This is a genomic window from Microbacterium panaciterrae, from assembly GCF_039541635.1.
Lineage (GTDB): Bacteria > Actinomycetota > Actinomycetes > Actinomycetales > Microbacteriaceae > Microbacterium > Microbacterium panaciterrae.
The window spans coordinates 560,529-601,220 of the sequence record NZ_BAABGP010000008.1; the positions used below are offsets into that span (position 1 = coordinate 560,529).

Genomic DNA, 40,692 nt, shown 5'->3' on the forward strand with positions numbered 1-40,692 from the left:
CGCCGCGGAGTTCCCCGGCGGCTCCTACTCCCCCACCTATCCGACGGCGGCCGCGTTCCGCGCACCGGACGGCGTGTTCCTGCTGCTGGAGGACGACGGCGCGATCGTCGGCTGCGGTGGGATCCGCCGTGTGGCGATGCCGGATGGCGAGTCGGACGTGTTCGAGGTCAAGCACGTGTTCCTCCGCCCGGCCACCCGCGGCCGCGGCTGGGGCCGGCTGCTGCTGGACGAGCTCGAACGCCGCGCCGGCGCGCTCGGCGCCCTTGCGCTCGTGCTCGACACGCACCACACGCTCGAGGCGGCCGGCCACCTGTACCGCCGCAGCGGTTTCGCCGAGACCCCGCCCTACAACGCCAACCCGAACGCGACGCGGTGGTACCGCAAGGACCTGACGCCTGCCCCGCACTGAGGCGGTGATCGCGTCGGCGCACGACGACGTCAGACGGCGAGCGGATCCGGCAGGCCGGTGCGCAGCTCGATCGGCAGGTGGCTGAGATCGTTGTGGGTGAGCAGGGTCCACGGGCGCCCCTGCTTCTGCGAGATCACGGTGAGCCCGCAGTTCGCCTGGTTCAGCGTCATCCAGCGCCACTCGGGCGCCTCGAGCACCTCGCGCACGAACCACGAGATCACGAAGTTGTGCGTGATGAGCACTTCGTGCACGTCACCGGGCTTGCGCACCAGGAACTCGTTGACGGCATCGGCCATCTGCGCACGACCGGCCTCGATCTCCGCATCCGTGATCGAGCCGAAGAACGGCTCGTACACCGCGGGGGTCTCCTCGGTCATCCCGGTCGGCACGCAGTCGAACAGGAGCGCCGAGGGCTCCGCCTCGACCGAGGGGATCCGCGCGGAGATCGCCCGGGCCGTCTCCGCGGCACGCAGCAGCGGAGAGTGCCAGATCGCGTCCAGCGGGAGCCCGGAGAGCCGGTCCGCGATCAGCTCGGCCTGCCGTTCCCCGCGCGGCGAGAGGGGTCCGTCGGCGAGGCCGTACTCGGCGTCCTGATGCTCGCCGTGCCGGACCAGATAGATGTAATGCGTCACAACACTCGCCTCGTCTCCGACTCCGTGGCCGGGGTACTTCCAGCTTATGTCACGGAACGGACACGGCCCGGGAGACCCGTCGACTCAGCCGGCAGCCTTCGTGAGTTCGGCGAGCTGCGCACGTCCGAGCGCGACGCCGGCGCCCTGAATGAGCTCGTCCACCTGGTCGGTCGCGAACGCGTTCACGATCGGCGCGGTGATCGTGCGCTGCGCGAGCAGCCACCCGATCGCCACGGCCGCGACCGGCACCTGCAGTTCGGAGGCGGCGATGTCGAGGGCGCGCAGCACCTTGATGCCGCGGCGGTTGATGTTGCCGCGCAGCTGCATGCCGCGCACGCCCTGCAGCGCCTGCTTGGAGCGGTGCCTGCCAGACAGGAAGCCGTGCTCGAGAGCGTGTGACGGCGTCACCGCGAGACCCTGGGCTGCGGCGACAAGTCGCAGATCGCCCTCGAAACCCTGACGGCGCAGCAGGTTGTACGGCTCGTCCAGCACCTCGATGCGCGGATATCCGGCTGAGGCGAGGATCCGCGCCTCGACCAGACGCTCCGGCGTGAATCCGAAGGCGCCGAGAGTGCGGATCTTCCCGGTCTCGACGAGCCATTCCGCCGTGGCCAGAGTGTCTTCGAGAGTGCTGCCGTCGTCGCTGCTGCCGTCGAGGTAGAGCACGTCGATGCTGTCGACGCCGAGGCGCGTGAGCGAGCCCTCGACGGCGCGGACCAGATTGACCGATCCCAGCCCCGGGTTGTCGGGATGCCCGCCGACCCGGACGTTGAGGACGATGTCGTCGCGGTTGGCCCGCGTCGCCACCCAGCGGCCGATGATGTGCTCGCTGCGGCCGGCCGCGAAACTGTCCGCGGTGTGCACGGCGTTGCCGCCGAACTCCAGGTAGCGGTCGAGGATGCGGGTCGCCGTCTCGGCGTCGGTGTTCCAGCCGAACTCGGCGCCGCCGAGGATCAGCGGGAAGGTGCGGATCCCGGTCTCGCCGATCGGGACGCGCAGGCCGGTGCCGATCCCGGGTCCCACCACGGGGATCGGTGCGGACGGGTGCGGCAGCGGGGCCGTCGCGTGAACGGCCTGCGCGGGCGCGCCGGATCCTGACGCGGTGTCCGGTGTGCCCGGTCCGACGCTGAAGAGACGCATGCGATCACCCCCGTGCTGGCTGCGTTGCGTTGTCAGGCGCACCCCCCGGTGCGCTCCTTAGAGAGTAAGCGAGCCCCGGAACCGATCCGTTCATTGAGACGACCGCGGGACGAACATTGCGTAACATTTCCGTCACGAAGGTGCAGAAAGGCCCGCCATGTCCGCCGTTCGGCGGACATGGCGGGCCTCGTCAGGCTATGCGGGTCAGACCTCAGCGGTCTCCGCCACGGCGTCGGACGCCTCGGCGGGGGCCTCGTCGATGACCGGCTCGAGCGACAGCTTGCCTCGGTCATCGATCTTTGTGATCTTCACGAGGATCTTCTGGCCGACGGAGAGGACGTCGTCGACGTTCTCCACGCGCTTGCCACCGGCGAGCTTGCGCACCTCGGTGACGTGCAGCAGGCCGTCCTTGCCCGGGAGCAGGGAGACGAACGCGCCGAAGGTCGCGATCTTCACGACCGTGCCCAGGAACTGCTCGCCGACCTCGGGGTTGGTCGGGTTGGCGATCGCGTTGACCTGGGCGCGGGCGGCCTCAGCCGCGGGGCCGTCGGTCGCGCCGATGTAGACGGTGCCGTCCTCCTCGATGGAGATCTGCGCACCGGTCTCGTCCTGGATCGCGTTGATCGTCTTGCCCTTCGGGCCGATCAGCTCGCCGATCTTGTCGACCGGGATCTGCACGCTGATCACGCGCGGAGCGGTCGGCGCCATCTCGTCCGGGCTGTCGATCGCGGCGTTCAGCACGTTCAGGATCGTCAGGCGGGCTTCCTTGGCCTGGGTCAGCGCACCGGCGAGCACCTCGGAGGGGATGCCGTCGAGCTTCGTGTCGAGCTGGATCGCCGTGACGAACTCGCTCGTGCCGGCGACCTTGAAGTCCATGTCGCCGAGCGCGTCCTCGGCGCCCAGGATGTCGGTGAGCGCCGCGTAGCGGGTCTCACCGTCGACCTGGTCGGAGACGAGGCCCATCGCGATGCCTGCGACGGGAGCGCGCAGCGGCACACCCGCGTTCAGCAGCGACAGGGTCGACGCGCAGACGGATCCCATCGAGGTGGAGCCGTTGGAGCTCAGCGCCTCGGAGACCTGACGGATCGCGTACGGGAACTCCTCGCGCGTCGGCAGCACCGGCACGAGGGCGCGCTCGGCGAGGAAGCCGTGCCCGATCTCGCGACGCTTCGGCGAACCCACACGGCCGGTCTCACCGGTCGAGTAGGGCGGGAAGTTGTAGTGGTGCATGTAGCGCTTGGAGGTGGTGGGCGACAGCGAGTCGATCTGCTGCTCCATCTTGAGCATGTTCAGCGTGGTGACGCCCAGGATCTGGGTCTCGCCGCGCTGGAAGATCGCGGAGCCGTGCACCCGCGGGATGACCTGCACCTCGGCGTCGAGCGGACGGATGTCGGCGAGGCCGCGGCCGTCGATGCGGACGCCCTCGGTGAGGATCCGGCCGCGCACGATCTTCTTCGTGACCGACTTGTAGGCGGCGGAGAACTCGCTGAGCGCGACCTCCGGCTGCTCGCCCGCCGCGACGGCGGCGACGAGCTCGGCCTTGACGCGGTCCTTGATCGCGTCGTCGGCGTTCTGGCGCTCCTGCTTGTCGGCGATCTGGTAGACGTCGACGAGCTCGGCGAAGGCGCGGGACGACACGAAGTCGAACGTGGCCTCGCTGTACGGCAGGAAGACCGGGTACACACCCGGCTCCTTCGACGACGACGCGGCGAGCTGCGCCTGCGCCTCGACGAGCTGCTTGAGGAACGGCTTGGCCGCCTCGAGACCCTGGGCGACGATGTCCTCGCTGGGCTTGGTGGCGCCGGCCTTGATCAGGTTCCAGCTGCCCTCGGTGGCCTCGGCCTCGACCATCATGATCGCGACGTCGGTGCTGCCGTCACCCTTGGTGACGACGCGGCCGGCGACCACGAGATCGAAGACGGCCTCCTCGACCTGCGCGGCATTCGGGAACGCGACCCACTGGTCGGCGTGCTCGCCGTGACCCGGGACGAACGCGAGACGCACGCCCGCGACAGGACCGGAGAACGGCAGACCCGAGATCTGGGTGGACGCCGATGCCGCATTGATCGCGAGCGCGTCGTAGTACTCGCCCGGGGCGATCGAGAGCACCGTGATGACGATCTGGACCTCGTTGCGCAGGCCGTCGACGAACGACGGGCGCAGCGGGCGGTCGATCAGGCGGCAGACCAGGATCGCCTCCGTGGAGGGACGGCCCTCACGACGGAAGAACGATCCGGGGATCTTGCCGGCGGCGTAGGAGCGCTCTTCCACGTCGACGGTCAGCGGGAAGAAGTCGAAGCCCTCGCGCGGCGACTTGCTCGCGCTCGTGGCGGAGAGGAGCATCGTCTCCTCGTCCAGGTAGGCGGCGACCGCGCCCTGCGCCTGCTGCGCGAGACGGCCCGTCTCGAAGCGGACGGTGCGGGTGCCGAAGCGGCCGTTGTCGAGAACGGCCTCAGTAGCGGTGATTTCAGGACCTTCCAAGAGGTCTCTCCTTCTTTGTTTAGGCTCGCTCTCCCGTATGGAGCGCGAGCATGGACGGATGCGCACAGAGGCATCCTGTTCGATCCTATCAGCGCTGCGACACGCCACCGAGCCGGGCGGCGGCCCCCGCCCCCGACGCGACTCAGGCCCCGCGCGGCTCCCGCACGCCGCGCTCGCGCCCGAGCCGCACGTAGTCGTGATGCTTGGCGCTGCGGCCGTCGCCCGCGGCTCGCCCGTGCAGCCGGCGCCACACCCAGGGCAGCGCGTGCCGGCGCCACCACACGCCCGCCCCCGTGCGCTCCGTCGCGTGCAGCGCCTCATCCAGTGCACCCAGCTCGTCGGCGAGCGGCACGCCGAGGGCCACGCCGGCACGGTATGCGACGAAACGGTGCCCGCGGCTGGAGAGGTGCACGAGGTCCTCACCCCAGTTCTCCCGCTCGGCCAGCTGCGGGTGCAGGTCCATGTCCACGAGGATCGCGCCGCACCGGCGAGCGATCCCGGAAAGGACCGAGGCCCAGGCCGAGAACCGGCGGGTGTAGATGCACGCCGCGGGATTGCCAGGCAGGAACGGCGTGACCAGCAGCACATCAGCGCCGCCGGCGCGGAGACGGCGCACCGCGTCCTCCAGCCGGACGGCGAGGTCGGGGATCGAGACGCGCCGCTTCACCAGGTCGTTCGCACCGATCAGGATCGAGACGAGGTCCGGGCGCAGCTCGAGCGCGCGCTCCAGCTGCGTCCCGCACACATCCGAGACGCGCTTGGAGCGGATCGCGAGGTTCGCGTAGTCGAGCGGGTCGCGTGCCGCGAGCAGCAGCGCGAGTCGGTCGGCCCAGCCGCGCAGGGCTCCGTCCGGGCCCGGATCGCAGAGCCCCTCGGTGAGCGAGTCGCCGAGCGCCACGTAGCGACGCCAGGGCTTGCGCTCCCCCGCGATCGGCAGCTCGGGCCGGCTCGATCGCGGGGCCCGCATGCCCGTGTCGATCCGGTGCAGCTCCTGGGCCTCGGCGAAGTGGCCGATCAGCTCGTCGCACACGGCGCTCCAGCTGCGCCCCTCGACAGCCGCACGCCCGGCCCGGCCGAACGCACGCCGCTTGCGCGCATCCCCCGCCAGGTCGCGTACTCGGACGCGCAGATCCTCGAGGTCGCCCGGCCGGTACAGCCAGCCGTCCACGCCCATCCGCACCAGGTCGAGCGGCCCCCCGCGTCCGGTCACGATCACCGGCACGCCGCTCGCGTGCGCCTCCTGCAGGGTCTGTCCAAACGTCTCGCTCTCGCCGGGGTGCACGAAGATGTCGAACGACGCCATCGTCTCGGCGAGCTCCGGACCGCTGCGATGTCCGAGGAACACGGCGTGCGGCAGCAGAGCCTCCAGCCGCGGACGCGACGGTCCGTCGCCCACGATCACGAGACGCAGGCCGGGCACGTCGGCGAGCACGCGCAGATCCTCGACCTGCTTCTCCGGGGCGAGCCGGCCGACGTAGCCGACCACGACCTCGTCGGCACCGCGATGGATCCACTGCTCGAGCCGGCGATCGGGGTGGAACCGCTCGGCGTCGACGCCGCGGCCCCAGCGCCTCACCCTGTCGACGCCGAGCCGGGCGAGCTGCTCCTCGGATTCGGACGAGGGGGCGAGCGTGAGCGTGGCGCGGCGGTGCAGCCGGGAGATGTGCGCCTCGGCAAGCGCTGTGGTGAGTGCGACCCCGTAGCGCGCCGCGTAGGCGGCGACATCGGTCTGATAGGCGGCGACGGCGGGCACGCCGATCCGCTCCGCCGCCAGCGCGCCGCGCCAGCCCAGTGCGAACGGGGAGGCGAGGTGCACGACGTCGGGCTGGAAGCGGGTCAGCGACGCCGACAGCCGGTGCGCACTGGAGGTGCCCACCCGGACGGTGCGGTAGCCGGGAAGGGCGACCGACGGGATCGGCTCGATGCGCGCGTGCCCGATCATGCGCGGCATGTCGGCCGCAGCGGGTGCGTACACCCGGGCTTCATGCCCGTGGCGTTCGAGGTGGCGGAGGATCTGCAGGACGGACCCGGTCACACCGTTCATGTGCGGGAGGAAGGATTCCGTGATGATCGCTGCTCTCACGTGATCAGGATCCCGCCCCAGCACGCCACGGATCGGCGGGAATCGGCGCGATCGCGCAGTGTTCACCGGATGCACCGCGGCCGGACATCGGCTGTCTGCCCCAGCGGCCCCTGTCGGTCGCCGGACGGATGCGAGCCGTTTCGGAGAGGACGGTTCGGCGGGCTGGTTCGCGGTCGTTCGTGGCCGAGCGGGGACAGCCGGGCTAGGCTGACGCGCATGAGCACCGACGACAATGCCTCTTCGGACATGAAGCGCAAATTCAAGGAGGCGCTCGAGAAGAAGAACGCCCAGCAGCAGCACCGCGGTGAGGCCCACCTGAACGGCGACTCCGCCGTGCACGGCACGCACACCGCGCAGACCAGGCGCGAGTTCCGCCGCAAGAGCGGCTGATCAGAGCGCGAACACGCGAGGGCGTCGACGAGGAATCGTCGGCGCCCTCGGCATATGTGCCGCGGATCCACAGGCTTCGGGGTTAGCGTCGGGGTCGTGACCCTCCCGAACGCCACGCGATCGCACGGGGGCAGGATCCGGCGCGCACGCGCGTTCCTGGCCACCGCGGCCGTCGGCGCTCTGCTGCTGGCACCGCTGGCGCTGTCCGGCGACCCGGCACGCGCAGACGACTACCCGTCGTGGCAGGACGTGCAGAACGCGCAGGGCAACGAACAGGCCACGCAGGCCGAGGTCACGCAGGTCAACGACGCACTGGCGTCGACGCAGGCGAAGGCCGCGGCCGCCTCGACCGCCGCGCTGCAGTCACACCAGGCGGCCACCACCGCGCGCTCCGCCGCGGACGCCGCCGCCCAGCGGGCCGACGAATTGTCCGCGCAGGCCGCGGCCGCGCAGCAGGCCGTGCAGCAGACCCACGATCAGGTCGGCGCGATCGTCGCCGGCCGCACACGCACCGAGAACGCCGCGCCTCTCGCCGTGCGGCTGTTCACCTCGGCCCACCCGGAAGAGCTGCTCACCCGACTCGGCGTGATGGAGAACCTCGACGCGACCTGGTCGGCCCTGGGACAGCACGCGATCGAGCAGCAGGGCGTCGCGTCGTCGCTGCAGGGCCAGGCGCAGACGGCGCGCACGGCGCGAGATGCCCTCGCCGCCGCAGCGGAGCAGGCAGCGCAGAAGGCGCAGCAGGCCGCGGATGCCGAGGCCGCCGCCGTGAAGGATCTGCAGGGCCATGTCACGACGCTCTACGCACAGCTCGCGGCACTGAAGAACACCACGGCCGACGTCGAACGCCGATACCGGATCGGCCAGCAGGTCGCGGAGCAGGCGGCAGCGGAGGCGGCCGCAGCAGCAGCAGCCGCTGCGGCCGCGCAGGGCTCCGGGGGCGGAGGCGGAGGCGGGGACTCGAGCCTCGGCGGAGGGGGCGTGAACGTCGATCCGGCCGGAGCCCAGGCGTACGCGCGCGGGCAGCTCGGCAACTACGGCTGGGGACAGGATCAGTTCGGCTGCCTGTACAACCTGTGGATGCAGGAATCCAGCTGGCGGGCCGATGCGCTCAACCCGGACAGTGACGCCTACGGCATCCCGCAGGCGCTCCCGGCGGACAAGCTCGCCACGGCGGGGCCGGACTGGCGCACGAACGGCGACACTCAGATCGACTGGGGTCTCAGCTACATCCAGAGCCGATATGGCTCCCCCTGTGGCGCCTGGGCGCACGAAGTGTCCAACAACTGGTATTGAGGCGTGACGGGCGCCACCCCGCTCGGTCGTCGGCGTGCGTCCGCCGGTGCTACCGTCGATGCTGTCCTCAGGGCGGGGTGAAAGTCCCCACCGGCGGTGTCGCGGCCAGTCCGCGCGAGCCCGCGAACGGTCCCCATGGCGGGGACCGCCGATCCGGTGCGATTCCGGGGCCGACGGTCAGAGTCCGGATGAGAGAGGACAGAAGGAGCAGTTCATCATGCCCACCAAGATCGCCATCGTCGCCGCGCAGTGGCACGCCGAGATCGTCGAGCAGACCGTCTCGGCCTTTCTCGCACGGCTCGATGAGCACGGGATCACCGACGTCGACGTGCACCGGGTTCCCGGAGCGTTCGAGATCCCGCTGCACGCGCAGCGGCTCGCCCGCACCGGTCGCTATGACGCGATCGCGGCGAGCGCGCTGGTCGTGGACGGCGGGATCTACCGTCACGACTTCGTCGCCGCCACGGTCGTGGACGCGCTGATGCGCGTGCAGCTCGACACCGACGTCCCGGTCTTCTCCGCCGTGCTGACCCCGCACAACTTCCATGAGCACGCTGAGCACCGCGACTACTTCCGGCGGCACTTCGCCGTGAAGGGCCGCGAGCTCGCCGACGCCGTGTCGGCCACGATCGAGAGCCTCGCGACGATCGGCTGATCCGGGCTACTCCCCCGCGAGACCGCCCAGCAGGTGCCCGAACGAGCGTCCCTCGCCGAGGTAGCTGCCCGGGTCGAAGGGATCCTTGTCTGCGGCGGGCTCGCGCCGGGCCATCGCCTCGGCGAGCTCGCGTGCGCCGCGCTCGACCCGCGTGCTGAGCGGTGCGACGTCGTCGGCCTTCGCGCCCCAGTCACTGGACGCGGCGAACACGCCGGTCGGGACGGGCTCCGCGTGCAGGTAGGTGAACAGCGGCCGGATCGCGTAGTCGATCGCGAGCGAGTGCCGGGCCGTACCGGCGTTCGCTCCGATCAGCACCGGCTTGCCGGTGAGCGCGTCCGGGTCGAGCACGTCGATGAACGACTTGAACAGGCCCGAATAGCTCGTCGAGAAGATCGGCGTGACGACGATCAGCCCGTCTGCGGACACCACCGTGTTGATCGCCGAGTCGAGCGCAGGTGGCGCGAACCCGGTGAGCAGGTTGTTGGTGATGTCGTGCGCGAGGTCGCGCAGCTCGATCACGTCGATACTCACCTCGGAGCCGAGCTCTCCGAGCCGGTGCGCCGTCTCGGCTGCGAGGCGATCGGCGAGCATGCGCGTCGATGAGGGGTTGCTCAGTCCTGCGGAGATCACCGCGATACGTCGGGCGGCCATCTCAGTTCGCCGCCTTCGTTGCCGCGGCGCCGAATGCCGAGCCGGCCGTGGCCGGGACCACGCCGCCGTCCTGGTAGGGCGATCCTGCCGTCAGGTTGTCGCCACGGTTGGCACCGGGACGTGCCTCGCGGGCGGGTCCGTCGCCGTACACGGCCTTGACGCGGGCCGCGTGGGTGGGAGCGTCCGGCACGGCGGCGGGACGGTTCTGCGCGAGCTCCTTGCGGAGCACCGGCACCACCTCGCCGCCGAGCAGATCGAGCTGCTCGAGCACGATCTTCAGAGGCAGGCCCGCGTGGTCCATCAGGAACAGCTGGCGCTGGTAGTCGCCGTAGTGGTCGCGCATCCCCGCGTAGCGGTCGATGACCTGCTGCGGCGAGCCGACCGTGAGCGGCGTCATCTCGGTGAAGTCCTCCATCGAGGGGCCGTGGCCGTAAACCGGGGCGTTGTCGAAGTACGGGCGGAACTCATCAATCGCGTCCTGCGAGTTCGGGCGGATGAACGCCTGTCCGCCGAGGCCGACGATCGCCTGCTCCGGCGTGCCGTGTCCGTAGTGCGCGTAGCGCTGACGGTACAGCTCGATGAGGCGCTGGTAGTGCTCCTTCGGCCAGAAGATGTTGTTCGCGAAGAAGCCGTCGCCGTAGTACGCGGCCTGCTCGGCGATCTCGGGCGTGCGGATGGATCCGTGCCACACGAACGGCGCGACGCCGTCGAGGGGGCGCGGGGTGGCGGTGAAGCCCTGCAGCGAGGTGCGGAACTTGCCCTCCCAGTCCACGACGTCCTTGGTCCACAGCTCGTGCAGCAGGGCGTAGTTCTCGATCGCGAGCGGCAGTCCCTGACGGATGTCCTTGCCGAACCACGGGTACACCGGGCCGGTGTTGCCACGGCCCATCATCAGGTCCATGCGGCCGCCGGACACGTGCTGCAGCATCGCGTAGTCCTCGGCGATCTTCACCGGGTCGTTCGTGGTGATGAGCGTGGTCGAGGTGGAGACGATGAGGCGCTCGGTCTGTGCGGCGAGCGCGGCGAGGAAGGTCGTGGGGCTGGACGACCAGAACGGCGGGTTGTGGTGCTCGCCGATCGCGAAGACGTCGAGGCCGACCTCCTCCGCGTGCTTGGCGATCGTGAGCGTGTTCTGGATCCGCTCCCGCTCGCTGGGAGTCTCGCCCGTCACCGGGTTCCGGGTGATGTCGCTGACCGACATGAGGCCGAACTGCATGCCCGACCAGGTGCTCGTCTCGCTCACTGCGCTCTCCTTCAGATTTCTATTCATTTGAATATATCTGCTTCAACGCGTCGACGCTGCGTCTATTCCCACGCTAGGCGAACAGCCCCGCTCCGACGTAGGAGCCTTTCTGCGCGCCGGGCGGGATCGCCCAGACGCCGGATCCGATGTGCCGGATGTACTCGCTCATCAGATCCGTGGACAGGCGCTTCTGGATCCCGATGAACTGCTCGGGCGTGCGCTGATAGGAGAGGAAGAACAGGCCTGCGTCGAGCGTGCCGAGGTCGCTGTTGCCATCCACGTAGTTGTAGCCGCGGCGAAGGATCTGCACGCCGTCGTTGACTGTCGGGTGCGCGAGCCGCACATGCGCGTTCGTGTCGATGCGGCCGCCGTGGAACGACGGCTCGGTGAACTCCTCGCCGCCCGACAGCGGCGCGCCGCTCCCCTTGGCGCGGCCGATCGTACGGTCCTGCTCGCTCAGGCGCAGGCGATCCCAGGTCTCCACGAGCATGGCGATCTTGCGGGCGACGAGATACGAGCCACCGGCCATCCACGCGGGCTCGTCCCTCTCGCCGACCCAGACGTGCGCGGCCAGGGCCTTCGCGTCGTCCGCGAGGATGTTCGCGGTGCCGTCCTTGAACCCGAAGAGGTTCCGCGGGGTCTGCTGCTCGGCTGAGGTGCGGGAGGTGCGCCCGAAGCCCAGCTGCGACCAGCGAAGGCGCGCACGGCCGAAGGCGATCCGGCTGAGGTTGCGGATCGCGTGCACCGCGACCTGCGGATCGTCGGCGCAGGCCTGGATGCACAGGTCGCCGCCAGTGTAGGCGGCGTCGAGCGCGTCGCCGACGAACGCCGGCAGACCGACGAGTACCGCGGGGCGACGGGCCGCGATCCCGAACCGGTCGCCCTCGGTCTCGAAGAGCGCCGGCCCCAAGCCGAACGTGATCGTGAGACCGGTCGCGCCGAGTCCCTGGGCCTCGCCGGTGTCGTCCGGCGGGGCCTCCGGCGACCCGCCCACCGCGCCCGAGGCACTGACGTCGAGCCCCTTCGCCATGCGTGACGCGGCGTAGCTCCAGTCCTGCAGCAGCGAGACGAGGTCGTCGCGGCTCGCGTGCGGCATCATGTCGAAGCTCGCGAAGTGCAGGTGATCCTGCACCCGCGTCGTGATGCCCGCCTGGTGCGGCCCCTCGAATGCGAACTCGTCGACCGGAGCGCCTCCCGCCTGGGTCGCGGCGACGGCCGTCGCGGCGCCCGCGCCCACGGCGAGACCCGCGACTCCGGTGCCGATGGCCCAGCCCAGGAGCCCGCGGCGGCTGACCCCTGCCGATTCTTCTGGCGCGCTCATCTCAGTCCAGGATCGTGCCGGTGAGCTTCGACAGCGGCTCGGCCAGCGCGTTCAGCAGGTCGGTGAGGTCGCGCTTCTGCGTCTCGGTGACCGTCGAGTAGCGGGCGAATCCGGCCGCGAGCGAGCCGTGCACGGCGAGCTCCGCCTCGAGTGCGGAGAAGCCGCGGTCGATCTGCGCGACGAGCTTCCTGCCCTCCGCGCCCTTGCCGTCGGCGAAGTCGCGCACGAGCGAGAAGGCCATCTTGGACCCCTCGACGTTGGCGGCGAAGTCGGACAGGTCGGTCCCGGACCACCAGTCCTCCTCGCCGGTGATCTTGCCGTTCGCGACCTCGTCGAGCAGCGAGATGGCGCCGTTGGAGATGCCGGCGATGCCCTGCGCGTCGAGATCCTTCAGGAACACGTCGGAGTGCACGTGGTCGTACAGCTCCTGCAGGTCGGCGAGGAGCTTGTCGGCGTAGACGCCCCGCTCCGCGGCGGTCGAGGGCGCCCAGTCTTTCGTGGCCGGTGTGGTGCCATCCGAGTTCATTGCGCCCGCCGCCGGCGTCCACAGATCCTTCTCGATGCGGTGGAACCCGGTCCAGTCGATCCCCTCGGCCTTGGCGTCGAGCTCACGGAAGTCCAGGCGCGGATCCAGGGTGCCGAGCTTGTCGGCGACCGGCTCGATCCGCTCGTAGTAGGAGCGCACGATCGAGAACTGTTGCTTCGCCGCCGCGTCGTCGCCGGAGCGGTACGCGTCGGCGAACGTCTTCGCCGCGGGGAGCAGCTGACCTACCTGATCCTTGACGAAGGCGGCGTAGAGCGAGACGGCCTTCTTCTTCTGCTCCGCGTCGTCGCCCTGCGCGGCCACCTTCTTGCCGGACACGGCGAATCCGGCCCTGCCGACGCCCTGGCCGATCATGCCGGGCTTGCAGACGGTGAAGTACGCGCCCGGCTGCGCGACGACGGTGAGCGTCCGCGACGCGCCCGGCGCCACGTTCTCGACCTCGCCGACGATCCGCACGCCGTCCTCGGCCAGCAGATAGAACTCGGTCACCTCCGCGCCCTTGTTGGTGACCTCGAACGCGAGGGTGCCGCTTGTGGCGGCGTCAGAGGAGACGGTGCACGCGTCGGCGGTGGAGGAGACGGTCAGGCGTCCGGCGGAGGAGACGTCGGCCTTGGCGACGCAGCCGGTGAGGGCGAGGCCGAGCGCGGCGACGGCGCCCACGACAGTGAGCGAGCGGCGGGCGAGGGTCATGATGCTCCTTCGGGAGTGTGCGAGGCGAGGGCGGAGACGGAGGTGGTGCCCTCCGGAACGGGTACGGCGGAGGCGACGGGCCTCTGCGATGCGGGTCGGCGCAGGCCGCGGACGAACAGGGTGCCGACGATCGCGAGGTAGAGCACCCAGGCGATCACCTGGATCCAGCTCATCCGCGGCATGAACCCGACCGTCGCCTGCAGCAGCACGGCGAGCGCGCTGTCGGGGCGGATCACGGCCGTGACGTCGAAGGCCCACCCGAAGGGCATCCCGGCGAGCCCGACCACGACGACGCCGTGCGCGTCGAGCGGCGCCGCCGAGGTGAACGGCCCGGGGAAGACGCCCGCCTCCTGCAGGTCGCTGATGGCGTAGGCCAGGACGCCGGCGGCGATGATCACGAGGAAGGCTCCGCTCCAGGTGAAGAAGCGGGACAGATCGAGCTTGACGGCGCCGCGGGCGAGCAGCCAGCCCGCGAGCACGGCCACCGCGAGGCCCAGCGCGGCACCCATCACTGCCGAGGGCGCATCGCCGAACGACTGTACCATCGACCACAGCAGCAGGGTGGTCTCGATCCCCTCACGAGCGACCGACACGAATCCGACGAGCACGAGCGCCCACATCGTCCCGGCTGCCAGAGCGCGGTCCACGCCGCCCTGCAGCGTGGACTTCATCGTGCGCCCGGCCTTGCGCATCCAGAAGATCATCCAGGTCACCATGCCGACGGCGACCAGTGAGAGCGTCCCTCCGATGATCTCCTGCCCCTGGAACGTGAGGGCGTAGGCGCCGAACGTGAGCACGGCGCCGATCGCGAGGGCGAGCAGGATCGCGGCGCCCACGCCGGCCCACATCCGCGGCAGCACGTCACGGCGGTCCAGCCGCTTCAGGTAGGCGACGAGGATGCCGACGACGAGTGCGGCTTCGAGGCCCTCGCGGAGGCCGATCAGGAAGGTGGCGAGCACGGGCGGATCCTTGGAGTCGTGATCGAAGATAGGTTAGGCAAACCTCACTTACCCTACACAACCGGCGCGCGGCCGCCAATCCCGCATTCGTCCCCCGTCGCCGACGGAGGTAATCCTCGGCAACAAACGGCCGCACACCAGCCGCACCGTCCTAGCCTCACCTCATGGCCGAACTGAACCTTCCGATCCTTGACCTGTCGCAGCTCGATGCCGGTGCCGAGGCGGCCGCACGGTTCCGCGACGACCTGCGCGCCGCGACGCACGACGTGGGGTTCTTCTACCTCACCGGAACCGGCGTCACCCCCGAGCTGGAGTCGCGCCTGCACCGCGCCGCGCTCGACTTCTTCGCACTGCCCGAAGCGGACAAGCTGTCGATCGAGAACGTGAAGAGCCCGCACTTCCGCGGCTACACCCGGATCGGCGGAGAGCGCACGCAGGGTCAGGTGGACTGGCGGGAGCAGATCGACATCGGCCCGGAGCGCGAGGCCGTCGACCGCGGCGCCGCGTACAACCGGCTCACCGGCCCGAACCTGTGGCCCGCTGCGCAGCCCGAGCTGCGCGAGATCGTCTCCGAATGGCACGAGCACCTCTCCGGTGTCGCGCGGAAGCTGCTGCGGGCCTGGGCACTCGCCCTGGGGGCCGCGGAGTCGTACTTCGAGGAGAACTTCGGCGATCCGTCGACGCTCATCAAGATCGTGCGCTACCCCGGCACCCACGAGCCCGAGCCGCAGCAGGGCGTCGGCGCGCACAAGGACTCCGGCGTGCTCACCCTGCTCTGGGTGGAACCGGGCAAGGGCGGTCTGCAGGTCGAGCGCGACGGCGACTGGGTCGACGCGCCCCCGGTCGACGGCGCGTTCGTCGTGAACATCGGCGAGCTGCTCGAGTACGCGACCGGCGGGTACCTCAAGGCGACGAACCACCGGGTCGTGTCACCGAAGGCGCCGGACGAGCGGATCTCGATCCCGTTCTTCTTCAACCCCGCGCTCGACGCCCGGTTGCCGTTGATCGAGCTGCCCGCGGAACTCGCCGCGCAGGCCCGGGGCGTGACGAAGGATCCCGCGAACCCGATCCACGCCCTGTATGGCGAGAACGCGCTGAAGTCGCGCCTGCGCGCCCACCCGGACGTCGCCGCGATCCACCATCCCGACCTGGTCGGCGCCACGGTCTGACGAGTCGGGCAGCGCACGGCGGACACGGTCCGTCCCCGGCTCAGCGTTCCGGACCGCCCTCGACGATGTCGCGCAACGCCTGCACATGCGCCTCGAACGCCCGGGATCCGGTCGCTGACGCCCGCACCCAAGTGCGCGGGCGGGCTCCGACCTGCCCCTTGCGCACCACGACGTAGCCCACCCCGGCCAGTGCGGCGATCGACTTGCTGATCGCCGAATCGCCGGCCTGCAACACGTCCGCGAGCGTGGCGAAATTCATCTCCACGCCGTCGCGCAGCGCCGCCATCATGGAGAACCGGATCGCCCCCGCGAAGTTATCGTCGAGTCGGGTGCGAGGGTGCGGTTCAGCCATTGCGGTCTGCCGGGAAGAGCGCGGTGACGAGAAAGAGCAGGAGCACTGCGGCCGCGGCGATCACGCCGAGCGCCACACCATCCGCGGGGCGGGCGGCACCGATGATCGGGGCCAGACAGGCGATGGTGACCGACAGCGCAAAGGCCGTCCACTGCGGTGGGCGCCACGCCGCCCCGAGCGCCGGAACCGCGTTCACGAGGCGTCCGATGCCCGCGATCGCCAGCGCGAGCAGAGCGGGGATCAGAGCAAGCGACTCCGAGCCGGTTCCCGCGGCCGACCACGGCCCGACCACCGCGATCAGCCCGAGACCGAGACCGAACAAGACAGTGGCGACCCGCGCCGCGACCGTCATCTCTGCGTGCTGAGCCGGGGGCGGCTTCGGCGTTCCGCGCGCATCGCGCAGCATCGCCGCTGCGGCCCCGACACCGCTGCCGAGCAGGATCACGGATCCGATCACGACGAGCACGACGGGCACGCTCCGTCGATCGAACGTGATGAAGAGCGCGAGCAACAGCAGCCCCGCCCCGACACCGGCGAGAATGTTCTGCATGATCCGCGGGGCACCTCGCAGCGCCTGCCGCGCGCGATAGCGTTCGCGCAGACCACGGGAGAGCTGATCCCACAGCACCACGACGAGGAGCGTCGCGAGCGTCGGGATGGCGTGCGTCCTCACCGAGGCATCTCTCAGCGCCTGCGCGAGGACCCAGGAGGCGAACGCCACCGTCGGAACGATCGCGTCGACCAGGTAGATCCGCGCCAGCGCGCGTCGGTCCAGCACCTCGTCTCGTCGCTGGGCGACACGGGGCAGCGCGTCCAGCGCCGCGCGTGCCTCCGCCCGCGGATCCCGCTGTGCGGATCCGCTCGCGCCGCGATCCTCAGTCATCGTCCCGCTCCGGCAGCAGGCTGACGACGACCGCCGCGATCAGAGTCACGACTCCGAGCACGATACCCATCGCCAGCGCGATCTCGGCGTGAACACTCACGAGGAGCGCTGTCGCCGCCACCGACATCGCGCCGAAGCCGAACATGCTCCACTGCGCGGCCCGCCAGGTCTCCCCGAGGTCAGAGAGCCGGCCCGTGAGCAGCGCGATGAGGAAGAGGATCATCACCCCGGCCATGCCGAACGAGCTGACCGCCGATCCCCATCCCGCCAGCACCGCCGTTCCGCTCAGGGCGACGCTGACCGCGACGGCGGCACCCACGCCGATCGTGCCGACCCGCGCGGTGCGAGTGAACGGAAGATGTGCAGGGGCGGCCCGCGGCGGGTCGTTGCGTGCCTCTCGCTGCAAACACATGCCGGCCCACAGGCCCGCGGCGAGAAACAGCAGGGACGGCAGGAGCAGCCAGTGCCAGGCGAAGGCAGCGGAGAACGTGCCGATGAGCATGAGTGCGAGCAAGAGCACGAGGCCGCCGACCATGAGCCCGTAGTGCACGCCACGACGCGCACCCCGCAGCACGCGACGCGCGCCGTACCTCTCGCGGACGCCGCCGGCGAGCACCGACCAGATGAGGAAGACGGCGAGCGCGTTCAACGGCGCTGGCGGACGGTCGGGATCGTGAAGACGCACCCCCCACGCGAGGAAGTAGACCCCGATGTAGGCCGCGATCGCGATGCCCTCAATGATGTACAGCCGCCCGAGTCGTCGCAGATCCAGCACCCGCTCGGCACGATGCTGCACACCGGGCAGCACGTCCAGATACGCCCGCGCGACGCGCGCGTCCGGCGGATCCAGCGGGCTCTGCCCGCGTATCGGTTCCTGCTCCACGGCTCCCCCTCGATCCGCTCCTTCGCTTTCCTGCAGGAAAGCTCATCCCACTTTCCTACAGGAAACCGAGCTGGGCGTCAACGACCGGAGGATCCGTCCGACACAGACCGAGGCCCGCCCCACACCGTGGGACGGGCCTCGCAAGAATGTTCTGCGCGATTGTACGCTGGCTGCTTAGCGGCGCAGCCCCAGGCGCTCGATCAACGACCGGTAACGGTTGATGTCGACGTCCTGGAGGTAGCCGAGCAGACGACGGCGCTGACCGACGAGCAGGAACAGGCCACGACGCGAGTGGTGGTCGTGCTTGTGCTCCTTGAGGTGCTCGGTGAGGTCCTTGATGCGCTGCGTCAGCATGGCAACCTGCACCTCGGGGGATCCGGTGTCACCGGGGTGCGTCGCGTACTCTTCGATGATCGCCTTCTTGACGTCTGCTTCCAGTGCCATAGGTGATCCCCTTCCTCTTTGCTGCGCGGTGCCCGACGCCTGATGCGTGGGCTCTCTTTATCCGCGGCCGATCGAACGGCAACCGCCCAAGTCTATCAGCACCGGACGCTGCGGCGGGTCGCGGCGGAAGTCGCCGCTCCCCCGCGCCGTTACGCTCATGTGGTGGGCCTCTTGATCGATCTGCGACCGCTGCGACAGAGTCCCGCGTTCGCCCGGATGTGGATCGGATCCACGCTCAGCGGCATCGGCGGCCAGCTCACGGTCATCACCGTCATGCTGCACGTGTTCGCGCTCACGCACAGCACGTTCGCGGTGTCGATGATCGCCGTCGCCGGCCTGGTCCCGATGATCCTCGCCGGGCTCTACGGCGGCATGCTCGCCGACGCATTCGACCGGCGGCGGGTCGCACTCATCGCCGCGACCGTCGCGTTCGCGTCGACCGGGCTCCTGATGACGCTGACCTGGACCCACGCGGTGACGATCTGGTGGCTCTACGCGCTCAGCATGATCGTCGCGGCCGCGAACTCGGTGGGCATGGCCACGCGGACCGCGATCGTGCCGCGCCTCCTGCCCCGCGAGATGCTCGCCCCCGCGTCGGCGCTGAACGGCGTCGCGTTCGGGATGACGGTGATGGTCGGGCCCGCCGTCGCCGGCCTGCTCGTCGCCCTCACCGGCTACGGCTGGACCTACACGATCGACGTGATCCTGATGCTGTCGATGTTCCTCGGGCTGTGGACGCTGCCGGCATTGCGCCCCGAAGGCGAGATCGTCCGACCGGGCCTCGCCTCGCTCGTCGACGGCGCGCGGTTCCTGCGCGGGGCGGCGAACATCCGGATGCAGTACATCCTGGACATCTGCGCCATGACCTTCGGCCAGCCGCTCGTGCTCTTCCCCGCGCTCGGCACCGTGATCCTCGGCGGCGGGGCCGTGACCACCGGCCTGCTCACGGCCGCCGTCGCCGTCGGCACGTTCCTGTCCAGCCTGTTCTCCGGACGCATCGTGCACTACCGCTGGCACGGCCGCGGCATCGCCCGCGCCGTGCAGGCGTACGGCGCGGTGATCGCACTGTTCGGCGTGGTGCTGCTCGCGGGCATCGGGAGCGGCCGCGCCACGGAGGACTCCCCGGACGTCCTGCTCATCGTGCTTGCCTGCGTGACGCTGGCGCTCTCCGGCGCTGCCGACAACGTCAGCTCGATCTACCGCAACACCATGATGCAGGCCGCGGTGCCGGACACGATGCGGGGTCGGTTGCAGGGGATCTTCGTGATCGTCGTCGCCGGCGGCCCCCGGCTGGGCGCGCTCTATGCGGGCGTGCTGGCGTCGCTCACAGCACTGTGGTTCCCGCCGCTGCTCGGCGGGCTGCTCGTGATCGCACTGGTCGCCGTGTTCGTGCGGCTGAGCCCGCGCTTCCGCAGTTACGACGCCGAGGATCCGCAGCCCTGAAGCCCTGCGGATCCTCGACGCGACCGTCGCGTCCCGCGTTCTCAGCGCTGCCCGGCCGGCTGACGGATCGCGACGTTGATGCGGTTCCACACGTTGATCGCGCTGATCGCCAGGATCAGAGCGGCCAGCTGGCGCTTGTCGAAGTGCGCCGACACCTCGGCCCACAGCTCGTCCGGCACCGGATCCGCGGTGTCCGCGATGCGGGTCAGCGCCTCGGTGAGGGCGAGGGCGGCCCGCTCCCGCGCGGTGAACAGCGGTGCCTCGCGCCAGGCGCCCACCCCGAACACGCGTTCGTCGCTCGCGCCGTCGGCGCGCATCTCCTTGGAGTGCTCGATCGTGCACCAGCTGCAGCCGTTGATCTGACTCGCACGCAGGTGCACCAGGTGCAGGAGCTCCTCGGGGAGGTCTGTGGAGCCCGCGACACGGCTGAGCGCGGAGAGCGCATCGAGTCCGCCCTCAAGAAGGAACGCCGGGTGCGGCATGCGCGCCTTGATCGCGACGACGGTCGTGGTGTCGATGGTCTGGTCGATGGTCATGTCAGACTTTTCCCGTTCTCTGTGTCTCGCCGTCGCGCATCGGACGGTCACTCTGATGACACGTGGCCGGCAGGAGATGTGACATGACGGATCAGAATTCCTTCGCTGTGCTGTTCGAGCAGCACCGGCCCCGCCTGCGGCGCCTCGCGGAGCGCATGCTCGGCGCCACCGCGGAGACGGACGACGTGGTGCAGGATGTGTGGCTGCGCGCGTCCGCGGCCGGAGTCGATGACATCGACAACATCGGCGGCTGGCTGACGACGATCGCCTCGCGCGCGTGCCTCAACGTGCTGCGCGCCCGCTCCACCCGCGGCGAGATCCCGATCGATGATGACGGCACGGATCCCGTCGTCGAGCGGGATCCGTGCGGTGCGGATCCGCTCGAGCACGCGCAGCAGGAGGACGCGGTGGGCGCTGCGCTCACCGTCGTGCACGAGCAGCTCTCCCCCGCCGAACGCGTCGCGTTCGTGCTGCACGACTCGTTCGACGTGCCGTTCGAGCAGATCGCGGATCTGCTCGAACGATCCCCGGACGCGGTCCGTCAGCTCGCCAGCCGGGCACGGCGCCGCGTGCGTTCTGCAGACGTCGCCGGCACCCGTCCCGCACGCGAACGTCGCGCCGTGGTCGATGCGTTCTTCGCCGCGGCCCGGGGCGGGGAGTTCGACCGCCTCGTCGCGCTGCTCTCGCCCGAGGTGGAGCTGCGGATCGATCAGGGCCTGTCGGCCACGGCACTCATCCGCGGCGGCGCGACGGTCGCGAGCCGCGCGCTCATGTTCGCGACTCCCGGTGCCGTGCTCACACCTGTGCTGATCGACGGTCTCCCCGGCGTCGTGGTCACGATCGGCGAGCGCGCCGTCTCGGTCATGGCGTTCGATGTCGACGGTGACCGGATCGCGGCGATCGACGCGTTCGTCGGGCCCGCTCGCGTGGCGGCCCTGACGCTCCCCCGCTGACGAGAACTCGGCCCGGGCTCGATCCGGGGCCGATCCGGGGAATGTCCCCGGTCCGGTGCAGAGTGTGCAGATGAGCACCCCCATCCGCACCTCCACGCTGCCCCTCACCGGGCCGTACGACCTCCGCGAGGTCGCACTCATGGGATTCGGCCACCGCGACGAGTCCTCTTTCGACGGGGTCATGCGGCTCGCGTTCTGCACCGACGCCTTGGACGCCCAGGTTGGCGTCGAGGTGCGCCAGTCGGGCGACCTGCTGACGCTGACCGTGCGGGGTGAGGGCGATCTCGACGCGATCTCCGCACAGGTCGCCCGCGTGGTCTCCGCCGATCCCGACGGCGACGCGTGGGCGGCGGTGTGCGCCGCGGATCCGGTGCTCGCCCGCGTGCATGCCGCGGCACCCGGCTTCCGCCCCTCGAACTTCTACAGCCCGTACGAGGCCGCCGTGTGGGCGATCCTGTCCGCGCGACGCGCCCGAGGCCAGGGCATCGCGCTGCGGCAGCGGCTGTCGCAGCAGCACGGCGCCGTGTTCGAGCTCGCGGGGCGCACCGAGGCCGCCGTGCCACTGCCGGAGCAGCTCCTCGCCCTCGAGAGCTTCCCCGGGCTGCCGGCCGACCGGATCCCGCGACTGCACGCGATAGCCCGTGCCGCACTGGACGGTCAGCTCGACGCGCCCCGCCTGGCTGCGATGACGCCCGACGAGGCGATGCTCGACGTCCAGCGCCTGCCGGGTATCGGCCCGTTCTACAGTGCGCTCATCGTGATCCGCGCCTGCGGGCTGGTCGATGTGCTCTCGACGCAGGAAGATCACACCCGGGCGGCGGTGGAGGCCCTGTATGGGCTCGATCACACGCCCGACGATGTCGAGCTGGTGCGGATCTCCGACGCGTGGCGCCCGTTTCGCACGTGGGCTGCCGTCTCGCTGCGGGCCGTCGGATCACGGCTCCTCGACACGACCGCGACCTGAGCGCCGTTGTCGGCGCAGGCGAGGTCGCCCCAAAAGTAAGAGGCGGGTACCGCACGATGCGGCCCCGCCCCTTGACGAAAGCTCCGGGCTTACGCCTCGAGAGCGCCCTGCAGGTCGAGCATGATCGTGACGTCCTTGCCGACGAGCACGCCACCGGTCTCCAGCGCGGCGTTCCAGGTGAGGCCGAAGTCCTCGCGGTTGATGACGGCCTTGGCCGAGGCGCCGGCCTTGTAGTTGCCGTACGGGTCGGATCCGAAGCCGCCGAAGTCGAGCTCGAACGTGACGGGCTTGGTGACGCCGTGCAGGGTCAGGTCGCCGTCGACGAACAGGTCGCCGCCCTCGGCGCGGGCACCCGTGGAGACGAAGTCGATGGTCGGGTACTTCTCCGCGTCGAAGAAGTCGGCCGACATCAGGTGGCCGTTGCGGCCGGCGTCACCGGTGTCCAGCGAGGTCACGTCGACCTGCGCCTCGACCCGCGCCTCCAGCGGGTTCTCCGGCGCGACCAGCGTCGCGCTCTTCACGCCGAAGGTCCCGCGCACCTTAGAGATCATCATGTGACGCACGCTGAACGTGACCTCGCTGTGAGCGGGATCCAGGTTCCAGGTGCCTGCGCGGTAACCGGGGATTTCGATGGTCATGACTGCTCCTCGTCGAAAGGGTTCGTGGGGTCGCGGTGAGCGACATGATGGTGCAACCTGCATTCAACTGAATGCATTCCCGACGCGGAGAACTTTTTTCAACCGCGGCGGACATGGCGAAGGCCCCGTCGGATGACGGGGCCTTCGCGCGGATCCGATCAGCCGACGGCGACGAGATCGATGATGAAGATCAGGGTCTTGCCGCCGAGGAAGTGCCCGGATCCTGCAGGTCCGTAAGCGAGGTGCGGCGGGATGACCAGCTCGCGGCGTCCGCCGACCTTCATGCCGGGGATGCCCTCCTGCCAGCCCTGGATGAGGCCGCGCAGCGGGAACTGGATCGTCTCGCCGCGACCCCAGGAAGAATCGAACTCCTCGCCGGAGTCGTGCTCGACACCGGCGTAGTGCACGGTCACGGTGTCGCCGGGCTTGGCCTCATCGCCGGTTCCTTCGATGAGGTCGCGGATCACGAGCTCGCTGGGAGCGGGTCCGGTGGGGGCGTCGAACTCGGGCTTGGTGCGCTCAGTCATGCATCCATCCAACCCGACCTGCGCGCCCTCGGTCAACGCGAGCGACTGTGCCGAGGGCGAACAGGGGCCGAGCTGAGAACCCTTGACATCCTTCCGGGCACGGTGCACTCTGATCTCAGATCAACTCAGCGCTCGGAAGACTTGCAGGCATCGCCGCAGCTCCGGGCGCTGAGTCTTTGTCCGCCGCCGGCTCGGACGCGGGCGCTCAGGCCGCCGCCCGCTCAGACCGCGAGCAGCGCATCCCGTGCGGCATGCGTGCGCAGCAGGAGCGCCTGCTCATCCTGCGCCGCGAGCGGATCCCGCCCCGTGATGATGCGCTGACGGACGGTGGCGAGGGTCGTCGCATCCTTGATGAATCCGCGCATGATCGGACGGCGATCGCCGCGCAGGCTCGCCGCCCAGCGCAGCCCCACCCGGCGTCCCGTCGGAGTGGCGAGCATCCCGACCTCCTGCGGCGTGAACCATCCGGCCGTCGCGTAGTCGCTGAGGCGGGCGAAGGTGAGCCGCGACTCCTCCTTGCGCAGCAGGATGATTGCGATGATGAAGCCGACGAACAGCGGCACCTGCAGCACCAGATACAGCACGAAGAAGTTGCCGATCATGGACGACCCGTTCCATAGGGCGTGCAGCGTCATGGCGCCGACCAGGCCGATCGCCCCGTAACCGGCGGCGCGGCCCGCCGACGCTCCTCGGCGCGCCGCCAGGCCCATGGCAAAGCCGGTAACCGACGTGAACATCGCGTGGGCGAAGGGCGACATCAGCCCGCGCAGCACGAACGTGAACGTCAGGTCCGACGTCCCGCCCTCGATCAGACTGACCGCGAAGTACTGGATGTTCTCCGTGAAGGCGAAGCCCGCGCCGACCAGCGCACCATAGACGATGCCGTCGATCGGCCCGTCGAACGCCCGGCGTGCCATCAGGAACACGAGGAAGACGCCGAGACCCTTGGCCGACTCCTCCACGATCGGCGCCTGGAGCACCGCGCTCAGGTCCCCTGTGCGCTGACCGACGAGGAGCGTGAGGCCGAGGTCGACGAGCAGCGCGATCCCGACCGAGGCGATGGCGCCCCAGGCGATCGCGAACGCGACCAGCGACTTGGGCTCCGGCTCCCACCGGTCGATGAAGAACACGCCGAAGAAGACGATCGTGAGCGGCACGAGGGCGAGCAGCATGCCGATCACGGAAGCTGCGGGACCGAGGGCCCAGACGAAATAGGCGATCAGGCCGAGCAGCGCGAAGCCGAGAACACCGAACGCCCACACCGAGGCGTGCCGGCCCTTCGCAGACGGGACAGGGAGCGCCGGCACCGCGATCTGCGGAGCGGGTGGCATGTAGGTGCCGTACGCCACCGAATCCTGATGGTCGGCGCGCTGTGCGAGCACGGATCCGTACACGGGCGCGGCCGGCGACGACAGGCTCTGCGGGTATGCCTGCGGCTGCACGTACTGCGGGGCCGGCGCCGAAGACACGGCCGGCGGGGGCGACTGGTACGGCATGGCCGGCGGGGGCGACGGCCGCGCACCGGGGCGCTGCTGCGCGGGGTCGCTGTGTCCTCCAAAGCTCATGGACAAAGCCTAGAGGGCACCATCCGCCGCCACGTAGACATCGCCACTACCGTGGAAGCATGCGGTTCGCTCATCTGCGCCGTCCCGAGTCCGACAGTCTCGCCCTCGCGGTCATCGACGCCGCCGGAGCTACCCTCGTCTCCGATCTCGTGGATCCTGCGCCTGCCACCCTCCAGCACCTCATCGACGGCGGGGACACGCTTCTCGACGCCGTGCGTGCCGCGCACGAGCGCGGCCAGGCCCCCGTGCACGCTCTCGACGGGTTCTCGTACGCCGCGGCGGTGCTCGCTCCGCCGGTCGTGCTCGCGGTCGGGCTGAACTACGCCGCGCACTCGAGCGAGCTGGGCCTGAAGACCGACACCGCCCCGACGGTGTTCACCCTCTGGCCGAACTCGCTGGCCGGACACGAGCAGACCACGTCGTGGCCGCGCGCGCTGTCCGAATCGGTCGACTACGAGGCCGAGCTCGGCGTCGTGATCGGAACCGCCGCGAAGGACGTCGCCGTCGAGGACGCACTCGACCACGTGTGGGGCTACACCGTCGTCAACGACATCACCGCCCGCGACATCCAGTTCGCGGAGGCGCAGTGGTCGCGCTGCAAATCGTTCGACGGGTTCTCCCCCACGGGTCCGGTCGTCGTCACGGCGGACGAGATCCCGGATCCGCAGGACCTGCACATCTGGGCCGTGGTCGACGGCCACACCGTGCAGGACGCCACGACCGGGCAGATGGTGCGTACGGTCGCGACCCTGATCGCGCATCTGTCCCGGTCCCTCACGCTGCTGCCGGGAACACTCATCTCCACCGGCAGCCCGGGCGGGGCCGGCTACTCGCGCGATCCGCAGATCTTCCTCCGCGACCGCTCCACCGTGACCGTCGGGATCGACGGCATCGGCGAGCTCACCACGCACTGCCGCATCCTGGACTGATCGCTCGCCGCCATGCACGCGAACGGCCCGCCGCTCCGGGGAGTGACGGGCCGTTCAGCGTTCGCCGTGAGCTCAGGCCCCGGCGTCGACATCCCGCGTCGGGAGCACCGGGATCGCCGCGGTGATCGTCTCCAGGCCCGACAGGCGGGCCGGAGACAGCTGCTTGGCGACCTCCTCGCGCGACATGAGACCCGCCTCGACCACCAGGTCGGCGACGCTGCGGTTGGTCAGCAGCGCCGTCTTGGCGAGGGCCGCGGACGCGGAGTATCCGATGAACGGGGTGAGCGCGGTGATCACGCCGACCGAGGAGCCGACCATGGCGCCCAGGCGATCGAGGTTCGCCGTGATGCCGTCCACGCAGTTCACGCGCAGCGTCCACATCGCCTGGCGCATCCAGGTGATCGACTGGAAGATCGAGTGCGCGATGACCGGCTCGAACGCGTTCAGCTGCAGCTGGCCGGCCTCCGCCGCCATCGTGACCGTCATGTCGGATCCGGCGACGGCGAACGCCACCTGGTTCACGACCTCGGGGATGACCGGGTTGACCTTGCCGGGCATGATGCTGGATCCGGCCTGCATCGCGGGCAGGTTGATCTCGCCCAGTCCGGCCTGGGGGCCCGAGGAGAGCAGGCGCAGGTCGTTGCAGATCTTGGAGAGCTTCATCGCGTTGCGCTTGAGCGACGACGAGAAGGACATGAAGGATCCGGTGTCGCTGGTGGCCTCCACGAGGTCGCTCGCCGTCGCGAGGTCGAGACCGGTGATCTCGCGCAGGTGCTTCAGCACCGCGGCCGCGTAGGCCGGGTGCGTCGTGATGCCCGTGCCGATCGCTGTGGCGCCCATGTTGATCTCGAACATGAGCGCGGCGTTCTCGCTGAGCCGGGTGTGGTCGAACCCCAGGGTCGAGGCGAAGCCGTGGAACTCCTGGCCCAGCGTCATCGGAACGGCGTCCTGCAGCTGGGTGCGACCGACCTTGAGCACGTCGTGGAACTCGCGCGCCTTGGCGAGGAAGGCGACGCGGAGGTGGTCGAGCTCGTCGAGCATGGAGCGCAGCGTCAGCGACAGGCCGATCTTGATCGCGGTCGGGTAGACGTCGTTCGTGGACTGGCTGCGGTTGGTGTGGTCGATCGGCGACAGGAACGCGTAGTCGCCCTTCTCACGGCCGGCGAGTTCGAGCGCGATGTTGGTGATGACCTCGTTCGCGTTCATGTTGGTCGAGGTGCCGGCCCCGCCCTGGATGACGCCGACGATGAACTCCTCGTGGAACTCGCCGTCGATCACCTTCTGCGCGGCGGCGGCGATGAGATCCGCTTTCTCCGGATCGAGGACCCCGATCTCCTTGTTAGCGAGCGCGCTCGCCTTCTTGACCATCGCGAGCGCCTCGATCAGCTCGGGATAGACCGAGATGGGGCGCTTGGTGATCGGGAAGTTCTCCGCCGCGCGGAGCGTATGGATCCCCCAATAGGCGTCGGCGGGAATCTCCTTGCTTCCCAGAGAGTCGGATTCGGTTCGGGTGACGGCAGGCGCAGCGGCGGCCATGGACACATCCTCGTGGGTGATGGCGAACAGGGAAGGGGGATTGCTCCCATCCTACCCGGCGCGCGATCACCGCCCGGGCTTGCGCGAGAACGCCTCCAGCCGTTCCCGGGGAGTGAGCGCGGCCATCCGTGCCACCCATTCCGGGGTGAAGGTCACCGCCGGATCGGCGTCCACGACCGGCACCACGGTGTGCGTGATCGTCTCGGGGCGCACGTGCACGAGCTGGAACGACTGCGCCGCGTCCATGCCGTTCACCCGGTCGGCGGGGCTGGCGACGTCCATCGTGTAGCACGTGGCGGAGGCGACGCTCACCGGGATCCCGGCGAACATGGCGTGCAGCGAGTAGTGCAGATGCCCGGCGAGGATCCCGCGGACATCGGATCCGCGCAGGATCCCGGCGAGCTCGTCCTGATGTCGCAGCTCCAGTATGTCGAAGAACGGGATGTGGCTGGGCACCGGAGGATGATGCATCGCGAGCAGAGTGCCGTGTGCGGCAGGCGTGCGCAGCTCGTCCGCGAGCCAGGAGAGCTGCTCCGCGTCCAGATCGCCGTGATGCCACCCTGGCACCGTCGAATCGAGGGCGATCACGCGCAGCCCGTTCAGATCCCACACCCCCGTGACCGGATCCTCGGTGGGTGCGGCGTCGAGCAGATGCTCGCGCAGCGCGGGCCGCTCGTCGTGGTTGCCTGCGACCCAGATCGCGGGCGCGCCGATCCGCTCGGCCACGGGATCGACCGCAGCACGCAGCCGCCGGTAGGCGTCGGGTTCGCCGAGGTCGGCGAGGTCGCCGGTGACGACGATGGCGTCCGCGCGCCCGGCTGCGCTCTCGATCGCGGCGAGCGTGCGATCGAGCGTGCGATCCACGTCGTAACGGCCGCCGAGTGCCGCGCCTCCCGCGAGCAGGTGCGGATCGCTCACGTGCACCAGAGTGTGCGTGGGCGGCGCGTAGCGGCCGAACTGCGGTGTGCCGAGAGGAGCGGACGGTGCCATCCGGTCAGGCTATCGGGCGGCGGCTCAGCGCACGACGATGAGCAGGATGCCGCCCACGACGGCGAGCAGGCAGACCGCGAAGCAGCCGTAGGCGGCCAGCAGCGCCAGCGTCCGTTGTCCGCCGCTGAGCGGGCTCTTCTTCGCCGCCTTCACCGCCGCCTTCGCCGCGCGACGGGCCTCCTTCTCCGAGATCACGGTGATCGCGTCGGTGAACTCGGCCGGGGTGACGACCGGGGATCTCCCCGAACGCACCATCATGCGCAGCCCGAGGGCGTAGAAGCCGACCACGACCACGGTGCCGACGAGCGCGGCGCCGAGCACCTGGAAGAATGCCTCCCAGTGGATCACGATGCTCATCGCGTCTCCCCCTTCGCCTTCGCCCGCTCCCTGGCGCGGCGCGCCCTGGCCTGTCGCGGAGTGAGCGGCGGCGCGTGCGGCACGTCGATCGCGTGCCCGGAGGCGGCGACCTCGCTGAACGCGTTGTTCGCCGTGACCGCGTTGCGTCGCGAGCGCAGGAACATGCCGACGATGAGCGCGATCGCCAGGATCGCGTCGATCAGCACGCCCCAGCCCCCGCCGACGCGCACGATCAGCGCCGCCAGGGCGCCGACGACCGCCGCCGCGGGGAGGGTGAGCACCCAGCCGATCGCGATGCGCCCTGCGGTGCGCCAGCGCACCGTGGATCCGCGACGGCCGAGACCCGAGCCGATCACCGAGCCGGAGGCCACCTGCGTGGTGGACAGCGCGAACCCGAGCGCGCTGGAGGCGAGGATCGTCGCCGCCGTGGAGGTCTCGGCGGCGAAGCCCTGTGCGGGCTTCACATCCGTCAGGCCCCTGCCCAGGGTGCGGATGATCCGCCAGCCGCCGAGATAGGTGCCGAGTGCGATCGTGACCGCGCAGGCGACGATCACGTAGATGTGCGGCTGGTGGTCGCCCTGCGCCTGCCAGCCGACCGAGATCAGCGCCAGGGTGATCACGCCCATGGTCTTCTGCGCGTCGTTTGTGCCGTGCGCGAGGGCGACCAGGGACGAGGTGAAGATCTGACCCCAGCGGAAACCGCTGCGCCCGTCGGGCTTGCCGTCGTAGCGGCGCGTGATCAGGTACGCCAGCTTGGTGGCGACGTAGGCGATCAGCCCCGCGGTGAGAGGTGCGATGAGCGCCGGCAGCACGACCTTCGACAGCACGACGCCGAAGTTGATGCCGCTGAGACCGACGCCGACCAGGGTGGCGCCGATGAGCCCGCCGAACAGCGCGTGCGAGGAGCTGGACGGCAGACCGAGCAGCCAAGTCAGCATGTTCCAGGTGATCGCTCCGATGAGGCCCGCGAAGATGAGCGACGGCAGCAGGTGCGCGGTGCTCGGATCCTCCTGGATGATGCCGCCGGACACGGTGGCGGCGACCTCCGTGGACAGGAAAGCGCCCACGAGATTGAGACCGGCCGCGAGGAGCACGGCGACTTTGGGCTTGAGGGCCCCCGTCGCGATCGGGGTCGCCATGGCGTTGGCCGTGTCATGGAACCCGTTGGTGAAGTCGAAGAAGAGTGCCAGCAAGATCACCAGCACGACGATGAGGGCTGCGGTTTCCACCGGTCGCTTTCGTGAAGTGGAGGGACGTGACGAACGAAGAGTTCACCGGGAGTACAGCATCCGTTAACGGGCCGTGTGAATCTTCCCATCCTGCCCGGTGCCGGTCAACTCGACCTCGGCTAGCGTGGGTGGGTGACCTCTGTCCCCTCTCCTGTCTCGTCCGCTCTCCCACCCGCGCCGCCCCGCGCCGCACGTCGCCCAGCGATCCGGAGCCATCACGGAGACGTGTTCGACGATCCGTACGACTGGCTGCGTGCCAAGGAGGATCCCGAGGTGATCGCGCACCTCGAGGCCGAGAACGCCTACACCGACGCACGGGTGGCGCATCTCGCGCCGCTGCGGCAGACGCTGTTCGATGAGATCAAGGCCCGGGTGCAGGAGTCGGACCTGTCCGTCCCCACCCGTCGCGGCGACTGGTGGTACTACGGCCGCACGGTCGAGGGGCAGCAGTACGGCCTGCAGTGCCGCGCCGCCGTCGCCTCCCCGGACGACTGGACGCCTCCGGTGCTGGATCCGGCCGTCCCGGTGCCGGGCGAGCAGATCCTGCTGGACGGCAACGTCGAGGCCGAGGGTCACGAATTCTTCGCGATGGGTGCGTTCGACGTCTCCGACGATGCGACCCGGCTGCTGTGGTCGACGGACTTCGAGGGCGACGAGCGCTACACCGTGCGAGTGCGCGATCTGGCCGCCGGTGAGACCCTGACCGACGAGATCCCCGGCACCTCCGGAGCGTTCTTCACGCCCGACGGCGCCTCGATCCTGTACACGACGGTCGACGAGTCCTGGCGGCCGGACACGCTCTGGCTGCACCGCATCGGCACGCCGGTCTCGGATGACGTGCAGCTGTTCCACGAGCCGGACGAGCGGTTCTGGCTGGGCGCCGGGATCACCCGCAGCCGGCGCTACCTGGTGATCGGCGTGGGATCCAGCATCACCAGCGAGGAGCATCTGGTCGACCTGAACGACCTCACCGCACCGCCGCGCGTGGTCTGGCCGCGCCGCGAGGGCGTCGAGTACTCCGTCGAGCATGCCGTGATCGACGGCCGCGACGAGCTGCTCGTGCTGCACAACGACGGCGCGCTGGACTTCGAGCTGGTGTCGGTGCCGGCGTCCGATCCCGCCGGCCCGCGACGCACGATCCTGGCGCACACGCCAGGACGGCGTCTGCTCGACGTGGACGCGTTCCGCGACGTCACGGTCGTCGCGTACCGCTTCGAAGGCCTCGAGCGGATCGCCCTGATGGATCCGGTGACCGGGGCGCTCGATGAGCTCGGCTTCGACGAGCCGCTGTTCTCCGCCGGCTTCGGCGGCAACCCCGAGTGGGCGGCGCCGTACCTGCGGCTGGGGTACGGCTCGTTCGTCACGCCGTCGACGGTGTACGACCTGGAGCTGAGCACCGGAGAGCTGCACCTGCGCAAGCGCCAGCCGGTTCTCGGCGGCTACGATCCCTCGGACTACGGTCAGCGCCGGGATTGGGCGATCGCGCCGGACGGCACGCGGGTGCCGATATCGCTGGTGTGGAAGCGCTCGTTCGGCGAGCCGGGATCCGAGCCGCGCCCCGTGCACCTGTACGGCTACGGCTCTTACGAGCACTCGATCGATCCCGGCTTCTCGGTCATGCGCCTGTCGGCCCTGGACCGCGGCGTCGTGTTCGCCGTGGCGCACGTCCGCGGCGGGGGCGAGATGGGCCGGCAGTGGTACGAGGACGGCAAGCTCGGCCAGAAGGCCAACTCGTTCACCGACTTCGTCGCCTGCGCCCGGCATCTCGTCGACGCCGGTGTCACCACGCCCGACCGCATGGTCGCGGAGGGCGGCAGCGCCGGCGGGCTGCTCATGGGAGCCGTCGCGAACCTCGCGCCGGAGCTGTTCAGCGGGATCCTCGCCTCCGTCCCGTTCGTGGACGCGCTGACGACGATCCTGGATCCGTCCCTGCCTCTCACCGTCATCGAATGGGACGAGTGGGGCGACCCCCTGCACGACGCGGAGGTGTACGCGTACATGAAGTCGTACACGCCGTACGAGAACGTGCGCGACGGCGTCGCCTATCCCCCGATCCTGGCCGTCACCTCGCTCAACGACACCCGCGTCCTGTACGTCGAGCCCGCGAAGTGGGTCGCGCGTCTGCGCGACGCCGGATCCGACGACGTCATGCTCAAGTGCGAGATGGTCGCCGGACACGGCGGCGTCAGCGGCCGGTACAACTCCTGGCACGAGCGCGCCTTCGAAATGGCCTGGATCCTGGACCGGCTCGGGGTCGCCGGGAGCTGAGGATCCGTCCCGAGATCAGGCGATGTGACCGAGATCAGGAGGATCCAGCCAGATCCTCCTGATCTCGGTCAACCTGCCTGATCTCGGCACGCGGGGCTTCGTCCTCCACAACGAGAAATCCCCCGTCGCCCCTGTGGACAGCAGGGACCGGGGCGCGAATCTGCCCCACTCTGGGCGGATGGACCTTCATACCTGGCTCGCCGAACATGGCGGCGTCGTGCACACCTCGGACCTCTACCGGGCGGGGATCAGCAAGCGTGCGATCGCCGAGGATGAGCGTGGAGGCGGCGTCGCGCGGGTCCGGCGGTCGTGGATCGTCCTTCCCGGGAGCGACCCGGCACGCGTGCACGCCGCGAGGATCGGCGGCCGCGTGACGTGCGTCACACAGGCGGCGGCGCTGAAGCTCTGGACCCCATCGGATCCTTCGACCCACGTCGCCGTCGCCCCGCACGCGTCGCGGCTCGAGCACGAGGGGATCCACCTGCACTGGGCCACCGGCCCGGCACCGGTCTCCGCGCGAGCGGTCGTGGATCCGCTCATCAACGTCCTGTTCCACGTCGCACGGTGCCAGGAGCCCGCGGACGCACTGGCGATCTGGGAATCGGCGATCCGCAAGAAGCAGATCGCGCTCGAGGTGCTGCAGGCCGTGACCTGGCGCTCCGCCAGCGCCCGCCGGCTGCTGGTCGCCGCAAGCGTCCTCTCCGATTCCGGCCTCGAGACGCATTTCGTCGAGCTCATGCGAGCAATCGGGGTCGTGGTGCAGCAGCAGGCCGTGATCGACGGTCACCGCGTCGACGCGCTCATCGGCGAACGACTCGTGGTGCAGCTCGACGGGTTCGAGTTCCACGGCAAGGCGAAGGATCGCCGGCGCGATCTTCGCGCGGACGCGCGCCTCATGCTTCGCGGCTTCGTGGTGCTGCGCTTCGATTACGCGCAGATCATGTTCACGCCCGAGTACGTGCAGGAGACGGTGCGAGCGGCGATCGCGCAGGCGCGCCATCTCGCGCGCCGGTGAATCCATGTTCCGAGATCAGGCGATGTGACCGAGATCAGGAGGATCCAGCCAGATCCTCCTGATCTCGGTCAACCTGCCTGATCTCGGGAACGGCGCAACGTGATGACGGTCACCCGAACAGTGCGGCGGCTTCCTCGTACCGCTGCAGCGGCACGGTGTTCAGCTCGCCGAGGGCCTCGTCGAACGGGACGCGCACGATGTCGGTGCCGCGCATCGCGACCATCTGCCCCCACGCCCGGTCGACGATCGCGTCGGCCGTGTGCAGCCCGAGCCGAGTGGCGAGCACCCGATCGAACGCAGACGGGGATCCGCCACGCTGGATGTGGCCGAGCACCGTGGAGCGGGTCTCGATGCCGGTGCGCTTCTCGATCTCCGGGGCGAGGAGCTCGCTGATACCGCCGAGGCGGGGCCGGTTGAACGCGTCCAGACCCTTGTCGCTGTACGCGTGGTCCATGCCCTTGAGGGTGAAGCCCTCCGAGACCACGACGAGCGGAGCGCGACCACGATCGCTGGCCGAGGTGACGAGGTCGCAGATCTCCTCGATCGACATCGGCACCTCGGGGATGCAGATCACATGCGCGCCCGCGGCCATGCCGGCGTGCAGAGCGATCCAGCCCACGTGCCGGCCCATCACCTCGGCGACCATGCAGCGCTGGTGCGAGTCGCCCGTCGTGCGCAGCCGGTCCATGGCCTCCGTGGCGATGTTCACGGCCGTGTCGAACCCGAACGAGTAGTCCGTCGCGCGCAGGTCGTTGTCGATCGTCTTGGGAACTCCGAGGACCGGGATCCCGTCGTTCGCGAGACGGTTCGCCGCTGCCAGCGTGCCCTCCCCGCCGATCGCGACGATCGCGTCGATGCCGTGCTTGGCGAGGTTCTTCGCCACGTTCTCCGCACCGCCGCGCGGACCCTCATAGGGATTGGTCCTGCTCGTGCCGAGGATCGTGCCGCCGACCTTGGAGAGACCCTTCACCTCGTGCCGGGTGAGCGGGAAGAAGTCCGCGTCGACGACGCCGCGCCAGCCGTCGCGGATCCCGACGAACTCGAGGTCGTACGTCGTGGTGCCCTTGAGCACGATGCCGCGGATGACCGCGTTCAGGCCGGGGCAGTCGCCGCCGCTGGTCAGGATGCCGATCTTCATGGGTCGTCCTCGGGAGGGATCAGGGGATGGAGGTTCGGCGCCGTTGCCTCGTTCGACCCTACTGCCCCTGAGCGGCGCGACGCCATTCGTGACCGTCGAAAAGCCGACTTCTTACTACCGTCCAGACGCACTTCACTCGTTCTTGACGAAGAACGGCGCCTCTCCCCCAACACTCGGGCGAAGAAGCGCCGTTCTTTACGTCTGGAAGCGATCTGGTTCAGTCGCCGCCCAGTGCCTGGCGCAGCAGGTGCATGAGCGCGGCCAGCTGCACCGGTTCGCTCTCCCCGTCCGGGACGGCCTCCCCGTCCAGGGCGCGCGCGGCGAGGCCCTGCTTCTGATCGATCAGCTCGGCGATCTTCGTGTCGAGCGTGTGCGCGGCGATGATCCGCCACGCGGTGACCGGCTCGTCCTGACCGATGCGATGCACGCGGTCGATCGCCTGGGTCTGCTCGGCAGCGGTCCAGCTGAGCTCGGCGAGCACCACGTTCGAGGCCGTCTGCAGGTTCACGCCGACGCCCGCGGCGGTGAGCGAGCAGACGGCGATGCCGACCTCGGGATCGCCGTTGAAGTCGTCGATCGCCTGCTGACGAACCGGCGTGGTCTGGTCACCGCGGATCGACACCGCACGGATCCCGGCCGCGGCGAAATGCGCCTCGGCCTGATCCATGACGTCGATGTGCTTGGCGAAGAACACGACCTTGCCCACGGATCGCTGCAGCTGCGCGGCGTAGTCGGCCGCGAGAAGCGCCTTGGCCTGGCCGATCTTGCGCACCATCGTGAAGACGTTGTCTCCTCCGGTGCCTGCCGCCTTCGACTCCTCGAGCTCGCCGTGCGCGACGAGACGCACGATGTCCTCGTCGATCTCCCCCTTCGACAGGCTCAGGGACCGGGCGTCGGCACGATCGCCGCGCGCCTCGATGATCCGGCGGTACTTCGCCGCCATCCGGGCGCCGAGTTCGCGCTCGGCCTGGCGGATCCCCCGGCCGAACTCGTCGTCCAGCTGCACCGGGAGATCCGCGATGAGCTTGTCCGGCAGGTCGGCGGCGACGTCCTTCTTCTTGCGGCGCACGATCCCCATCGAGATCACCGCGTCCCTGGCCTCGCCGTAGAAGGCCTTGTCCGCCGGGGTCAGACCGGTGGCGTCGAGCTTGTCGGCCAGCGGCGCCGACGGGCGCTCGCCGTTCGTCCACCCGAGGAAGCGCCAGATCGCGTCGAAGTCCTCGACGTCGTTGATCAGCGGCGTTCCCGTGAGCGCCATCATGAGCGGGTTGCCGCCCGGCGTCTGCTCACGGACCCGTGCGGCGAGGGCGAGCACGTTCTGCGAGCGCTGCGATGACAGGTTCTTGATGAAGTGCGCCTCGTCCACGACCATGCCGCGCAGGCCGATCGACCCGAGCCAGGACAGGTGACGGTCGAGGATCTCGTAGTTCACGATGAAGATGTCGGCGAACGCGTCGATGTCCTGCCCGTCACCCTGGATGACGGCGGCACGGCGCTGCGGCGTCCAGCGCTCGACCTCGCGGGCCCAGTTCATCTTGACGACGTTCGGCACCACGACCAGCAGCGGATAGGCGTGCGCGACGGATGCGGCCAGCACCGACTGCGCGGTCTTGCCGAGGCCCGGCTCGTCGGCGAGCAGGAACGAGCGGTGCCCTGCGCGCACGGACTCGACGAAGCGCGATTGGTGCACCATCACCTCGAGCCCCTTCGGCGAGAGGTGGTCGTATTCCGGCAGCGGCGGCAGCTCCATGGAGGCGACGGATCCGCCCGCGCCGGACTCGAACGCCTTGTACAGCGGACCCATGAGCTCCCAGCCGTCGAGGCGCCGACGGGGTGTGGACGCGGGCCGCGGCGTGAGATCGGGCGCCAGGAACGGGCTCGCCAGCAGCCGTGACTCCACGGCCGGAGGCGTGACCTGGCGCTCAGCGAGGGCGGCGGGCACGACCTGCGCCTGCTGCACCCGCGCGACATCGGCGATGACGAGCTCTTCGGGCGCGAGTTCGGCACCCGACTCGAGCAGCCAGTCACGACGCATGCGCTTGGCGACGGGGCTGGTCGCCTGATCCGCTTCGAGCAGCTGGATCAGGGAGGTGTCGCGGGCCGCGGTCTTCGCAAGAATCGTCGCGACGCCGTCGAGGCGCTTGAGCAGTTCTGCACGGGCGGCGTCGCCCAGCTCGCCGTCGGCCTTGACCCTGGCACGCTCCTCGCGCACGAGGAAGGCGATCACCTGGAACTTGACGCGGTTCGTGGGCCCGAGCTTTCCATGCTGGGCCTTGGCCTCGATCTCGCGCACTTTGCGCGCGAGGATCGGGATCAGGGGCGCGTCTTCATCACGACGCGATGTCCTCTTCCGCCGGGTGGCGGTGGTTGCCGTGCTCGGCATGCTCCTCCTGAGCGTGGATGCCGGCTCGCACCGAGCGAGCGGCGGGTGTCCGTGGAATGCGGTGTCCGCGGACGGGATGTGGCCAGACGGCTGCGACCGGTCCGGGCGGACGAGAACCCGTGCAGGTGTGCATCGCGCACGCCGATCGCAGCGGGTACGCGGTCAGTTTACGCCACGCGCGACCGGTTTCGGGTCACTCCGGGTGCGCGCCGGTCGGATCCGCCGTCGGCACGCCGAGCAGGATCCTCGCCTGCGCCACATCCGAGGCGATTCCGGCGATCAGCGCATCGATGCTGTCGAACGCGGTCATCCCGCGCAGCCGGTGCGTGAACTCCACGGTCACGTCGTGCCCGTAGAGGTCCAGGCCCGGTCGATCGATCGCATGCGCTTCGACCTGCCGCTCCGGGACGTCGTTGAACGTCGGGTTCGTGCCCACCGACACGGCGGCGGGATGCGCAAGGCCCGTGGTGTGGTCGACGAGCCTGCCGGCGTAGACACCGTCGGCGGGCACCATGTCGTCCAGCATGCGCGGGAGGTTCGCCGTGGGGAACCCGAGTTCGCGCCCCCGCTGGAGGCCCTTGACCACCTCGCCGCGCACGGAGACGGGACGGCCCAGCACGGTGGCGGCCAGCGCCACGTCGCCGGCGGCGAGCAGCTCGCGCGCCCAGGAGGAGGACGCGCGCCGGTCCGTTCCGGCGAGCAGGACGTCTTCGACCTCGTCCACGGTGAAGTCGTCCTTCGCGCCGAGTTCGCGCAGCAGTGCGGGCGTCCCGCTGCCGCCGCGGCCGAACCGGAAATCGCGGCCCACCAGCACGGCGGCCACATGCAGCGCGTCCACGAGGATCGTCTGCACGAAGTCCTCCGCCGGGCGCGCGGCCAGTTGCTCGTCGAAGGTCAGCACCAGCACGGCGTCGAGCCCGCATTCGGAGAGCAGTTCGATCTTGCGCTGCACCGTGACCAGGGCATCGGGGCAGCGGTCGGGGCGCAGCACGCTGAGCGGATTGCGGTCGAAGGTGACGGCCACGGTCTTCGCGCCGAGGGCGGCGGCATCCTGCACGGCCTTGCGGAACACCGCGCGGTGCCCCGCGTGCACGCCGTCGAACTTGCCGATCGCGGCGACCGTGCGTCCGAAGTCCGCGGGCACCTCGGACGGATCCCGGAACACGATCATGCGACGGCCCCGCTCACCGGCCGGTGCCGGACGAGCCACCAGAGGCCCGCCATCGGCAGGAACAGCGGGATCAGCACGTAGCCGAGGCCGAACTGCGACCACACCGTGGGGTGCTGGAACAGCCCGGGTTCGACCAGGCTGAGGGTCCCGACGACGAGCACGCCGAGCAGCTCGAACACGATCGCGATCCCGGCGACGCGATACCAGCCCGGCCGCCCCGCCAGGATCAGGGCCAGGGTGGCGACGATGTAGACGATCGCGGACACCGCCGAGAGCGTGTAGGCGAGGGGGGCGTCATCGAACGCGCGCACGATCTGCACGAACGATCGCCCCGTCGCCCCGAGCGCCATCACCGCATACACGATCACGAGCACGCGGCCGATGCCGCGCATGTGCGGGCGGACGGGAGCTGTGTCCTCTCCGACGGTCACGGGAACGGATCCGGCCGAGGCGGGATCCGGGGGAACAGGGGTGGGCGCGGTGCTCATTGCGGATCCATTCTACGGAGATCCGCAACCGCACAGCCCGCCGTCAGCTCCCGACCGGAGTCGTCCAGATCACCTGCATCCGCCAGATCATCACGGCCAGCGACAGCGCCACGGCCCCCATGATCACCGTGCTCCAGCGGGAGCGCTCGAGCAGCGCCCAGATCACGCCGCCGATCGGCAGCAGCACGGCGGAGACCAGGTACACGCCGTACTCGAGCGGATCTCCCTGGGCGGGGTTCCCGGAGAACGGCGACACGATCGCCATCACCACCTGCACGATCAGCAGCACTTCGATCAGTGCGAGGGATCCGACAGCCCAGTCGTTGGGACGCTTGCCCGCGAGGCCGAGGATCACGCACAGCAGCCCGGCGGCGACCGCGACCGCCAGCTGGATCACGGTGAACCACAGGATCATGATGCCCCTTCCGGCATGTTCATCGCGCTCTTCAGATCGTCCCCCCGATGCTCGATGACGCCGACCAGGACGCCGTCGGGATCGATCGCGGCGGCGCGCGGACCCTGCACCCTGGCTCGCTGTCCGATCAGGCGCTTGCCGTGCCGCAGGTCGACGGCCTCCTGCGCGCTCACTGCCAGCACGGGCAGGATCGCCGACGCGGCTTCCGCGGCCGACAGCGGCCGTGCGTCGGCGAGGCCGTCGAGCTCGGCGGCGCCCGCGACGTCGAACGGACCGACCCGCGTGCGCCGAAGCGCGGTGAGATGCCCGCCCACACCGAGGGCCGTACCGAGGTCCCGCGCGAGGGCGCGGATGTAGGTGCCGGACGAGCAGTCCACGACGACGTCCAGATCGCGCATCCCGTGGGCTGCCCCGGGACCTGTCGCGGGCCGGTCGTCGAGCACGTCGAACCGGGAGACGACGACCGCGCGGGCGGCGAGCTCGACCTCCTCCCCCGCGCGCACGCGGTCGTAGGCGCGGCGACCGTCCACCTTGATCGCCGAGACGGCACTGGGCACCTGCGAGATCGCACCGGTCAGCGCGGCGATCCCCTCGGAGATCCGCTCGGCCGTCACCGCGGCGAGGGCATCGGCCGAGGCGGCGGTGACGATGTCGCCGTCCGCGTCGTCGGTCGTGGTGTTCTGGCCGAGCCGGATCGTGGCCAGGTAGGTCTTGTCCGCGCCGACCACGAAGGTGAGCAGGCGCGTGGCCGCCTCGATCCCGACGACGAGGAGTCCGGTCGCCATCGGATCCAGAGTCCCGGCGTGACCGACCTTGCGGGTGCCGAACGCCCGGCGGGTGCGCGCGACCACGTCGTGGCTCGTCATCCCCCCCGGTTTGTCGACGAGCAGGATTCCTGAGGCGACCATGGTTCCAGCCTAGAGGCCCACCGCGGCACCTCCTGCTCGGCCCGCAGCCCCGCACCGCGGGTAGCGTGGTCCCGTGCCCGACTCCTTCGCCGCCGCGCTGATCCCCTGGTATCGGGCGCATGCCCGCGACCTGCCCTGGCGACGCGGGGAGTACCTGGAGCGCTATGGCCCGTGGGGCGTGCTGGTCAGCGAGTTCATGCTGCAGCAGACGCCGGTGAACCGGGTGATCCCGCACCTCGAGGCGTGGCTGACGCGCTGGCCGGATCCGCTCGCCCTCGCCGCGGCGAGCCCGGCCGAGGTGCTGCAGCAGTGGGCGAACCTCGGCTATCCGCGTCGCGCGCTCTGGCTGCACGGCGCCGCGATCGCGATCCGCGACGAGCACGGCGGGCGCACGCCGCGTGAGGTCGCGGCGCTGCTGGCCCTGCCCGGGATCGGCGACTACACGGCCCGGGCGGTCGCGGTGTTCGCGTTCGGCGACCGGCACCCCGTCGTCGACACCAACACCCGGCGCGTGATCGCCCGGGCCGTGCACGGCGTCGCACAGCCCGCCCCGCCCGCGCGCCGCGACCTGGACGACATGCTCACGCTGCTTCCGGACGATCCCGCGGACGCCGCCATCGTGAACGCCGCCACGATGGAGCTCGGCGCGACCGTCTGCACCGCCCGGACCCCGGACTGCGCGCGCTGCCCGCTCTCCGGGCTGTGCGCCTGGCGTGCGGTCGGCTTCCCCGAGAGCGAGGACCGGCGGCGACGTCAGGCGAAGTACGAGGGATCGGATCGGCAGGCGCGCGGCGGGGTGCTGCGGGCGCTGCGGCACGCGGACGGACATCGCCTGCCCGCCGAGACGGTGCTCCCGGACTGGCCGGACCCGGCGCAGCGCGATCGGGCGATCGACTCGCTCATCGCCGACGGGCTGCTGGAGGCCTCGCAGGGCGAGCTGATGCTGCCCCGCTAGGGCGTGTCTCCTATTAGGGTTGCCCAGGTGAGGCAGGCGTGTAGGACGGCGCCGGCGCG

38 protein-coding genes, 1 pseudogene and 1 riboswitch (1 of these 40 cut by a window edge) are annotated in these 40,692 nt (G+C 70.1%); of the genes and pseudogenes, 12 read left to right on the forward strand and 27 right to left on the reverse strand.

The features are described 5' to 3' along the window. On the forward strand, positions 1-409 hold the 3' portion of the coding sequence (locus ABD882_RS07685; protein WP_345185769.1) for a GNAT family N-acetyltransferase. It extends 74 nt beyond the left edge of the window; 409 of the gene's 483 nt are visible here — the last part of the coding sequence; its start codon lies off the left edge, out of view; its stop codon occupies positions 407-409. Positions 410-438: 29 nt separating this feature from the next. On the opposite strand, the gene ABD882_RS07690 is transcribed toward ABD882_RS07685, so the two are convergent. From ABD882_RS07690 to ABD882_RS07705, 4 genes are all read right to left on the reverse strand, one after another. Then, positions 439-1,041 carry a histidine phosphatase family protein gene (locus tag ABD882_RS07690; RefSeq protein WP_345185770.1) on the reverse strand — a complete coding sequence of 201 codons (603 nt, stop codon included), beginning with the start codon at positions 1,039-1,041 and terminating at the stop codon, positions 439-441. Between the two features lie 84 nt (positions 1,042-1,125). After that, entirely contained in the window at positions 1,126-2,181 is a 1,056-nt protein-coding gene (locus tag ABD882_RS07695; protein WP_345185772.1) for an aldo/keto reductase, read from the reverse strand. Between the two features lie 204 nt (positions 2,182-2,385). Continuing rightward, the gene (locus ABD882_RS07700) at positions 2,386-4,662 is read right to left on the reverse strand and encodes a polyribonucleotide nucleotidyltransferase (RefSeq protein ID WP_345185774.1); all 2,277 of its coding nucleotides are present in this window, start codon (positions 4,660-4,662) and stop codon (positions 2,386-2,388) included. Positions 4,663-4,804: 142 nt separating this feature from the next. Next, the gene (locus tag ABD882_RS07705; protein ID WP_345185776.1) at positions 4,805-6,745 is read right to left on the reverse strand and encodes a GDSL-type esterase/lipase family protein; all 1,941 of its coding nucleotides are present in this window, start codon (positions 6,743-6,745) and stop codon (positions 4,805-4,807) included. 216 nt (positions 6,746-6,961) lie between these two features. On the opposite strand from ABD882_RS07705, the gene ABD882_RS07710 reads away from it, so the two are divergent. The 3 genes and pseudogenes from ABD882_RS07710 to ABD882_RS07720 form a co-directional block, all read left to right on the forward strand. Further along, entirely contained in the window at positions 6,962-7,135 is a 174-nt protein-coding gene (locus ABD882_RS07710; protein WP_345185777.1) for a DUF5302 domain-containing protein, read from the forward strand. 96 nt (positions 7,136-7,231) lie between these two features. Further along, positions 7,232-8,431 carry an aggregation-promoting factor C-terminal-like domain-containing protein gene (locus ABD882_RS07715; RefSeq protein WP_345185779.1) on the forward strand — a complete coding sequence of 400 codons (1,200 nt, stop codon included), beginning with the start codon at positions 7,232-7,234 and terminating at the stop codon, positions 8,429-8,431. A 59-nt stretch (positions 8,432-8,490) separates the two neighbouring features. Further along, a riboswitch (FMN riboswitch) is annotated at positions 8,491-8,635 on the forward strand. A gap of 7 nt (positions 8,636-8,642) precedes the next feature. Then, positions 8,643-9,086, forward strand: a pseudogene (locus ABD882_RS07720) (6,7-dimethyl-8-ribityllumazine synthase); the annotation flags it as partial. 6 nt (positions 9,087-9,092) lie between these two features. On the opposite strand, the gene ABD882_RS07725 reads toward ABD882_RS07720, so the two are convergent. The 5 genes from ABD882_RS07725 to efeU all read right to left on the reverse strand — a co-directional run bounded on the left by ABD882_RS07725 (position 9,093) and on the right by efeU (position 14,494). After that, complete coding sequence (locus ABD882_RS07725) at positions 9,093-9,737, reverse strand: FMN reductase (protein WP_345185780.1); 645 nt, start codon at positions 9,735-9,737, stop codon at positions 9,093-9,095. Position 9,738: 1 nt separating this feature from the next. Then, entirely contained in the window at positions 9,739-10,953 is a 1,215-nt protein-coding gene (locus ABD882_RS07730) for an LLM class flavin-dependent oxidoreductase (protein ID WP_345185871.1), read from the reverse strand. Positions 10,954-11,053: 100 nt separating this feature from the next. Beyond that, positions 11,054-12,301: an iron uptake transporter deferrochelatase/peroxidase subunit gene (efeB, locus tag ABD882_RS07735; protein ID WP_345185781.1), complete on the reverse strand. Its 1,248-nt coding sequence runs from the start codon at positions 12,299-12,301 to the stop codon at positions 11,054-11,056. Position 12,302: 1 nt separating this feature from the next. Beyond that, the gene (gene efeO, locus ABD882_RS07740; protein WP_345185783.1) at positions 12,303-13,535 is read right to left on the reverse strand and encodes an iron uptake system protein EfeO; all 1,233 of its coding nucleotides are present in this window, start codon (positions 13,533-13,535) and stop codon (positions 12,303-12,305) included. Then, the gene (gene efeU, locus ABD882_RS07745; RefSeq protein ID WP_345185785.1) at positions 13,532-14,494 is read right to left on the reverse strand and encodes an iron uptake transporter permease EfeU; all 963 of its coding nucleotides are present in this window, start codon (positions 14,492-14,494) and stop codon (positions 13,532-13,534) included. The genes efeO and efeU overlap by 4 nt, the downstream gene beginning before the upstream one ends. Positions 14,495-14,658: 164 nt before the next feature. On the opposite strand from efeU, the gene ABD882_RS07750 reads away from it, so the two are divergent. Next, complete coding sequence (locus tag ABD882_RS07750; RefSeq protein ID WP_345185786.1) at positions 14,659-15,663, forward strand: isopenicillin N synthase family dioxygenase; 1,005 nt, start codon at positions 14,659-14,661, stop codon at positions 15,661-15,663. Positions 15,664-15,703: 40 nt separating this feature from the next. On the opposite strand, the gene ABD882_RS07755 is transcribed toward ABD882_RS07750, so the two are convergent. The 4 genes from ABD882_RS07755 to rpsO form a co-directional block, all read right to left on the reverse strand. Beyond that, positions 15,704-16,015, reverse strand: a complete 312-nt coding sequence (locus ABD882_RS07755; protein WP_345185788.1) for a transcriptional regulator — start codon at positions 16,013-16,015, stop codon at positions 15,704-15,706. Then, positions 16,008-16,898 carry a hypothetical protein gene (locus ABD882_RS07760; protein WP_345185789.1) on the reverse strand — a complete coding sequence of 297 codons (891 nt, stop codon included), beginning with the start codon at positions 16,896-16,898 and terminating at the stop codon, positions 16,008-16,010. The genes ABD882_RS07755 and ABD882_RS07760 overlap by 8 nt, the downstream gene beginning before the upstream one ends. Continuing rightward, positions 16,891-17,781: a hypothetical protein gene (locus ABD882_RS07765; RefSeq protein ID WP_345185791.1), complete on the reverse strand. Its 891-nt coding sequence runs from the start codon at positions 17,779-17,781 to the stop codon at positions 16,891-16,893. Before ABD882_RS07765 ends, ABD882_RS07760 begins: the two co-directional genes overlap by 8 nt. Positions 17,782-17,955: 174 nt before the next feature. Further along, positions 17,956-18,225: a 30S ribosomal protein S15 gene (rpsO, locus tag ABD882_RS07770; protein ID WP_018187174.1), complete on the reverse strand. Its 270-nt coding sequence runs from the start codon at positions 18,223-18,225 to the stop codon at positions 17,956-17,958. Positions 18,226-18,387: 162 nt separating this feature from the next. Between rpsO and ABD882_RS07775 the strand changes: the two genes are divergently transcribed. Beyond that, a complete protein-coding gene (locus ABD882_RS07775) occupies positions 18,388-19,668 on the forward strand; it encodes an MFS transporter (RefSeq protein ID WP_345185793.1) in 1,281 nt (426 codons plus the stop codon). Between the two features lie 41 nt (positions 19,669-19,709). Here ABD882_RS07775 and ABD882_RS07780 read toward each other — a convergent pair whose 3' ends face one another. Continuing rightward, positions 19,710-20,204 carry a carboxymuconolactone decarboxylase family protein gene (locus ABD882_RS07780; protein WP_345185795.1) on the reverse strand — a complete coding sequence of 165 codons (495 nt, stop codon included), beginning with the start codon at positions 20,202-20,204 and terminating at the stop codon, positions 19,710-19,712. An 83-nt stretch (positions 20,205-20,287) separates the two neighbouring features. On the opposite strand from ABD882_RS07780, the gene ABD882_RS07785 reads away from it, so the two are divergent. Continuing rightward, positions 20,288-21,157 (forward strand): sigma-70 family RNA polymerase sigma factor, encoded by an 870-nt coding sequence (locus ABD882_RS07785; protein ID WP_345185797.1) that lies wholly within the window; start codon positions 20,288-20,290, stop codon positions 21,155-21,157. Between the two features lie 70 nt (positions 21,158-21,227). After that, positions 21,228-22,121, forward strand: coding sequence for a DNA-3-methyladenine glycosylase family protein (locus tag ABD882_RS07790; protein ID WP_345185799.1), 894 nt, complete (start codon positions 21,228-21,230; stop codon positions 22,119-22,121). An 89-nt stretch (positions 22,122-22,210) separates the two neighbouring features. On the opposite strand, the gene ABD882_RS07795 is transcribed toward ABD882_RS07790, so the two are convergent. From ABD882_RS07795 to ABD882_RS07805, 3 genes are all read right to left on the reverse strand, one after another. Continuing rightward, complete coding sequence (locus ABD882_RS07795; RefSeq protein WP_345185801.1) at positions 22,211-22,759, reverse strand: YceI family protein; 549 nt, start codon at positions 22,757-22,759, stop codon at positions 22,211-22,213. Between the two features lie 158 nt (positions 22,760-22,917). After that, a complete protein-coding gene (locus tag ABD882_RS07800) occupies positions 22,918-23,286 on the reverse strand; it encodes an FKBP-type peptidyl-prolyl cis-trans isomerase (RefSeq protein WP_345185803.1) in 369 nt (122 codons plus the stop codon). 221 nt (positions 23,287-23,507) lie between these two features. Further along, positions 23,508-24,851 carry a PrsW family intramembrane metalloprotease gene (locus ABD882_RS07805; RefSeq protein WP_345185805.1) on the reverse strand — a complete coding sequence of 448 codons (1,344 nt, stop codon included), beginning with the start codon at positions 24,849-24,851 and terminating at the stop codon, positions 23,508-23,510. Positions 24,852-24,910: 59 nt separating this feature from the next. Between ABD882_RS07805 and ABD882_RS07810 the strand changes: the two genes are divergently transcribed. Further along, entirely contained in the window at positions 24,911-25,780 is an 870-nt protein-coding gene (locus ABD882_RS07810) for a fumarylacetoacetate hydrolase family protein (RefSeq protein WP_345185806.1), read from the forward strand. A gap of 72 nt (positions 25,781-25,852) precedes the next feature. Here the strand turns inward: ABD882_RS07810 and ABD882_RS07815 are convergent, their stop codons facing one another. From ABD882_RS07815 to ABD882_RS07830, 4 genes are all read right to left on the reverse strand, one after another. Further along, the gene (locus tag ABD882_RS07815) at positions 25,853-27,316 is read right to left on the reverse strand and encodes an aspartate ammonia-lyase (protein WP_345185808.1); all 1,464 of its coding nucleotides are present in this window, start codon (positions 27,314-27,316) and stop codon (positions 25,853-25,855) included. A 66-nt stretch (positions 27,317-27,382) separates the two neighbouring features. Beyond that, a complete protein-coding gene (locus tag ABD882_RS07820; RefSeq protein ID WP_345185810.1) occupies positions 27,383-28,306 on the reverse strand; it encodes a metallophosphoesterase in 924 nt (307 codons plus the stop codon). Positions 28,307-28,330: 24 nt separating this feature from the next. Beyond that, positions 28,331-28,663 (reverse strand): peptidase, encoded by a 333-nt coding sequence (locus ABD882_RS07825; RefSeq protein ID WP_345185811.1) that lies wholly within the window; start codon positions 28,661-28,663, stop codon positions 28,331-28,333. After that, complete coding sequence (locus ABD882_RS07830) at positions 28,660-29,892, reverse strand: inorganic phosphate transporter (RefSeq protein WP_345185813.1); 1,233 nt, start codon at positions 29,890-29,892, stop codon at positions 28,660-28,662. Before ABD882_RS07830 ends, ABD882_RS07825 begins: the two co-directional genes overlap by 4 nt. 132 nt (positions 29,893-30,024) lie before the next feature. On the opposite strand from ABD882_RS07830, the gene ABD882_RS07835 reads away from it, so the two are divergent. Continuing rightward, positions 30,025-32,160: a S9 family peptidase gene (locus tag ABD882_RS07835; RefSeq protein WP_345185815.1), complete on the forward strand. Its 2,136-nt coding sequence runs from the start codon at positions 30,025-30,027 to the stop codon at positions 32,158-32,160. A 178-nt stretch (positions 32,161-32,338) separates the two neighbouring features. Continuing rightward, on the forward strand, positions 32,339-33,175 hold the full coding sequence (locus tag ABD882_RS07840) for a DUF559 domain-containing protein (RefSeq protein WP_345185817.1): 837 nt from the start codon (positions 32,339-32,341) through the stop codon (positions 33,173-33,175). A 109-nt stretch (positions 33,176-33,284) separates the two neighbouring features. Here ABD882_RS07840 and ABD882_RS07845 read toward each other — a convergent pair whose 3' ends face one another. The 6 genes from ABD882_RS07845 to truB form a co-directional block, all read right to left on the reverse strand. Continuing rightward, positions 33,285-34,313, reverse strand: coding sequence for a 6-phosphofructokinase (locus ABD882_RS07845; RefSeq protein WP_345185818.1), 1,029 nt, complete (start codon positions 34,311-34,313; stop codon positions 33,285-33,287). A 217-nt stretch (positions 34,314-34,530) separates the two neighbouring features. Further along, entirely contained in the window at positions 34,531-36,696 is a 2,166-nt protein-coding gene (locus ABD882_RS07850; RefSeq protein ID WP_345185820.1) for a DEAD/DEAH box helicase, read from the reverse strand. Between the two features lie 193 nt (positions 36,697-36,889). Continuing rightward, positions 36,890-37,867, reverse strand: coding sequence for a bifunctional riboflavin kinase/FAD synthetase (locus ABD882_RS07855; protein WP_345185821.1), 978 nt, complete (start codon positions 37,865-37,867; stop codon positions 36,890-36,892). Next, positions 37,864-38,259, reverse strand: coding sequence for a hypothetical protein (locus ABD882_RS07860; protein WP_345185874.1), 396 nt, complete (start codon positions 38,257-38,259; stop codon positions 37,864-37,866). The genes ABD882_RS07855 and ABD882_RS07860 overlap by 4 nt, the downstream gene beginning before the upstream one ends. A gap of 139 nt (positions 38,260-38,398) precedes the next feature. Then, a complete protein-coding gene (locus ABD882_RS07865) occupies positions 38,399-38,770 on the reverse strand; it encodes a hypothetical protein (protein ID WP_345185822.1) in 372 nt (123 codons plus the stop codon). Further along, positions 38,767-39,678, reverse strand: coding sequence for a tRNA pseudouridine(55) synthase TruB (truB, locus tag ABD882_RS07870; protein ID WP_345185823.1), 912 nt, complete (start codon positions 39,676-39,678; stop codon positions 38,767-38,769). Before truB ends, ABD882_RS07865 begins: the two co-directional genes overlap by 4 nt. Before the next feature lie 73 nt (positions 39,679-39,751). On the opposite strand from truB, the gene ABD882_RS07875 reads away from it, so the two are divergent. Beyond that, positions 39,752-40,633: an HhH-GPD family protein gene (locus ABD882_RS07875; protein ID WP_345185825.1), complete on the forward strand. Its 882-nt coding sequence runs from the start codon at positions 39,752-39,754 to the stop codon at positions 40,631-40,633. Positions 40,634-40,692: the final 59 nt, after the last annotated feature.

What these genes read in the sequence shown, in the direction of transcription:
- ABD882_RS07695 (WP_345185772.1), bottom strand. Translation starts at nt 2,181, where the DNA reads ATGCGTCTCTTCAGCGTCGGACCGGGCACACCGGACACCGCGTCAGGA.
- ABD882_RS07710 (WP_345185777.1), top strand. Translation starts at nt 6,962, where the DNA reads ATGAGCACCGACGACAATGCCTCTTCGGACATGAAGCGCAAATTCAAG.
- ABD882_RS07725 (WP_345185780.1), bottom strand. Translation starts at nt 9,737, where the DNA reads ATGGCCGCCCGACGTATCGCGGTGATCTCCGCAGGACTGAGCAACCCC.
- ABD882_RS07730 (WP_345185871.1), bottom strand. Translation starts at nt 10,953, where the DNA reads ATGCAGTTCGGCCTCATGTCGGTCAGCGACATCACCCGGAACCCGGTG.
- efeB (WP_345185781.1), bottom strand. Translation starts at nt 12,301, where the DNA reads ATGAGCGCGCCAGAAGAATCGGCAGGGGTCAGCCGCCGCGGGCTCCTG.
- efeO (WP_345185783.1), bottom strand. Translation starts at nt 13,535, where the DNA reads ATGACCCTCGCCCGCCGCTCGCTCACTGTCGTGGGCGCCGTCGCCGCG.
- ABD882_RS07750 (WP_345185786.1), top strand. Translation starts at nt 14,659, where the DNA reads ATGGCCGAACTGAACCTTCCGATCCTTGACCTGTCGCAGCTCGATGCC.
- ABD882_RS07755 (WP_345185788.1), bottom strand. Translation starts at nt 16,015, where the DNA reads ATGGCTGAACCGCACCCTCGCACCCGACTCGACGATAACTTCGCGGGG.
- ABD882_RS07760 (WP_345185789.1), bottom strand. Translation starts at nt 16,898, where the DNA reads ATGACTGAGGATCGCGGCGCGAGCGGATCCGCACAGCGGGATCCGCGG.
- rpsO (WP_018187174.1), bottom strand. Translation starts at nt 18,225, where the DNA reads ATGGCACTGGAAGCAGACGTCAAGAAGGCGATCATCGAAGAGTACGCG.
- ABD882_RS07780 (WP_345185795.1), bottom strand. Translation starts at nt 20,204, where the DNA reads ATGACCATCGACCAGACCATCGACACCACGACCGTCGTCGCGATCAAG.
- ABD882_RS07785 (WP_345185797.1), top strand. Translation starts at nt 20,288, where the DNA reads ATGACGGATCAGAATTCCTTCGCTGTGCTGTTCGAGCAGCACCGGCCC.
- ABD882_RS07790 (WP_345185799.1), top strand. Translation starts at nt 21,228, where the DNA reads ATGAGCACCCCCATCCGCACCTCCACGCTGCCCCTCACCGGGCCGTAC.
- ABD882_RS07795 (WP_345185801.1), bottom strand. Translation starts at nt 22,759, where the DNA reads ATGACCATCGAAATCCCCGGTTACCGCGCAGGCACCTGGAACCTGGAT.
- ABD882_RS07800 (WP_345185803.1), bottom strand. Translation starts at nt 23,286, where the DNA reads ATGACTGAGCGCACCAAGCCCGAGTTCGACGCCCCCACCGGACCCGCT.
- ABD882_RS07805 (WP_345185805.1), bottom strand. Translation starts at nt 24,851, where the DNA reads ATGAGCTTTGGAGGACACAGCGACCCCGCGCAGCAGCGCCCCGGTGCG.
- ABD882_RS07810 (WP_345185806.1), top strand. Translation starts at nt 24,911, where the DNA reads ATGCGGTTCGCTCATCTGCGCCGTCCCGAGTCCGACAGTCTCGCCCTC.
- ABD882_RS07815 (WP_345185808.1), bottom strand. Translation starts at nt 27,316, where the DNA reads ATGGCCGCCGCTGCGCCTGCCGTCACCCGAACCGAATCCGACTCTCTG.
- ABD882_RS07820 (WP_345185810.1), bottom strand. Translation starts at nt 28,306, where the DNA reads ATGGCACCGTCCGCTCCTCTCGGCACACCGCAGTTCGGCCGCTACGCG.
- ABD882_RS07825 (WP_345185811.1), bottom strand. Translation starts at nt 28,663, where the DNA reads ATGAGCATCGTGATCCACTGGGAGGCATTCTTCCAGGTGCTCGGCGCC.
- ABD882_RS07840 (WP_345185817.1), top strand. Translation starts at nt 32,339, where the DNA reads ATGGACCTTCATACCTGGCTCGCCGAACATGGCGGCGTCGTGCACACC.
- ABD882_RS07845 (WP_345185818.1), bottom strand. Translation starts at nt 34,313, where the DNA reads ATGAAGATCGGCATCCTGACCAGCGGCGGCGACTGCCCCGGCCTGAAC.
- ABD882_RS07850 (WP_345185820.1), bottom strand. Translation starts at nt 36,696, where the DNA reads ATGCCGAGCACGGCAACCACCGCCACCCGGCGGAAGAGGACATCGCGT.
- ABD882_RS07855 (WP_345185821.1), bottom strand. Translation starts at nt 37,867, where the DNA reads ATGATCGTGTTCCGGGATCCGTCCGAGGTGCCCGCGGACTTCGGACGC.
- ABD882_RS07860 (WP_345185874.1), bottom strand. Translation starts at nt 38,259, where the DNA reads ATGCGCGGCATCGGCCGCGTGCTCGTGATCGTGTATGCGGTGATGGCG.
- ABD882_RS07865 (WP_345185822.1), bottom strand. Translation starts at nt 38,770, where the DNA reads ATGATCCTGTGGTTCACCGTGATCCAGCTGGCGGTCGCGGTCGCCGCC.
- truB (WP_345185823.1), bottom strand. Translation starts at nt 39,678, where the DNA reads ATGGTCGCCTCAGGAATCCTGCTCGTCGACAAACCGGGGGGGATGACG.